This is a genomic window from Micromonospora sp. NPDC005172 (assembly GCF_040608555.1).
Lineage (GTDB): Bacteria > Actinomycetota > Actinomycetes > Mycobacteriales > Micromonosporaceae > Micromonospora.
In genome coordinates this window covers 1-51419 of record NZ_JBEXIL010000043.1, presented here as the reverse complement: position 1 = coordinate 51419, position 51419 = coordinate 1, and the positions used below count along the sequence as shown (strand labels likewise).

The 51419-nt window shown below is 74.4% G+C and carries 41 protein-coding genes and 1 riboswitch; of the genes, 22 read left to right on the top strand and 19 right to left on the bottom strand.

What is annotated here, in order from left to right:
• Positions 1-811 (bottom strand): hypothetical protein (locus tag ABZV06_RS24900; protein WP_355624533.1); only part of this gene is annotated, 811 nt, incomplete at its 3' end.
• 158 nt (positions 812-969) lie between these two features.
• Complete coding sequence (locus tag ABZV06_RS24895) at positions 970-2133, bottom strand: FAD-dependent oxidoreductase (RefSeq protein WP_355239126.1); 1164 nt, start codon at positions 2131-2133, stop codon at positions 970-972.
• A 67-nt stretch (positions 2134-2200) separates the two neighbouring features.
• Between ABZV06_RS24895 and ABZV06_RS24890 the strand changes: the two genes are divergently transcribed.
• Positions 2201-2830, top strand: a complete 630-nt coding sequence (locus ABZV06_RS24890) for a TetR/AcrR family transcriptional regulator (RefSeq protein WP_355239123.1) — start codon at positions 2201-2203, stop codon at positions 2828-2830.
• Positions 2831-2992: 162 nt separating this feature from the next.
• Positions 2993-4114 carry an FUSC family protein gene (locus ABZV06_RS24885; RefSeq protein WP_355624531.1) on the top strand — a complete coding sequence of 374 codons (1122 nt, stop codon included), beginning with the start codon at positions 2993-2995 and terminating at the stop codon, positions 4112-4114.
• An 18-nt stretch (positions 4115-4132) separates the two neighbouring features.
• On the opposite strand, the gene ABZV06_RS24880 is transcribed toward ABZV06_RS24885, so the two are convergent.
• Both ABZV06_RS24880 and ABZV06_RS24875 read right to left on the bottom strand, forming a co-directional pair.
• Complete coding sequence (locus ABZV06_RS24880) at positions 4133-4834, bottom strand: phospholipase (RefSeq protein WP_355239117.1); 702 nt, start codon at positions 4832-4834, stop codon at positions 4133-4135.
• 76 nt (positions 4835-4910) lie between these two features.
• Positions 4911-5900 (bottom strand): LacI family DNA-binding transcriptional regulator, encoded by a 990-nt coding sequence (locus ABZV06_RS24875; RefSeq protein ID WP_355624529.1) that lies wholly within the window; start codon positions 5898-5900, stop codon positions 4911-4913.
• Positions 5901-6062: 162 nt separating this feature from the next.
• On the opposite strand from ABZV06_RS24875, the gene ABZV06_RS24870 reads away from it, so the two are divergent.
• Positions 6063-7352: an MFS transporter gene (locus ABZV06_RS24870; RefSeq protein ID WP_355624527.1), complete on the top strand. Its 1290-nt coding sequence runs from the start codon at positions 6063-6065 to the stop codon at positions 7350-7352.
• Between the two features lie 73 nt (positions 7353-7425).
• Positions 7426-8322: an aldo/keto reductase gene (locus ABZV06_RS24865; RefSeq protein ID WP_355239108.1), complete on the top strand. Its 897-nt coding sequence runs from the start codon at positions 7426-7428 to the stop codon at positions 8320-8322.
• Between the two features lie 140 nt (positions 8323-8462).
• Here the strand turns inward: ABZV06_RS24865 and ABZV06_RS24860 are convergent, their stop codons facing one another.
• From ABZV06_RS24860 to ABZV06_RS24835, 6 genes are all read right to left on the bottom strand, one after another.
• Positions 8463-9125, bottom strand: a complete 663-nt coding sequence (locus tag ABZV06_RS24860) for a hypothetical protein (RefSeq protein WP_355624525.1) — start codon at positions 9123-9125, stop codon at positions 8463-8465.
• A gap of 190 nt (positions 9126-9315) precedes the next feature.
• Positions 9316-10407, bottom strand: a complete 1092-nt coding sequence (locus ABZV06_RS24855; RefSeq protein ID WP_355624535.1) for an IS701 family transposase — start codon at positions 10405-10407, stop codon at positions 9316-9318.
• A 98-nt stretch (positions 10408-10505) separates the two neighbouring features.
• Entirely contained in the window at positions 10506-12665 is a 2160-nt protein-coding gene (gene helR / locus ABZV06_RS24850; protein WP_355624523.1) for an RNA polymerase recycling motor ATPase HelR, read from the bottom strand.
• Between the two features lie 124 nt (positions 12666-12789).
• Positions 12790-13323: a hypothetical protein gene (locus ABZV06_RS24845; RefSeq protein ID WP_355239100.1), complete on the bottom strand. Its 534-nt coding sequence runs from the start codon at positions 13321-13323 to the stop codon at positions 12790-12792.
• Between the two features lie 73 nt (positions 13324-13396).
• The gene (locus ABZV06_RS24840; RefSeq protein WP_355239097.1) at positions 13397-14158 is read right to left on the bottom strand and encodes a hypothetical protein; all 762 of its coding nucleotides are present in this window, start codon (positions 14156-14158) and stop codon (positions 13397-13399) included.
• Positions 14151-14726 (bottom strand): RNA polymerase sigma factor, encoded by a 576-nt coding sequence (locus ABZV06_RS24835; RefSeq protein ID WP_355624521.1) that lies wholly within the window; start codon positions 14724-14726, stop codon positions 14151-14153. The genes ABZV06_RS24840 and ABZV06_RS24835 overlap by 8 nt, the downstream gene beginning before the upstream one ends.
• 130 nt (positions 14727-14856) lie before the next feature.
• Between ABZV06_RS24835 and ABZV06_RS24830 the strand changes: the two genes are divergently transcribed.
• From ABZV06_RS24830 to cobA, 13 genes are all read left to right on the top strand, one after another.
• Positions 14857-15192 (top strand): hypothetical protein, encoded by a 336-nt coding sequence (locus ABZV06_RS24830; RefSeq protein ID WP_355624519.1) that lies wholly within the window; start codon positions 14857-14859, stop codon positions 15190-15192.
• Positions 15193-15532: 340 nt separating this feature from the next.
• Positions 15533-15662: riboswitch (cobalamin riboswitch) on the top strand.
• Positions 15663-15944: 282 nt separating this feature from the next.
• On the top strand, positions 15945-19613 hold the full coding sequence (gene cobN / locus ABZV06_RS24825) for a cobaltochelatase subunit CobN (protein WP_355624517.1): 3669 nt from the start codon (positions 15945-15947) through the stop codon (positions 19611-19613).
• Positions 19610-21898 (top strand): magnesium chelatase subunit D family protein, encoded by a 2289-nt coding sequence (locus ABZV06_RS24820; RefSeq protein WP_355624515.1) that lies wholly within the window; start codon positions 19610-19612, stop codon positions 21896-21898. Before cobN ends, ABZV06_RS24820 begins: the two co-directional genes overlap by 4 nt.
• Before the next feature lie 82 nt (positions 21899-21980).
• Entirely contained in the window at positions 21981-22592 is a 612-nt protein-coding gene (cobO, locus tag ABZV06_RS24815) for a cob(I)yrinic acid a,c-diamide adenosyltransferase (protein ID WP_355624513.1), read from the top strand.
• Positions 22586-23944: a cobyrinate a,c-diamide synthase gene (locus ABZV06_RS24810; RefSeq protein ID WP_355624511.1), complete on the top strand. Its 1359-nt coding sequence runs from the start codon at positions 22586-22588 to the stop codon at positions 23942-23944. The genes cobO and ABZV06_RS24810 overlap by 7 nt, the downstream gene beginning before the upstream one ends.
• Positions 23941-24681, top strand: coding sequence for a precorrin-2 C(20)-methyltransferase (gene cobI, locus ABZV06_RS24805; protein WP_355239079.1), 741 nt, complete (start codon positions 23941-23943; stop codon positions 24679-24681). The genes ABZV06_RS24810 and cobI overlap by 4 nt, the downstream gene beginning before the upstream one ends.
• Positions 24678-25502: a precorrin-4 C(11)-methyltransferase gene (gene cobM / locus ABZV06_RS24800; protein ID WP_355624509.1), complete on the top strand. Its 825-nt coding sequence runs from the start codon at positions 24678-24680 to the stop codon at positions 25500-25502. Before cobI ends, cobM begins: the two co-directional genes overlap by 4 nt.
• A complete protein-coding gene (locus ABZV06_RS24795) occupies positions 25499-26650 on the top strand; it encodes a cobalt-precorrin-5B (C(1))-methyltransferase (protein WP_355239074.1) in 1152 nt (383 codons plus the stop codon). Before cobM ends, ABZV06_RS24795 begins: the two co-directional genes overlap by 4 nt.
• Positions 26647-27903 (top strand): precorrin-6y C5,15-methyltransferase (decarboxylating) subunit CbiE, encoded by a 1257-nt coding sequence (cbiE, locus tag ABZV06_RS24790; RefSeq protein WP_355624507.1) that lies wholly within the window; start codon positions 26647-26649, stop codon positions 27901-27903. The genes ABZV06_RS24795 and cbiE overlap by 4 nt, the downstream gene beginning before the upstream one ends.
• On the top strand, positions 27900-29693 hold the full coding sequence (gene cobJ, locus ABZV06_RS24785) for a precorrin-3B C(17)-methyltransferase (protein WP_355624505.1): 1794 nt from the start codon (positions 27900-27902) through the stop codon (positions 29691-29693). Before cbiE ends, cobJ begins: the two co-directional genes overlap by 4 nt.
• A complete protein-coding gene (locus tag ABZV06_RS24780; RefSeq protein WP_355239065.1) occupies positions 29681-29878 on the top strand; it encodes a 4Fe-4S binding protein in 198 nt (65 codons plus the stop codon). Before cobJ ends, ABZV06_RS24780 begins: the two co-directional genes overlap by 13 nt.
• Positions 29875-30471, top strand: a complete 597-nt coding sequence (locus ABZV06_RS24775; RefSeq protein ID WP_355624503.1) for a precorrin-8X methylmutase — start codon at positions 29875-29877, stop codon at positions 30469-30471. Before ABZV06_RS24780 ends, ABZV06_RS24775 begins: the two co-directional genes overlap by 4 nt.
• Positions 30468-32096, top strand: a complete 1629-nt coding sequence (cobA, locus tag ABZV06_RS24770; protein WP_355239060.1) for a uroporphyrinogen-III C-methyltransferase — start codon at positions 30468-30470, stop codon at positions 32094-32096. Before ABZV06_RS24775 ends, cobA begins: the two co-directional genes overlap by 4 nt.
• A 3-nt stretch (positions 32097-32099) precedes the next feature.
• Here the strand turns inward: cobA and ABZV06_RS24765 are convergent, their stop codons facing one another.
• The 6 genes from ABZV06_RS24765 to ABZV06_RS24740 all read right to left on the bottom strand — a co-directional run bounded on the left by ABZV06_RS24765 (position 32100) and on the right by ABZV06_RS24740 (position 37265).
• On the bottom strand, positions 32100-34256 hold the full coding sequence (locus ABZV06_RS24765; RefSeq protein WP_355624502.1) for an FtsX-like permease family protein: 2157 nt from the start codon (positions 34254-34256) through the stop codon (positions 32100-32102).
• Positions 34253-34933, bottom strand: coding sequence for an ABC transporter ATP-binding protein (locus ABZV06_RS24760; protein WP_355239055.1), 681 nt, complete (start codon positions 34931-34933; stop codon positions 34253-34255). The genes ABZV06_RS24765 and ABZV06_RS24760 overlap by 4 nt, the downstream gene beginning before the upstream one ends.
• On the bottom strand, positions 34930-35454 hold the full coding sequence (locus ABZV06_RS24755; protein ID WP_355624500.1) for a PadR family transcriptional regulator: 525 nt from the start codon (positions 35452-35454) through the stop codon (positions 34930-34932). Before ABZV06_RS24755 ends, ABZV06_RS24760 begins: the two co-directional genes overlap by 4 nt.
• A 92-nt stretch (positions 35455-35546) precedes the next feature.
• Positions 35547-35909 carry a fluoride efflux transporter CrcB gene (gene crcB / locus ABZV06_RS24750; RefSeq protein ID WP_355239050.1) on the bottom strand — a complete coding sequence of 121 codons (363 nt, stop codon included), beginning with the start codon at positions 35907-35909 and terminating at the stop codon, positions 35547-35549.
• A complete protein-coding gene (locus ABZV06_RS24745; RefSeq protein WP_355624498.1) occupies positions 35906-36382 on the bottom strand; it encodes a CrcB family protein in 477 nt (158 codons plus the stop codon). The genes crcB and ABZV06_RS24745 overlap by 4 nt, the downstream gene beginning before the upstream one ends.
• A 124-nt stretch (positions 36383-36506) precedes the next feature.
• Entirely contained in the window at positions 36507-37265 is a 759-nt protein-coding gene (locus ABZV06_RS24740; RefSeq protein WP_355624496.1) for a class I SAM-dependent methyltransferase, read from the bottom strand.
• A 290-nt stretch (positions 37266-37555) separates the two neighbouring features.
• On the opposite strand from ABZV06_RS24740, the gene paaK reads away from it, so the two are divergent.
• From paaK to ABZV06_RS24725, 3 genes are read left to right on the top strand one after another with little or no spacing between them, the layout of a single operon-like run.
• Positions 37556-38863 (top strand): phenylacetate--CoA ligase PaaK, encoded by a 1308-nt coding sequence (paaK, locus tag ABZV06_RS24735; protein ID WP_355239041.1) that lies wholly within the window; start codon positions 37556-37558, stop codon positions 38861-38863.
• A 55-nt stretch (positions 38864-38918) separates the two neighbouring features.
• Entirely contained in the window at positions 38919-40028 is a 1110-nt protein-coding gene (locus ABZV06_RS24730) for a nucleotide disphospho-sugar-binding domain-containing protein (RefSeq protein WP_355624494.1), read from the top strand.
• 56 nt (positions 40029-40084) lie between these two features.
• The gene (locus ABZV06_RS24725; protein WP_355239035.1) at positions 40085-40651 is read left to right on the top strand and encodes a dienelactone hydrolase family protein; all 567 of its coding nucleotides are present in this window, start codon (positions 40085-40087) and stop codon (positions 40649-40651) included.
• Between the two features lie 319 nt (positions 40652-40970).
• Here the strand turns inward: ABZV06_RS24725 and ABZV06_RS24720 are convergent, their stop codons facing one another.
• The 3 genes from ABZV06_RS24720 to ABZV06_RS24710 all read right to left on the bottom strand — a co-directional run bounded on the left by ABZV06_RS24720 (position 40971) and on the right by ABZV06_RS24710 (position 47237).
• Positions 40971-41663, bottom strand: a complete 693-nt coding sequence (locus tag ABZV06_RS24720) for a hemerythrin domain-containing protein (RefSeq protein ID WP_355239032.1) — start codon at positions 41661-41663, stop codon at positions 40971-40973.
• 108 nt (positions 41664-41771) lie between these two features.
• Positions 41772-45053 carry a BTAD domain-containing putative transcriptional regulator gene (locus tag ABZV06_RS24715; protein WP_355624492.1) on the bottom strand — a complete coding sequence of 1094 codons (3282 nt, stop codon included), beginning with the start codon at positions 45051-45053 and terminating at the stop codon, positions 41772-41774.
• Positions 45054-45131: 78 nt separating this feature from the next.
• Positions 45132-47237, bottom strand: coding sequence for an adenylate/guanylate cyclase domain-containing protein (locus tag ABZV06_RS24710; RefSeq protein ID WP_355624490.1), 2106 nt, complete (start codon positions 47235-47237; stop codon positions 45132-45134).
• 194 nt (positions 47238-47431) lie between these two features.
• Here ABZV06_RS24710 and ABZV06_RS24705 point away from each other — a divergent pair, with 194 nt between their 5' ends.
• Positions 47432-50332, top strand: coding sequence for an AAA family ATPase (locus ABZV06_RS24705; protein WP_355624488.1), 2901 nt, complete (start codon positions 47432-47434; stop codon positions 50330-50332).
• A gap of 134 nt (positions 50333-50466) precedes the next feature.
• Positions 50467-51237 carry a DUF5995 family protein gene (locus ABZV06_RS24700; protein WP_355624486.1) on the top strand — a complete coding sequence of 257 codons (771 nt, stop codon included), beginning with the start codon at positions 50467-50469 and terminating at the stop codon, positions 51235-51237.
• Positions 51238-51419: the final 182 nt, after the last annotated feature.

Here is a 51419-nt window from a genome sequence, read left to right as displayed (position 1 = left end):
ACAACACATTCAACGGCATCGCCGAGCAGTTCGACCTCACCCTCGCTGGGCCGGGAACGGTCGGGTCGGACGCGGCCGCACCGGGTGCCGCCGGCGCCGCCGAGCGACGCCGACGCAGCAGGAGTACGACCACAGCGGTGAGGACGAGCAGCAGGAGTACGCCCCCGACGACCAGCAGCCACGGGAAACCACCCGATTCGGTGTCGGCGGCTGCCGGCGAGGCCGAGGGGCGGGGCGGCGCCTCGGCGACGGCGCGCAGTTCCGTCGGCTTGTCCTGGTTGGAGTCGACCTTCCAGGTGACCGATCGACCGTTGACGATGCCATTGGTGTCGATCACCCGTCCGGGAAAGGTCACCGAGATCTCGAACGACATCAGCTTGAGGAATGCCTGCTGCTGTTGAGGATTCTGCTGGGTAGCTTTCCCGCCGTATTTCTTCGGGTCCAGCGGTAACGTGAAACGGTAGAAGTCGCCGTCCCGGACCAGTTTGACGCTCGCGCTGTCGAAGCCCGCCAGCGGTGCCCTGCGGTAATTGATCTGGGTGCCGAAGAGTTTGCTGTCCTCGTAGCCTGTCTCCTCGCCGGGAGGCAGCGCCGGAATGTTCTGCCGCAGCTCGGCGAACGCGGCCGGGATGTTCTTGTTCTGGGAGCTCAGCACGGACTTCTGGGCGGTCAGCAGCAACTGGCCGTCGACCGTGTCGTCGGCGTTGACGGTGAGCCCCATGTTGAGTTGCATGCAGCCGCTCAACGCGGCGAGCAGAAGGAGACACACCGCGACGCGGAATGCCCTACCGCGGTTGACTCTCCTGTTCATGCGCTCAGTGTGTGTGATCGCTTTCACCATCGGCAGTCAGCGATCGGTCACTAGGTAGTCGCCGATTGTACCGGCGCGCTGTCGTATTTGGCCGAGGCCGAGAGCGGTCCCGAAGAATAGACTGAAGCTTTGCGCCGCCGGCCGGAATGAGCGGTGACTCAGCCCTGCGGCGGCCGCCAGTCGACGCACCAGGTCATGCTCCGCAGCGTGACGCTGGCCGGGACGAGGCGCAGCGCGGCGGTGCGGGCCGCGAGGGCGAGAGGGTTGCGCAGTTGCTGGCCGTACCGCCCGGCGCGCAGGGACGCGCGGGCGACGGCCTGGGTGCGGGGGCGACGCTGCTCGTCGTACGCCGCCAGGGCGGCGGGCAACCCCTGCGCGCCCCCGGCGCAGGCCGCGCCGAGCACCACCGCGTCCTCGATGGCCTGGCCGGCGCCCTGCCCGAGGTTCGGCGTCATCGCGTGGGCCGCGTCGCCGAGCAGGGCCACCCGTCCCCGCACGTACGACGGCAGCGCCGTGGCCAGGTGGTGGATGTCGTTGCGCAGGACCACTCCGGGTGGGGTGGCGGCCAGCAGCGCGGGGATGGGGTCGTGCCACGTGCCGAAGTGCTCCCGAACCGCCGCCAGCTCGTCCGGGGCGTGGCCGCCGGGCGGGGCGTTGCGGGCCGCGTACCAGTAGAGCCAGCCGTCGCCGATCGGCACCATGCCGAACTCGGCGGCCGGGCCCCAGGTGATCGCCGTCGGGATCGGTTCCGGGAACGCGATGGCGGCCCGCCAGGCCGTCGAGCCCGCGTACACCGGGGCGGGGATCTCCGGCCAGAGCTGGGCGCGCAGCCGGCTGCGCAGGCCGTCGGCGCCGACCACCAGGTCGGCGTGGAGGGTTCGCGGGCCGTCGGGCCCGCGGTAGCGCACCGTCGCGTGGTCGGAGTCGGAGTCGACGTGCTCGACCTCGGCACCGGTGTGCAGCGACGACGCGGGCAGCGCCTCGCGCAGGATGCGGTGCAGGGTGGCCCGGTGGACGCCGAGCGCGCTGGTGCCGAGCTGTCGGACCATCTCTGCCGCGTCCATGCGGGACAGCCACCGGCCCCGCCGGTCGCGGACCCCGCCGGGGGCCTCGGCGTGCGCGTTGGACCGCAGGGCCGAGCTCAGGCCGAGGGCGTCCAGGGCGCGTAGCGCGTTGGCCATCAGGCTCAGCCCGGCGCCCACCTCGCGCAGTTCGGGGGCGCGTTCCAGCACGGTGACCCGCCAACCACGCCGGTGCAGGGCGAGCGCCGCGCTCAGCCCCCCGATGCCGCCGCCGACCACCACCGCGTGTGGCTCGTCCATGTCGTCCACCCTTCTACACCTGTAGAAGAGGGATACTACCTGCGCACCGCGCAGAGGAGGAACCCCGTTGAACGCCCGCGCCCACCGGATCGCGCTGCTGACCGACGCGGCCATCGAACTGATCGCCGACGGCGGCATGCGGGCGCTCACCCATCGGGCCGTCGACGCGCGCGCCGAGCTGCCACCCGGCACCACCTCGGCGTATCTGCGCACCCGGCAGGCGCTGATCGAGGCGGTCGTGCAACGCCTCGTCGAGCGGGACCGGCTGGACCTGGCCGCGAACGACCTGCCCACCGAGCCGCCCGCCCCGGCGCCGGGTCCCCGGCTGGACAGCGGCGACCTCGACCAGCTCGCCGCCGGGGTCGCCGAGGTGCTCGACCGGTGGCTGAGCGTGGGGCGCAGCCGCACGCTGACCCGCTACGCCTGCCTCCTGGAGGCGGTGCACCGCCCCGAGCTGCGCGGCATCCTGCAACACGGCACCGGCATTCGCGCACAGGCACGCGACCTGCTGAGCCGGGCCGGCGCCACCGACCCCGACCGTCAGGGTGACCAGTTCGTCGCGTACGTCGACGGGCTGCTCTTCGACCGTCTGGTCGGCGCGGGCGCGCTCACCGCCCCGCCCTCCGGCAGCGCGGCCAGCCGCGCCGACCTCGCCGACGCCGTCCGTACGCTGCTGCGCGCCCTGACCGGACGTTGAGCGGGCCCGGACTGTGCGCAGGACGAAAGCGGGACGGCGGCGAGCAGCCCGGTAGGCGGCTCCGCCGCGCGATGGTGGACGATCACGCGAGAAGCGTTCCGGCCGTGGACCGGTGATCGTTCCCGGCCGTGCACGGCGTCGGTCGACCGGTGGGAGGTGGCGATGGCGTGGTTCGAGGGCCTGCGGGTCGCCGGCCGCCGGTTGCGGCAGGGTTGGCGTCCGGTGCTGGAGGCGACCGTCGCGGCGACCGTGGCCTGGCTGCTCGCCACCCGCCTGCTCGGGCACCCGCAGCCGTTCTTCGCGCCGGCCGCCGCGCTGATCGTCCTCGGTCAGGCGCGTGGGCAGCGCATCCGGCGAGCGGTCGAGGTGGTGCTCGGGGTCGCCGCCGGGGTGCTCGTCGCGGACCTGGTCGTGCAGGCGCTGGGGCCCGGCAGCACGTGGACGGTCTGCGCCGTCATCCTGCTCACCGTCCTGCTCGCGGTCGCCTTCGGCGCCACCGGCGTGACCCTGGTGCAGGCCGCGGTCTCCGCGCTCTACCTGGTGGTGGTCGCGCCGGCGGACGCGTCGCTGGTGCCGTTCCGCTTCGTCGACGCGCTGATCGGCGGCACGGTGGCGCTCGCCGTCAGCCTGCTCGTCGACGCCCGGCACCCGCTCGCGCCGCTCGTCGCCGAGGTGCGGCGGACGTTCGACGAGCTGGCCGGTCTGCTGGGCGAGATCGCCGACGCGCTGGACGAACGCGACGAGGCGGCGGCGGTGGCGGCGCTCACGCGCGCCCGGGGCATGGACGCCCGGGTCGACGGACTGCGCGACGGCGTGCTCGCCGCCGGCGAGGCGCTGCGGCTCAACGTGCGCCGACGTCGGCACATCGGCCGGCTGCGGTCGGTGGACGAGTCGGTCCGGCAGATCGACTACGTCGTGCGCAACGTCCGGGTGCTGGCCCGCGCCGGTGTGACGCTCAGCCGACTGCGGACTCCCACGCCGCCCGAGCTGGGCGACGCGTTGCGCTGCCTGGTGGAGGCGGTCCGGGAGGCCGGCGGGGCGCTCGCCGCCGACCTGGACGGGCAGGAGGACGTCGCCGACCAGCACGCCCTGCGGGCGGACGACGCCGCGCTGGCCGCCGTCCGTACCGCCGGGCAGCTCTTCGGCTCGACCCAGACCCTTCCCCTCGCCATGATCATCGGTCAGGTCCGGGCAACCGCCATCGACCTGCTGCGGGGCGTGCATCCCGACGACGCCGCCGTCCTGGCGCGCGTGGACGAGGCCCTCGGCCTCCCCGCCGTCTGACCCGGCCCGGCGATCCGGTCATGCGGTGAGCCAGTCGGTGGCGGTCTCGCGGACCCGGGCGGGCAGGTCGTGGCCGCCGGCGAACTCCTCGTAGGTGACGTCGTAGCCGATACCGCGCAGGTGCGGCACGAAGCGGCGGCTGCACACGTCGATCGGCAGAACTCGGTCGTCCACCCCGTGCGAGACGAAGATCCGTGGTCGCCCGCGGACGACCGGCGGCGCGGCGAAGCCGGGGGAGAAGGCCAGCACCGCGTCGACCAGGTCGCCGTTGGCCAGGCCCAGCGAGAGCGCGTACGAGGCCCCGTCGGAGAAACCGCCAAGCGTCACACCGGCGACCGGGTAGCCGTCGAACGCGCTGGCCAGCAACGCGTCGATGTGCCCGACGTCCACCCCGAAGTCACCGGCGATCAGGTCCCAACTGGTCGCCGACGACTGGGGGGCGATCAGCAGCAGGCGGTACGCGTCCGCGACCGGCAGCAGCAGGTCCAGTCCGTGCCGGGCGGAACCTCCCGCCCCGTGCAGCAGCACCACCAGCCGGTAGGGGGCGCGGTCGGCCGCCGGCTCCGGCACGTACGCCATCGCCGGCCTACCGCCGTCGCCGCCGGGCAGCGGCACGACACCGGTGGGCCCGGTCACCACCGGCGGGTGCGGGCGAGTGGTCAACCGGCCGTCCCGGGAGCCCTGCGCGGGCGCTCGGGTCGGCGGCGCGGGGTCGGACACGGGCCACCAGCTCCTCGCGGTCGACGAGAGGTGCGAGGCGGTTACCCGGCCGGCCGCCCGTTAACCGGCGGGGCGCTCAGGCACTGTCGCGGGCCACCAGCGTGGACGGGAAGAGCGTCACCGGCGCTCCCGGACGACCGGCCAGCACGGCGGCGGCCGCCGCGGCGGCGATCCGGCCCACGGGGTGGCTCGCGGTGGTCAGCGCCGGCGCGGTCATGCCGGCCAGCGGGATGTCGTCGAAACCGGCCACCGCGACATCCCCGGGTACGCGCACACCGTCCTCGCGCAGCGCCACGATCACGCCGAGGGCCGTCTCGTCGCTGATCGCGTAGATCGCGTCGACGTCCGGCCAGCGGCGCAGCGCCTCGCCGGCCGCCTCCCGGCCCCGCGCCGCCGTGAAGTCTCCCTGCACGACCCGCTCGGGCAGGCCGGCCTGGCGCATCAGGTCGCGGTACGCCCGGACCGGCCGCTGCGCGCACGGCAGCCAGCGCGGACCGGTCACCATGGCGATGCGGCGACGGCCCGTGGCGTACAGGTGGCGCAGCACCGCGTCGGTGCCGGCGGTGTTGTCGACGTCGAACGACGGCACCGTGGCCGAGCCGATGCCGATCGAGGCGATCCGGCCATACAGTGCCCGGGGTACCGCCTCCAGCAACTCCTCGGTGGTGTTGACCAGCACGACGCCGCACACGCTCCGGTCGGCGGCGAGCTGGTCGAGCCCGTGCGGCTCGCCCAGCGGCAGCCAGTGCAGCGCCACTCCGACGCCGGCCGGCGCGCACACCCGGGCGGCCGAGCCGACCACCTTGTGGACGTACGGGTCGTCCAGCACCGCGGCGCTGGTCCCCAGGGCGGCCACCACCAGCCGCACGCCGCCGCCGCGTACCAGTGCCCGGGCGGCCGGGTTGGGCACGTAGCCGAGCTGGTCGGCGGCCGTCGCCACCCGCGCCCGGGCGGCCGGCGAGGCGAACCCCGTGCCGGCGATCACCCGCGACGCGGTGGACCGGGACACGCCGGCGGCCCGGGCGACGTCCTCCAGCGTGGCCGGCCGGTGCGCCGCTGCCGTCATCGTGCCCTCCCCCCGGGTGCCCGCCCGGTGCGGGCGTACGCCTGCCAGGAATCATCCCCCGACCTGCGGGCTCCCGGTAAGGGGTGGTGGCCCGCTTGTGGTGGTAGCGCTCTCAGGTGTGCGATCGTGCGAGGAGATCACCCCTAGGAAGAGGACCACCCCGTGAGTGCCCCCACCAGTCCCGCCGTCGCCCCGGACGCCACCGTCCCGGCGCGGGCCGTCCGGCTCGCCCGCAACGGCGTCGCCCTGACCTTCACCCTGAACGGCCTGGCCGTCGGCAGCTGGTTCTCCCGGGTGCCGGCCGTCCGGGAGGCGCTGGACCTGTCCGCCGGCCGCCTCGGGCTGCTGTTGCTGGCGCTGAGCGTCGGCGCGTTGCTCGCCATGCCGACGTCCGGCCTGCTCGCCCAGCGCCTCGGCTCGGCCCGCACCGTGACCCTCGCCACCGTGCTCGTCGCGATCGGCCTGATCGTGGCCGGGCTGGGCGCTACGGTCGCCGGGTCGGCCGTCGTCGTCGCGTTGGGGATGGTCGCCTTCGGTTACGGCTCCGGCGCCTGCGACGTGGCGATGAACGTCGAGGGCGCGGCGGTGGAGCGCCGGTTGGGGCGTACCGTCATGCCTCGCTTCCACGCTGCCTGGAGTCTCGGCTCGGTGGCCGGCGCGGGCTTCGGCGCGGGCGCGGCCCGGCTGGACGTGCCGGTCGGCGCGCACGTCGCAGTAATCGCGGTGGTGGTGCTGGTCGGCACCGCGTTCGCGTCCCGGGCGTTCCTGCCGCAACCTGTCGTCGACGCCACCGACACCTCGACCGACACCAGCCCGGCCGGCCGCCGTCGGGCCCAGCTCGCCGCGTGGCGCGAGCCGCGCACCCTGCTGATCGGGCTGTTCGTGCTGGTGGCGGCGTTCACCGAGGGCAGCGCCAACGACTGGCTGGCGGTCGCGTTCGTGGACGGCCGCGACCTCAGCGAGGCGGCCGGCGCGGCGGTGTTCGGCGTGTTCGTCGTCGGCATGACCCTCGGGCGTACCGCCGGCACTGTCGCCTTGGACCGCTGGGGCCGGGTGCCGGTGCTCTGCGGCACCGTCCTGCTCGCCGCCGCCGGCGCGGCGCTGGCCGTGCTGGCCGGCTCGGGTCCGGTGGCCATCGTCGGCGTGGCGCTGTGGGGGATCGGCGCGTCGCTGGGCTTCCCGGTCGGCATGAGCGCGGCGGCCGACGAGGAGGCGCACGCGGCGGTACGGGTCAGCGTGGTCGCGGTGATCGGCTACACGGCCTTCCTGGGTGGCCCGCCGCTGCTGGGGCTGCTCGGCGACCATGTCGGCATCCTGCGGGCGCTGCTGGTGGTGCCGCTGCTGCTCCTGCCGACCCTGGCGCTGGTGCCGACGCTGCGCCCGCCGGTCGCTGCCCGGGACATGTCGAAGGAGGCCGCCGCCGGGCAGACGTCGGCAACACCACCAAACTAACCCGGATTGGGGCGTACCGGTATCGGGCGTGCGGCCGAGTGCGCCGCGCGCCCGCCGTGGCTACGGTCGCCCGATGCCAACTGACGAGATCACCGCCGCCGCGGCGGGCACCTGGACCCTGGGCGACCGCACGGTGCGCCGGATGGGCTTCGGCTCGATGCGGATCACCGCGAACCCGGACCGCGAGCGTGCGATAGCGCTGCTGCGCCGCGCGGTGGAGCTGGGTGTCAACCACATCGACACGGCCGCGTTCTACGTCTCGCCCGGCGGAACCCTGCGGGTGGGCACCGGTCCCGCCCGGTACGCCACCGAGCTGATCCGGGCGGCCCTCGCCCCGTACCCCGAGGATCTGGTGATCGCCACCAAGGTCGGCTTCGGCTACGACCCGGAGGCCGGGTTCACCGAGGCGGTCACCCCCGCGCAGCTGCGCGCGCAGGTCGAGGAGAACCTGCGTCGTCTCGGCCGCGACCAGCTCGACGTGGTGAACCTGCGGCTCGGCCGGGGGCCGGGCACGTGGCCGCTGGCCGAGCGGTTCGGCGTCCTGGCCGAACTGCGCGACGCCGGGCTGATCCGGCACCTCGGACTGTCCAACGCCCGGCCCGAGCAGCTGGACGAGGCGGCCGCCATCGCACCGGTGGTCTGCGTGCAGAACAACTACGGGGTGGACGCGTACCGGGAGCAGGACGCCTTCGTCCGGGCCTGCGGTGCGCGGGGGATCGCCTACGTGCCGTTCTTCGCGCTGGCCGGAACGTCCCGGGAGGCGGGCGCGACCGCCGCGCCGGGCGCGGCCGTCGAGGCGGTAGCCCGCGACCACGGCGTCACCCCGTCGCAGGTACGCCTGGCCTGGACCCTGCACCAGGGCGAGCACGTCCTCGCCATCCCCGGCACCGGCGACCCCGCACACCTGGTCGAGAACATCGCCGCCGCGTCCCTACGCCTAACCCCCGAGGACCTGACCCGCCTGACCTGAACCCCGCCCCGGCCCCCGCCCCGCCCCGCCCCGGCCGGGCCCGCTGCCGCTGCCGGTGCCGGTGCCGGTGCCGGTGCCGGTGCCGGTGATCATGAAGTTATTGCCAAGGATGCCGGCGTGTCGCGCTCATAACTTCATGATCATCGGAGCCAGACGCGCAGGGGACCTGCGGGGATGAAGCCGGCTCGGCGGGCTGGGGGCAGGTCGGGTGCGGACTCGTAGCCGACCAGGGGTACGTCGGGTCGGGTGACGACGACCGCACGCCAGATCTCGTCCGGGTCGTCCGTGCTGCTGAACAGGTTGGAGACGCCCACCGGGTCGTCGCCACTGAGCACCGCCCCGCCGACGACAGCGCCCCGATCGTCGAAGCGGGCCAGCACCCGGATTCGCGGGTCGGCCAGCAGCGCCGGGCGGAACAGCTCCCCACCGCCGTGCGCGCTCGCCCAGGCCGCCAGCCCTCGCGCAGTAGTGACCGGGGTGAGCGGCGCGCCGGCCGGCGGCTCGGTGGGCGGGCGATGGATCCACTGCGCCTCGAAGAGCACCCGGAACCCGTACGCCGAGAGGTCCACGTCGGCGAAGCTGTCCTTCACCGACGCGCCGGCCCCGGCGTCGATCCGCGCCAGCAGCGCGTCGGGGTCGACGCCGGGGCGCAGGGTGACCGCGTCCGGATACCAGGGTGGGGAGCGGCGGGGCACCGACCACGCCTCGGCGTCGATCCGCCCGACCAGCCCGTGACTGGCGCACACGGCATCGCACCATTGCGCGTTGTTGTGCGCCGCCGCCTCCCGCACGTCGTCCGACACGCCCGGCAGCCTAGTACTGCAACGGCAGTTGGTCAGGGGTATCCGTGTCGTCGGTAGTGGCAGGTTCGGGCTTGGTGTTGGCGTCGTCTGCGCCATCGGGACCAGGCCCAGACGCGCTCTGGTGGGTGGGTTGATCGCACTACGAGTGCGGTGAGCAGTCTTCGGATCTCCGGTACGGTGTAGCCGATCATCATGTCGTCGTCGGTGCTGGTTCCCCTTTTGCGGTAAGGGATCGGGCGACGGACAGCCAGGCGTAGGCGGCCATGGACAGGGTGATGTGGGCGTACCAGGCTCGCCAGTCGCGGACCTGGTACTCGTCGAGGCCGGCTTCGTTCTTGGCCTGCTGGAAGCACTCCTCGATCGCCCACCGAGTCCCGGCGATCCGGACGAGGTCGACCAGGCGGGTGCGGCGAGGTCCGTAGCAGACGTAGTACGCGATCTCCCCGGTCGTCATGCTGCGCCGGGCGAGCAGCCAGTGCCCCCGACCGGGCTGCCAGCAGATGCGCACCGGCACCCTTGCCCACCAGTACTCGCGGGGCCCGTGAGCGCCCGCGTCGGCGGACAGCCGGCACCACGCCTGGGCGGGAAGGGCTGCGATCAGGTCGTCCGCGCGGGCCCGGCCCATCGTGGTGGTGATCATGTCGTCGTTGCGGCGGGTCGCGACCACATAACCCACATCCCGGTGTTCCAACCACACCCGCAGCGACTTCGACTGCCCGTAGGCCTCGTCCATCGTCACCCACCCGACCGGGACCCCGGCATCGAGCGCCCGGGTCAGCATGTCCCGGGCCATCTGGACCTTCGTGGCGAACTGCACCTCGTCCGGGATCCCCGCCGCCCGACACCGGTGCCGGTCATCGGTCCACGACGCCGGCAGGTAGAGCTGCCGATCGATCAGCGCGTGGCCCTTCGCCGAGCGGTAGGCCAGGAACGCCCCGACCTGGCAGTTCTCCGTCCGCCCGGCAGTGCCCGAATACTGCCGCTGCACCCCGGCCGACCGGGTGCCCTTCTTCAGGAACCCGGTGTCATCGACGATCAACACACCGGCCGGGTCTCCGAGGTGCTCGATCACGTAGTCCCGCACGTCGTCGCGGACCGCGTCGACGTCCCAGTCCGCCCACCGCAACAACCGCTGCATCCCGTCCGGCGACACATCCCCGGCCTGCTCAGCCAACGTCCAGCCGTTCTTACGCCCCAGACCCGACACCAGCCCGCACAGGTACTGACGCGCCCTCAACCGCGGCTCCGCCCGACGAAACCGAGGCCCGATACGGGCATGCAACCGGTCCAACTCGCCATGCCACCGATCGACATCAACATCCGTCACAGCCAGACCAACGAACGCGAACCGAACTCGATTCGCCTACTGCCGTTGCAGTACTAATCGGTGAGGACGACGAGCCGCTGGGTCGCGCGCGTCATCGCCACATACCTGTCGACCGCCCCCTGGATGCCCTCGCCGAACGCCTCCGGGTCGACGAGGACGACCAGGTCGAACTCCAACCCCTTGGACAGTTCCGGGCTCAGCGACCGGACGCGATCCGTCGTCGGCCGGAACGTGGGCTCGCCGATGACGCAGGCGATCCCCTCGGCGTGCTCCGCGAGCCAGCCGTCGACGATCGCGTCCAGGTCGCGCACCGACCCGTGGGTGACCGGGATGCCGTTGCCGCGGATCGAGGTCGGCACGTTCGCGTCCGGAAGCACGGCCCGGATGACCGGCTCGGCCTGCGCCATGACCTCCCGGGGCGTCCGGTAGTTGATGGTCAGCGAGGTCAGCGTCACCCGGTCGAGTCCGACGCGGGCGAGTCGCTCCCGCCACGACCCGGTGAACCCGTTCCGGGCCTGGGCGCGGTCCCCGACGATGGTGAAGCTGCGCGACGGGCAGCGCAGCAGGAGCATCTGCCACTGCGCGTCGGTCAGCTCCTGCGCCTCGTCCACGACGATGTGCGCGAACGGGCCGGCCAGCAGATCCGCGTCGGCGCTGGGCAGGACGGCCTCGTCGACCAGCGCGTCCTGCAGGTCCAGTTGGCGCAGGCTGGACAGCACGCCCTCGCCGTCGTCGTAGGTGTGCGCCTCGATCAGCTCGTCGACGACCGCCGCCATGCGGACCCGCTCGGTGGCGATCGTCGCCTCACGTCGGCGGTTGCGCCGCGACGCCTCCGGGTCGCCGAGCCGCTGCCGCGCCGCGTCCAGCAGCGGCAGGTCGGCCACCGTCCACGCGCGGGCGTCGGCGCGCTGGAGCCGGCGGACGTCGTCGGGGGCGAGCCACGGGGCGCACCTGCGCAGGTACGCGGGCACGGACCACAGGTCCGCGACGATGTCGGTCGCGTCGAGCAGCGGCCAGGCACGGTTGATCGTCGTACGGAGTGTCGCGTCGCGCCGCAGCGTGGCGCGCACGGCGTCCTCCGGCTCGTCGCCGTCGTACCTGCCGAGCAGGATGTTCAGCAGCTCGTCCCAGATCTCGTCGCGGGCCTCGTTGTGCGGGCTGCCCGGTCCGGGCGCCTCGAACGCCTGGGCCCAGTCGTCCGCGCTCAACCGGACGTCGGTGTCGCCGGCCGCGACCGTCAGCGCCGTCGTCGGCGGCTCCTCGTAGAACCGCACGGCCGCGTCGATCGCCCGTACCAGGTCCGCCGAGGCCTTGAGCCGCTCCACCTCGGGGTCGGTCTCGACCGCCGCCGAGGCGCCCTGGGGCACGAGGTCCCGCAGGGTGCAGGTCTGCACGTCGTCCTCGCCGAGGCTCGGCAGGACGTCGGCGACGTACGCCAGATAGGGCTGGTGCGGTCCGACGAACAGCACCCCGCCGCGGCGCTGCCGCAGGCGCGGGTCGGAGTAGAGCAGGTACGCGGTGCGGTGCAGGGCGACGACCGTCTTGCCCGTACCCGGGCCACCGTCGACGACGAGCGCGCCGTCCGACCCGGCCCGGATGATGGCGTCCTGGTCGGCCTGGATGGTGCCGAGCACGTCGCGCATCCGGGCCGACCGGTTGCCGCCGAGGCTGGCGATGAACGCCGACTGGTCGTCGAGCGCGGCGTGTCCCGCGAACCCGTCCGGGGTGAACACCTCGTCCCAGTAGTCGCTGATGCGGCCGAGCGTCCAGCGGTACCGACGTCGGCTCGCCAGGCCCATCGGGTTGGCGTGCGTCGCGCCGAAGAACGGCTCGGCCGCGGGGGAGCGCCAGTCGAGCAGCAGCCTTCGACCGTCGGCGTCGGTGAGACCGAAGCGTCCGATGTAGACCGGCGCGGGATCGTCCGCCTGGACGATGCGGCCGAGGCACAGGTCCAGACCGAACCGGCGCAGGGCGCGCAGGCGGCCGCTCAGGCGGCGGACCTCCTCGTCCCGGACCACCGCCTGGCGACCCTTGCCGGCGGGCGCCCGACGCTCGGCGTCGAGGCGGTCGGACAGGTCGGCGATCGACCGTGCGAGGCTCGCCGCGATCGCGGCGAAGTGTTGCTCGTCGCGGGCGATGAGAGCCGGGTCGGCCTTGGCGGCACGGTTCTCGGGCAGGTCGAACACACTGATCGCCGCCGACGACTCGTTCATCCGCATGGCTCCCGTTTCCGCAGGTCATGGCCTTGGACGGGCCATTCTGCGGGACACCGGGGGCCTTGCCGCAAGTCCCCCCATGCGGTATATGTTGGATATGGCGGGAGGGTCTTCCCCGTCCTCAGGGCTTCCGTTCGGCGTAGACGAGATCCATCGTGTCGGTGCGCCCGGCCCAGCGCAGGTCGAGATGCCAGCACCCCGCACGGGGCAGGTCGATGATCGACGGGCCCGGCCCCCCGGCGACCTCGCGGGTCACTACCGTGTCGGTGCCGTCCAGCCTGGCGGTGATCTCCAGCGTGGCCGACGCGGTCGTGGCCGGCGACGTCGTGGTGGGCCGCGCCACCCACAGGATCTTGTTGCTCGACCCGTCCGGTCGGACCTGGGCCAGCGGATCGCCGAACAGCACCGCCGCGATCTCGCCCCGCGCGCCGATGGTGTGCGGGGCGCGGGCGTCACCGGTGAACCCCGCGTCCGCCCAGTCGGGCAGCGTCCCCGTCTCGACCCGCGCCGTGCAGCCGGTCGCCGACGTTGTGGCCGGGCCGTCGGCGGGCGTCGCCGTGACCGAGCCGTCGGTCGACGTCTCCGGCCGGCCGGCGGCCGTGCAGGCCGTCAGCAAAAGGACCGTACCCAGTAGGAACCTGCCCCAGGTGACCATTGCGCTCCCTCTCGAAGAGACGTGTGCCCCGTACCAGGGGGACACCGCTTGGGCCGCGCAGGTTCCGGGAAAGTTAGAGCAGCGACTCGGCGATCGCCACCGCCGCGGCTCGCGTGCGCGCGCCCTCCAGGCGGTAGGTCACCCCGCCCTGCTCCCAGATCAGGGTCGGCGCCGCGAGCCGGGCGGTCTCCTGACGGATCTGGCCCGACCGGTCGACGTAGGACAGCACGTGGGGACCGTCGACCCAGATGGCGAAGTCGCCGTCGACCTGCGTCCACTCCGTTCCCGCACGGCTGGTCCGTTTGTGGAACGCGAGGTCGAGGCGACCGTCGAACGCGTCGAGGCGCAGCGAGCCACCGTCGTAGAGCAACGTCGCCACCCGGTACGCGCCAGTGCCGTCGGGATCGGCGATCGACACCCGCTCCGGCGGACCGAGCGCGGGCGGCACACGGATCGGGAAGCGCACCGCCCGTCGCGCCTCGTCGAGGCCCACCGTCCGCAGCGACGGCAGGGGTGACGGCTCGCCGCCGGGCGACGACGGCGTCGGCGACGTGGCGATCTCGACGCCCGCGAAGCGCAGCACCTCCCCGACGGCGTCGGCGACGGCGGCGCGCGTCGGCGGCAGCGCCGCGACCAGCAGGGCCACGAGCGTCGCCGCGGCGAGGGACCGCCATCGACGCCGTCCGCGTACGTCACGGACGAGACGGTCGTGTACGCGTGCGGTCACGTCCGGCGCGTCCGGCGTCGCCAGCCAGGCGCCGAGGTCGTGCAGCTCCGCTTCGAGGCCGCGCAGCTCCGCGTCGAGGTCGCCGGCGTTTCGGCCGAGGTCATCCATGGTGCGCCTCCTCGTCGACGAGCAGGGCGCGCAGTTTCGCCAGCGCCCGCGAGGTCCGCGACTTCACCGTTCCCCGGGGCCAGCCCAGCATGACGCCCGTCTCCTGCTCGCCGAGGTCGAGGAGGAACCGACAGACGATCACCTCGCGGTCCCGTTCCGGCAGTTGGCGCAGGGCCGCCACCAGCTGGGCGCGGCGCTCACCGGCGAGGACCGCGCCGACCGCGTCGTCCCCGGCGATCGCGGGCGAGTGGGCCGCCGCCGCCCGCAGGACCAGGCCGTCCCGGCGCGAGCGGGACCGGTGCAGGTTGCGGGTCTCGTTGGCGACGATCGCGAGCAGCCAGGAGCGGAAGGACGCCTCCCCCCGGTACCGGGACAGCTTGCGGTACCCCTTCACGAACGCCTCCTGGACGACGTCCTCGGAGTCCGGTCCCGCGCCGAGCAGCACCGCCGTCCGGTACGCGGACGCGGTGTGCCGGGCGACCAGGAGGTCGTACGCCTCCAGGTCACCGGCTCGGGCGCGGGTGACGAGCACGTCGTCGTCCAGGGGAACCTCCGGTTTGGCTCGCACTGCTGACACCGCTCGCGCGTGTCGGGTTCCGCCCGGGACCCGGTGAGTCAGATTTTTCCCACCCGCCGTGCAGCGTATTGCCAGGAATCGGTGCTGAACTGGAGGTGGCGTCAAAGGAGAGGGGCTGGGCATGGGCTGGTTCAACCGGCGGTCACGAGGCGCCGAGGCGACCCCGACGAAGCTGGACCGCGAGGCCACCCGGGACGACCTCGCCGCGTTGGAGGCGTTCGTCGCCAGCCGGCGCGGGGTGGAGTTCTACCTGGAGCCGGAGACCACCGCCACCGACACCACAGTGGTCGCGATCGCCCACGACGGTGAGTGGATCCGCCGCCGCACCGGCACACCCCGGGCGGCCGGCGACATCGCCCGCAAGCACGCGGTGCCGCTGTACGAGGCGGCCCGCACCGGCTATCCGGAGCGGATGCGGGTGTGGAATCGGGCACACCCGGAGCGCCACGCCCGCTGAGACACATCCGGCCGCACGCCCACCCCCGTCCTGCCGCCGACGCGGGCCAGGGGGCTCCGCGCATCCTTTGCTCTGCTTCACCGGAGGCGCCAGTGCGACCCCGTCCGCGTTGCCGGTAGGGAAGCAGAGCAAAGGATGTCGGGCATGGGCCGCGGGTAGCGAGGTGCGAGGCATCCGGGTGCGGGCGGCGAGGTGGCGAACAGCAGGGCGGGCATCGAGGCGGGGGCATCGGCGGCGGTGTCCACCGCCGCAGCTCGGCGACGCGCGCCTGCTGGGCGGGCCGGAGCGGCGTTGACCCGCAGCGTGGGGGTGTGGCAGCATTCGCGGCCTGACGGCAGTGAAGGAAGTCGGTGCGAATCCGACGCGGTCCCGCCACTGTCACCGGGGAGCGATCCCCCCTCGTGAGTCACGGCCGTGTGTCTGCGGTTGGAAGGCCGGGGGAGAGCATCGATCCGGAAGCCAGGATACTTCGGCCGTCGGGACGTACCCCAGGGCGTGGACACCCGAGGAGGACCCGATGACGCTTGGCGTCTCCATCATCGACGGCTGCTGCCGTTCCCCGCACCGCGGCTGTGCCGCCGCCGCGATCGGCATCGACTCCGTTCACCGCTGAGTTCCGCGCCACGCCACCCGTCGCCGCCGGCCTCGCGCCGGTGAGCGGTCCGGGTCGCGGTGCCCGCTGAACCCCGCGCCCATCCCACGTCGCCCGCTCGCTGCCGCGAGCGCGTCGACGTCACCGTCCGGAGCGTGCCGTGCGCATTCTGCTGCTCTCCACCGCCGACACCGACCTGCTGGCCGCCCGCGCCAGCAACGCCGAGTACCGGCTCGCCAACCCCGCCCGCGTGGCGGCCGACGAGGTGCCCGCCCTGCTCGACGGGGTCGACCTCGTCGTCGTACGCCTGCTCGGGGGTCGGCAGGCGTGGCCGGACGGCCTCGACGCGGTGCTCGCCGGCGGCGTACCCACGGTCGTGCTCGGCGGCGAGGCGGTGCCGGACGCGGAGCTGATGGCGGTCTCCACGGTGCCGGCCGGGGTCGTCGCCCAGGCGCTGTCCTACCTGGTCGAGGGCGGACCGGACAACCTCGGGCAGCTGGCCCGGTTCCTCTCCGACACCGTCCTGCTCACCGGTGAGGGGTTCGCCCCGCCCGCGCCCACCCCGGCGTACGGCGTGCACGGCGACCATCCGACCGACCCGCAGCGGCCCACCATCGGCATCGTCTTCTACCGGGCACACGCCCTCGCCGGCAACACCGCGTTCGTCGACGTGCTCGCCGACGCGGTCCGCGCTGCCGGCGGCAACCCACTGCCGATCTTCTGCGGCTCGCTGCGCGGGCTGACCACCGGCGCCGGTCCGCTCGGGCTGTTCGCCCGCTGCGACGCGCTGCTGGTCACCGTGCTCGCCGCCGGTGGCGCGGTCGCCGCCGACGCCTCCAGCGGCAGTGACGAGGACGCCTGGGACGTCGGCGCGCTCGCCGCCCTGGACGTGCCGGTCATCCAGGCGCTCTGCCTGACCAGTACCCGCGAGCAGTGGGCCGCCAGCGACGCGGGGCTGTCCCCGTTGGACGCGGCGATGCAGGTGGCCATCCCCGAGTTCGACGGCCGGATCGTCACCGTGCCGTTCTCGTTCAAGCAGATCGACGCCGACGGGCTCTCGGTGTACGCGGCCGACCCCGAGCGGGCCGCCCGCGTGGCCGGGATCGCGGTGCGGCACGCCCGCCTGCGGTACGTGCCCAACGCCGACAAGCGGATCGCCGTGGTGCTCAGCTCGTACCCCACCAAGCACTCCCGGGTCGGCAACGCGGTCGGGCTGGACACCCCGGCCTCGGCGGTCCGGCTGTTCGCCGCGCTCGCCGAGGCGGGCTACGACCTGGGCGCCGCGCCGCCGCCCGACGACGGTGACGCGCTGATCCACGCGTTGATCGCCGCCGGTGGTCACGACGTCGAGTGGCTGACGCCGGAGCAGTTGGCCGCCGCCGAGGCCCGGATACCGGGGCAGACGTACCGGCGGTGGTTCGAGGCGGTCCCGGCCGAGCTGCGCGAGCGGATGCGGGAGCACTGGGGGGAGCCGCCCGGCGAGCTGTACACCGAGGGCGGCGACATCGTGCTGGCCGGGCTGCGGTTCGGCAACGTGGCGCTGCTCATCCAGCCGCCACGCGGGTTCGGGGAGAACCCGATCGCCATCTACCACGACCCGGACCTGCCGCCGAGCCATCACTACCTGGCCGCGTACCGCTGGCTCGCCGCCCCGGTCGCGGACGGCGGCTTCGGCGCGGACGCCGTGGTGCACCTGGGCAAGCACGGCACCCTGGAGTGGCTGCCCGGCAAGGGCCTCGGCCTGGCCGCCGACTGCGCGCCCGACGCCGTCCTCGCGGACCTGCCGCTGGTCTACCCGTTCATCGTCAACGACCCCGGCGAGGGCACCCAGGCCAAGCGACGGGCACACGCCGTCGTCATCGACCACCTGGTGCCGCCGATGGCCCGCGCCGAGACCTACGGCGACCTGGCCAAACTGGAGCAACTGCTCGACGAGTACGCCACCGTGCAGGCGCTCGACCCGGCCAAGGTGCCGACCGTGCGGGCGCAGATCTGGGACCTGGTACGCGCCGCCGAGCTGCACCACGACCTGCACACCGAGGCGATGCCCGACGCGGACGACTTCGACGACTTCGTGCTGCACCTCGACGGCTACCTGTGCGAGGTCAAGGACGTGCAGATCCGCGACGGGCTGCACATCCTCGCCGACGCGCCCACCGGTGAGCCGCGGGTCAACCTGGTGCTCGCCGTGCTGCGCGCCCCGCAGATCTGGGGTGGCGCCCAGGCGCTGCCCGGCCTGCGGCAGGCTCTCGCCACCGCGTACGGCCTCGACGAACAGGACCTGCTCGCCACACCGGGCCAGCGGATCGCGCTGCCCACGGCGTTGACCGAGGCGGTGGACGGTCCGGCCGGCACCGCCGCCGACGCGATCGACCTCATCGAAGGGCTCGCGCGCCGGCTGGTCGTCGGCATGGAGACCCTGGACTGGGCGGTGGACGCGGCCGACGCCGTCGTCGCCGAGGTGACCGGCCAGTCGATCCCGCACGTCGCAGCCGTGCTGCGCTTCGCCGGCACGGAACTGGTGCCCCGACTGGATCGCACCACCGACGAGCTGCGCAACACCCTCGGCGCGCTGGACGGCCGGTTCGTGCCGCCCGGCCCGTCCGGTTCACCCACCCGGGGCCTGGTCAACGTGCTGCCCACCGGCCGGAACTTCTACTCCGTCGACCCGAAGGCCATCCCGAGCCGCAACGCCTGGGACGTCGGGGTGGCCCTCGCCGACTCGCTGCTGGCCCGGCACCTCGCCGACACCGGCGCGTACCCCCGCTCGGTGGGGTTGACCGTGTGGGGCACCAGCGCGATGCGGACGCAGGGCGACGACATCGCCGAGGTCCTCGCGCTGCTGGGCTGCCGGCCGGTGTGGGACGAGCGGTCCCGGCGGGTCACCGGCGTCGAGGTGGTGCCGACCGTCGAGCTGGGTCGACCCCGGGTCGACGTCACCGTGCGCATCTCCGGCTTCTTCCGCGACGCGTTCCCGCACGTGGTGGCGCTGCTCGACGACGCCGTGCGGCGGGTCGCCGCGCTGGACGAGCCGGACGAGGAGAACTACCTGCGCGCCCACGTGGCCGCCGACCTCGCCGAGCACGGCGACGAGCGGCGGGCCACCGCCCGGATCTTCGGCTCCAAGCCCGGGGCGTACGGCGCGGGACTGCTGCCGCTTATCGACGCCCGGACGTGGCGCAGCGATGCCGACCTGGCCGAGGTGTACGCGGTGTGGGGTGGCTACGCGTACGGCCGGGGCCTGGACGGGCGGGAGGCGCGCGCCGACATGGAACGCTCCTTCGCCCGGATCGCGGTCGCCGTGAAGAACCAGGACACCCGCGAGCACGACATCGTCGACTCCGACGACTACTTCCAGTACCACGGCGGGATGGTGGCGATGGTCCGCCACCTGACCGGCACGTCACCGGCGGCGTACGTGGGCGACTCGGCGATGCCGCACGACGTGCGCACCCGCACCCTGGGCGAGGAGACCCGGCGGGTGTTCCGGGCCCGGGTGGTCAACCCGAAGTGGATCGCCGCGATGCGCCGGCACGGCTACAAGGGCGCGTTCGAGCTGGCGGCCACCGTGGACTACCTGTTCGGCTACGACGCCACCGCCGGCGTGGTGGACGACTGGATGTACGAGCACCTGGCCGCCGCCTACCTGTTCGACGACACCACCCGCGAGTTCCTGGAGCGGTCCAACCCGTGGGCGCTGCGCGGCATCACCGAGCGGCTGCTGGAGGCCGCCGACCGGGGCCTGTGGGCCAAGCCCGAGCCGGCCACCCTGGACCGGCTCCGCGACACGTACCTGGCCAGCGAGGGTGACCTGGAGGACCGGGTGTGAGCGCGAGGAGTGAGCCGGTTTTGCGAGCCCCGCAGTCGCGATCGAAAGAGGGCCCAGTGACATACCCGTTCAGCGCCGTGCTCGGCATGGCCGACATGCGGCTGGCGCTGCTGCTCAACGCGGTCTCCCCGGCGATCGGGGGCGTCCTCGTGCGCGGCGAGAAGGGCACCGCGAAGTCCACCGCCGTCCGCGCCCTCGCCGCGCTGCTGCCTCCGGTGCGCCGGGTCGCCGGCTGCCGTTTCGGCTGCGACCCGGCCCAACCCGACCCGGGCTGCCCGGACGGGCCGCATCCGGTCGGGGCGGCCGCCGAGACCGGGCCCGCGCGCCTCGTCGAGTTGCCCGTCGGCGCGGCGGAGGACCGGGTGGTCGGGTCGCTGGACCTGGAGAAGGCCCTCGGCGAGGGCGTACGCGCCTTCGAGCCGGGTCTGCTCGCCGCCGCCCATCGGGGCGTGCTCTACGTCGACGAGGTCAACCTGCTGCACGACCACCTCGTCGACCTGCTGCTCGACGCGGCGGCGATGGGCCGCAGCCACGTCGAGCGCGAGGGCGTCTCGGTCAGCCACGCCGCCCGGTTCCTGCTCGTCGGCACGATGAACCCGGAGGAGGGGGAGCTGCGCCCGCAGCTTCTCGACCGGTTCGGACTGACCGTCGAGGTGAACGCCAGCCGCGATCCGGAGATCCGGGTGGAGGTGGTCCGCCGCCGGCTCGCCGCCGACGCCGACCCGGCCGGCTTCGCCGCCCGCTGGGCCGACGCCGACGCCCAGATCGCCGCCCAGGTGGCCGCCGCCCGTCGCCGGCTTCCCGGGGTACGCCTCCCCGACGCCGCGCTGCGCCAGATCGCCGAGGTCTGCGCGGCGTTCGACGTGGACGGGATGCGCGCCGACATCGTCACCGCCCGTACCGCCCTCGCGCACGCCGCCTGGGAGGGCCGGGACCGGGTCACCGGCGACGACGTCCGGGTGGCCGCCCGGCTCGCCCTGCCGCACCGCCGTCGCCGCGACCCGTTCGACACGCCGGGGCTGGACGAGAAGCGCCTCGACGAGGCGCTGCAACGGGCGCAGGACGCCCACCCCGACGATCCGGACGACGACGGCGGCCCGTACGACGGCGGCCCCGCCGGCCCCCGCCCCGACGGCCCGGACCCGGACGGTGGCGTCAGTGCCGGTAACCCGGGCGGCTCCTCCGGCGCGGGCGGCGAGACCGGAGAACATCGTCGCGATGGGAACGGCCCCGACGGCGACTCCCTCGATCCCGCCGACGTGGACGGTGGGGAACGGAACGGGTCGGGCAGCGGCGGGCACGATCCCGGCGCCGGCGAGTCCGGGGGCGCCGACGGCCCGGAGCCGCACGCCGCCGACGTCGACGCGGACGGGGACTTCTCGGGGGTGGACGGTCGAGGCGGTCGCCGCCGGCGGGCCGAGGCGGGTCAGCTCAGCGGCACCGGAAACGACCGGGAGCGCGAGGGCGGACGGGTGGCCGTACCCCGAGGTGGTCTGCGGGCCCGGCTGCTCACCGCGCCCGGCGTCGGTGACGGGGTGCCGGGCCGGCGGTCGCGGGCCCGGACCGGGCGGGGCCGCACCACCGGAGCCCGGGTGCCGAACGGTCGGGTCGGCGCGCTGCACCTGCCGGCGACCATCCGCGCCGCCGCACCCCACCAGGCGGCTCGGGGCCGGCTGGCGGGTCCGCTGCGACTGCGTCCGGACGACGTCCGCGAGGCGGTCCGGGAGGGGCGCGAGGGCAACCTGGTGCTGTTCGTGGTGGACGCCAGCGGTTCGATGGGCGCCCGGCAGCGGATGGTCACCGTGAAGGACGCGGTGCTCGCTCTGCTCACCGACGCGTACCAGCGGCGGGACAAGGTCGCGGTGATCGCCTTCCGGGGTGCCGGCGCGCGCACGGTGCTGCCGGCGACCTCGTCGGTGCTGGCCGCCTCGACCCGTCTGGCCGAGTTGCCCACCGGTGGGCGGACACCACTGGCCGAGGGCCTGCTGGCCGCCGCGGACCTGCTGCGGGTGGAGCGCCTGCGCGATCCGAAGCGTCGCCCCCTGGTCCTGGTGGTCACCGACGGCCGTGCCACCGCCGGAACCCGCCCGCTCGACCGGGCGGCGGGAGCGGCGGCAATCCTCGCGGCGACGGGTGCCCCCTGCGTGGTCGTCGACTGCGAGTCCGGCCCGGTACGCCTCAACCTGGCGCGCCGCCTGGCCACCCAACTGCACGCCCCCCTGCACCCCCTGCACGCCCTCACCCACCCCGACCCCCGCGATCTTGCAGTTTCTGTCGCGACATAAAAGGACGAGATGCGCATATGAGCAACAGAAACTGCAAGATCGCGGAGGACGCGCGGGGCGTGACGACGAGGGGGGACCTCTGATGCCGCAGGGACAGCCGAGTCAGGTGCCCGCTGACGGGTTGACCACCCGGCAGCGGCGGAATCGACCGCTGCTCGTCGTCCATACCGGACAGATGAAGGGGAAGTCGACGGCGGCCTTCGGGTTGGCACTGCGGGCGTGGACCGCCGGCCTGCCGGTCGGCGTGTTCCAGTTCGTCAAGAGCGCCAAGTGGCGGGTGGGGGAGGAGAACGCCTTCCGGGCGCTCGGCGAGGTGCACGAGCGTACCGGCCAGGGCGCGCCGGTGGCCTGGCACAAGATGGGCGAGGGCTGGTCCTGGATCCAGCGCGGCGGCGAGGCCGACCACGCCGCCGACGCCCTGGAGGGTTGGCGGCAGATCCAGCGTGACCTGGCCGCCGAGCGCTACGGGCTGTACGTGCTGGACGAGTTCACCTACCCGATGAAGTGGGGCTGGGTGGACGTCGACGAGGTGGTCGCCACCCTGGCCGAGCGGCCCGGCTTCCAGCACGTCGTGATCACCGGCCGGGACGCCGATCCGCGCCTGGTCGCCGCCGCCGACCTGGTCGCCGAGCTGACCAAGGTCAAGCACCCGATGGACGCCGGCCAGAAGGGCCAGAAGGGCATCGAGTGGTGAGCGTCGAGCCCTGGGCGCTGCCCCGGGTGGTGGTCGCCGCCCCGGCCAGCGGCCACGGCAAGACGACGGTCGCCACCGGGCTGCTCGCCGCGCTGCGCCGACGCGGCCTGACGGTCAGCCCGCACAAGGTCGGCCCGGACTACATCGACCCCGGTTACCACGCCCTCGCCGCCGGCCGGCCCGGCCGCAACCTCGACCCGTTCCTGGTCGGTGCCGAGCGGATCGCCGGCCTGCTGCGGCACGGCGCGAGCGTCCCCACGCCCGCCGACATCGCCGTGGTGGAGGGCGTCATGGGCCTGCACGACGGCGCGGTGGGCCGCCGCGACTTCGCCTCCACCGCGCACGTCGCCCGGCTGATCGACGCGCCCGTGCTGCTGGTCCTCGACACCACCGCGCAGGGCCGCTCGGCCGCCGCGCTGACCCTCGGCATGGCCGCGTTCGACCCCGCCGTGCGGATCGGCGGTGTGATCCTCAACCGGGTCGGCTCGCCACGGCACGAGACGCTGCTGCGCGACGCCCTCGCCGAGGTGGGCGTACCGGTGCTCGGGGCGGTCACCCGCGCCGCCGAGGTCGCCGCGCCCGCTCGGCACCTCGGGCTGGTGCCGGTCGCCGAACGGGCCCCGGAGTCGCTCGCCATCGTCACCGCGCTCGCCGAACTGGTCGAGGCCACGGTGGACCTCGACGCCGTTCTCGACCTGGCCCGCGGCGCCGGGCCGCTGACCGCCCCGGCGTGGGACCCGGTCGCCGCCGTCGGCGGGCCGGCCGGCGTCGGGCGACCACGCGTCGCGCTCGCCGGTGGTCCGGCCTTCACCTTCTCGTACGCCGAGACCGCCGAACTCCTCACGGCTGCCGGCGCGGACGTCGTCACCGTCGACCCGCTGCGCGACCCGGCGCTGCCCAGCGGCACCCGGGCGGTGGTCATCGGCGGCGGCTTCCCCGAGGCGTACGCGGAGGCGCTGGCCGGCAACGTGACGCTCCGCGGCGAGCTGGCCGACTTCGACGGGCCGGTCGTGGCCGAGTGCGCCGGGCTGCTCTACCTCGGGCGGTCCCTGGACGGCGTACCCATGTGTGGCCGGCTGGACCTGACCGCCCGGATGACCGGCCGGCTCACCCTCGGCTACCGCGAGGCGGTGGCCGTCACCGACTCACCGGTGGCCCGGGCCGGCGAGCCGGTACGCGGACACGAGTTCCACCGCACCACCACCGACCCCGGGCACGGCGACACGCCGGCGTGGCGCTGGAACGACATCGACCACGGGTTCGTCGCCGGCCGCGTGCACGCCTCCTACCTGCACACCCACTGGGCCGGCCACCCCGAGGCCGCCCGCCGCCTCGTCCAGGCGTGCCGGTGACCGCCACGTTGACCGGCGTCGGCGTCGGCCCGGGTGACCCGGAACTGCTCACCGTCAAGGCGGTGCGTGTCCTGCGCGAGGCCGACGTGGTCCTCGTACCCGTGATGGCGGACCGGCCCGAGTCGGACGCCGGACGGGCCGAGACGACCGTGCGGGACCACGTTCCGGCGGACCGTCTGCGGCGGCTGCCGTTCGCCCTCGACGACCGGGGCGGGGTGACCGCCCGTCGCGCGGCGGCCTGGGACGACGCGGCCCGGACGGTCGTCGAGGCGATCGACGCGGGCGCGCGGTCCCTCGCCTTCGCCACCATCGGCGACCCCAACGTGTACTCCACCTTCGGCTACCTGGCGCAGAGCGTCCGAGCCCTGCGTCCGGCCGTGCGGGTGGCGACAGTGCCCGGCGTGACCGCCATGCAGGAGCTGGCCGCGCGCAGCGGCATCCCGCTGGTCGAGGGACGCGAGCCGCTCACCCTGCTGCCGGCCACCGCCGGCCTCGCGCTGTTCGCCGACGCCCTCGCCGGGCCGGGCACCGTCGTCGTCTACAAGGGCTGGCGACGGCACCCGGAGCTGCTGGCCGAGCTGCGTCGACAGGGCCGCCTGGCCGACGCGGTGCTCGGACGCAGCCTCGGCCTGCCCGCAGAGAGCGTCGGCGCCGTCGACGACACCGCACCCGACCTGCCGTACCTGTCCACGCTGCTGGTCCCCGCCCGCCGCACGTACCGAGGAGGAAAGCTGTGACCAGCGACGGCAAGGTGTGGTTCGTCGGCGCCGGCCCGGGGGCCGCGGACCTGCTGACCCTGCGGGCCGCCCGGGTCATCGCCGCGGCGGACGTCGTGATCTGGGCGGCCAGCCTCGTGCACGCCGACGTACTCGACCACGCCCGTCCCGACGCCGAGATCGTCGACTCGTCGCAGCTGCCCATCGAGGGTGTGCTGCCGCTCTACGAGCGGGCCGCCGAGCGTGGACTCACCGTGGCTCGCATCCACTCCGGTGACCCGGCGCTGTGGGGCGCGGTGCAGGAGCAACTGGACCTGTGCCGGGCGCTCGGCCTGGCCGTCGAGATCGTCCCCGGGGTGTCGTCGTTCACCGCCGTCGCGGCGCTCGTCGGGCGCGAGCTGACCATCCCCGAGGTCGCCCAGTCGGTGATCCTCACCCGGCTCGAAGGCGGCAAGACCCCGATGCCGGCCGGCGAGCGGGTCCGCGACTTCGCCCGGCACGGCACCACCATGGCGCTGTTCCTGTCCGCTGCCCGCTCCGGGCAGGTGCAGGCCGAGCTGCTGGCCGGCGGTTACGCCGACGACACTCCGGCCGTGGTGGCGTACCAGGCGACCTGGCCCGACGAGCTGGTCGTGCGCTGCACGGTCGGCACCCTGGAGGCCACGGTCAAGCAGCACAAGCTGTGGAAGCACACCCTGTTCCTGGTCGGGCCGGCCCTCGCCGCCGAGGGGACCCGCTCGCACCTCTACCACCCCGGGCACTTCCACACCTTCCGTCGCGCCGAGCCGGCCGCCCGGGCCGAGCTGCGCCGCGCCCGCGCCGGAGGAACAGACACCCCATGACGTACGCCGAGCCGCCGTTGCGCGAACCGGACCTGCCGCGTACGGCGAAGGTCCGGCCCACCGCGCTGCGAACCGGCTGGACCACCGGCGCGTGCGCGACGGCGGCGGCCAAGGCGGCGGTGACCGCCCTGGTCACCGGCGAGATCCAACCGGACGTCGAGATCGGTCTCCCCGCCGGCCGACGGGTGCGCTTCCCGGTGGAACGCTGCGAGGTCACCGGCACCCCACCGGTGCGGGCCGAGGCGGTGGTCGTGAAGGACGCCGGTGACGACCCGGACGTCACCCACGGCGCCGAGCTGACCGCGACCGTGGACTTCACCGACACTCCCGGGCTGCGCCTGGCCGGCGGCTCCGGCGTCGGCACCGTCACCAAGCCCGGCCTCGGGCTCGCCGTCGGCGGACCGGCCATCAACGACACGCCCCGCCGGATGATCGGTGAGGCGGTGGCCGAGGTCGTCGACCTCACCGAGGTCGGCGTACGCGTGGTCATCAGCGTGCCCCGGGGCGAGATCATGGCCCGCAAGACCACCAACCGGCGGCTCGGCATCCTCGGCGGCATCTCGATCCTCGGCACCACCGGCATCGTCCGGCCCTTCTCCACCGCGTCCTGGCGGGCCAGCGTCGTACAGGCCGTGCACGTCATGGCCGCCCAGGGGGAGCGGACCGTGGTGCTGTGCACCGGTGGGCGTACCGAGCGGGCCGCCCGCGCGCTGCTGCCCGACCTGCCCGAGGTGTGCTTCGTCGAGGTGGGCGACTTCACCGGCGCGGCGGTCACCGCGGCCGTCCAGGACACGATGACCGGCGTGGTCTTCGTCGGGATGGCCGGCAAGCTCGCCAAACTCGCCGCCGGGATCCTGATGACCCACTACACCCGCTCGAAGGTCGACCTGTCCCTGCTCGGCGCGGTGACCGCCGACGCCGGTGGCGATCCCGCGCTCGCCGCCGCCGTGACCGAGGCGAACACCGGGCGGCACGCGTACGAGCTGTGGGAGGCCGCCGGGCTGCTCGGCCCGGCCGGCGACCTGCTCTGCGAGCGGGTCCAGGCGGTGCTGCGACGCTTCGCCGGGCCGACGGTCACCGTGGACGTGGCGATGGTCGACTTCGCCGGAGCACACGTCGTCGCCTCCTCCGGCCGGTGGCCGCGATGAGCGCCCCGGACGCGCTGGTGACAGTCGTCGGTCTGGACGCCGCCGGGGCCCCGCCGCACCCCGCCCTCGCGTCCGCGCTGGCCGGCGCGGGGTTGCTCGTCGGGGCGGCCCGGCACCTGGCGGCGGTGCCCGTACCGGCCGACGCGGAGACCGTCGTCCTCGGACCGCTCGCCCCGGCCCTGCGCCGACTGGTCGACGCCGTCGCCGCCGGGGTGCCGGCCGTCGTGCTGGCCAGCGGCGATCCCGGCCTGTTCGGGATCGTCCGGCGGCTGCGCGTCGTCGGGTTGCCGCTGCGGGTGGTGCCGGCGGTGTCCAGTGTGGCCGCCGCCTTCGCCCGCGCCGGACTGTCCTGGGACGGCGCCGCCGTGGTCACCGCGCACGGGCGCGATCTTCGACCGGCGCTGAACGCCTGCCGGGCGCTGCCGCTGGTCGCGGTCCTCACCGCGCCGGGCGCGGGCGCGGCCGAGGTGGGCGCCGCGCTGGTCGGCTGGCCCCGTCGTCTGCTGGTCGCCGAGCACCTGGGCACGGACGCCGAACGGGTCCGTGAGGTGACCCCCGAGCAGGCCGCCGAGGCCGCCTGGTCCGACCCGCACGTCCTGCTCAGCATCGCCGTGCCCGCCGATCCCGTGCTCGACATGCCCACGTCCGACCCGGTCGGAGCGGGTGCGCTGCGGGTGGACAACCAGCCGGCCGCCGCGCCGGCTGGCGGCTGGGCGCTGCCCGAGGACCGGTATGCCCACCGCGACTCGATGATCACCAAGTCGGAGGTGCGCGCCCTCGTCGTCGCGCGGCTGCGTCCCCGGCTTGGTCGTCTCGTCTGGGACATCGGCGCGGGCAGCGGCTCGGTCGGCATCGAGTGCGCGTCGCTCGGCGCGGCCGTGCTCGCCGTCGAGCGGGACCCCGGGTCCGCCGCGACGATCCGGCACAACGCCGCCGCGCACGCCGTCGACGTCCGGATCGTCGTCGGGCGCGCCCCGGCGGTGCTGGACGGGCTGCCCGAGCCGGACGCCGTCTTCGTCGGTGGTGGCGGCGTGGACGTCCTCACCGCCGTGCTGGCCCGCCGACCCGGACGGATCGTGCTCACCCTGGCCGCGCTGGACCGCGTCGCGCCGGCGGTGGGCCTGCTGCGTGCCGCCGGATACACGGTCGAGGGCAGCCAGCTCTCCGCCGCCCGCCTCGCCGACCTGCCCGGCGGGTCGATCCGTCTCGCGGCCACCAACCCGGTGGTCGTCCTCACCGGGGAGCGCCCGTGAACGACACCACACCCGGCCGGATCGGCCTGGTGGCGGCGACCGCCGCCGGCCGCCGGCACGCCGACACCCTGACCGCCGCGTGGCCGCACGCCCGGCTGATCGAGGGGGAGACCGTCGCCGACGCGCTGCGCGCCGCCTGGACCGGGTGCGACGCGGTGGTCGCGTTCCTGGCCACCGGCGCGGTCGTCCGCATCCTCGCGCCGCTGCTCGGCGACAAGCGCACCGACCCGGCCGTGGTGGTCGTCGACGAGGCGGCCCGGCACGCGGTGGCGCTGCTGGGCGGCCACGCGGGCGGCGGCAACGACCTCGCCGAGCGGGTCGGCGTGCTGCTGGACGCCCGACCGGTGGTCACCACCGCCACCGACGCGGTCGGGCTGCCCGGACTGGACACTCTCGGCTGGCCCGTGCAGGGCGCGGTCGCCGCGGTGTCCCGGGCCATCCTCGACGGCGAGCCGGTCGAGCTGATCGCCGATGCCACCTGGCCGCTGCCCGCCCTGCCCCCGAACGTGCGTGCCCCCGACCACCGCGATGCCCCCGCCGCCCACCCGGGAGGCTCGGCCGCCGAGAGCGCGGCCGGCAGCACGGCCGACGACGACGTGACCGGCGGTGGGTACCGGCTGCTGGTCACCGACCGGGTGGTGCCGACCGACGGGCGGACCGCCGTGCTGCGACCGCCGTCGCTGGTCGCCGGGGTGGGAGCGAGCCGGGGCGTACCGGCCGCCGAGGTGGCCGAACTGCTGCACCGGGTGCTGGCCGAGGCCGGCCTCGACCCGGTGAGCCTGCGCTGCCTGGCCAGCGCCGACATCAAGGCCGACGAGGCGGGCATCCGCAGTACCGCCGACGCGCTCGGCGTACCCCTGGTGACCTGGCCGGCGACGCGCCTCGCGGCGGTCGACGTGCCGCACCCCAGCGAGGTGGTCCGGGCCGCTGTCGGCACGCCGAGCGTGGCGGAGGCCGCGGCGCTGCTCGGCGCGGACGGCCGGGACGACGACGCGACGCTGCTGGTGGGCAAGACCGCGTCGGCGATGGCGACCGTGGCGGTGGCCCGGCACCCGCCGCGCGGCCGGCTCGCCGTCGTCGGCCTCGGACCGGGCGCGGCCGACCTGCGCACCCCCCGCGCGGTGGCGGAACTGCGTCGTGCCGGGGTCGTCGTCGGCCTCGACCAGTACCTCGACCAGGTCCGGGACGTGCTGCGGCCGGGCACCCGGGTGCTCGCCAGCGGGCTCGGCGCGGAGGAGGCACGGGCCCGCGCCGCCGTGGCCGAGGCCGTCGCCGGCCACGCGGTCGCGCTCATCGGGTCCGGCGACGCCGGGGTGTACGCGATGGCCAGCCCCGCGCTGGAGTACGCCGACGAGCGGATCGACGTGGTGGGCGTGCCCGGGGTGACCGCCGCCCTCGCCGCCGGGGCGCTGCTGGGCGCGCCGCTCGGGCACGACCACGCCTACGTGAGCCTGTCCGACCTGCACACTCCCTGGGAGGTCATCGAGCGGCGGGTGACCGCCGCCGCCGAGGGCGACTTCGTGACGGTGTTCTACAACCCGCGCAGCCGCGCGCGCGACTGGCAGCTCGGCAAGGCGCTCGGCATCCTCGCCGCGCACCGGCCGCCGGACACCCCGGTCGGTGTGGTGCGCAACGCCAGCCGCCCCGGCGAACGGGTGCACCTGGCGACGCTGGCCACGCTCGACGCGGCCATCGTCGACATGTACAGCGTCGTGGTGGTCGGCAACAGCGACACCCGGCTGGTCGCCGGGCGGATGGTCACACCCCGGGGGTACCGGTGGCGTTCGTGATCATCGACGCCTGTCAGGGCTGCGGCGCGTGCCTGCTGACCTGCCCCACGCACGCGATCCGGCCGGTCGCCGGCGGCCTCACGGTACGCGCCGACCGCTGCACCGGCTGCCTGGAGTGCCTGGAGATCTGCCCGGTCGACGCGATCCGCGTCGTCGAGCCCGAGTCCTGGGAAGGAGCCCGATGAGCCGGATGGTGCATCCCATCGAGGTCGAGTCGTACCGCATCCTGCGCGAGCGGGTCGACCTGTCGCACCTGCCGCCGCTGACCCGCGCGGTGACCGAGCGGGTGGTGCACGCCAGCGCCGACCTCGCGTACGTCGACGAGCTGGTCTGCGACGAGGGGGCCCTCGAATCGGGGCTGGCCGCGTTGCGCGGCGGGGCGCCCGTGGTCACCGACGTGGCGATGGTCGCCGCCGGCATCACCCGGGCCGGCCTGGAACTGGTCTGCCCGGTCGCCGAGCCGGCCGCCGCCGAGCTGGGCCGCTCGGCCGGGATCACCCGTTCGGCGGCGGCCGTGCGGATCGCCCTGACCCGGGTCGGCCCCGGCGCGGTCTGGGTGGTCGGCTGCGCGCCGACCGCCCTCGTCGAACTACTCACCCTGGACGCCGCGCCGGCGCTCGTCGTCGGCCTGCCGGTCGGCTTCGTGGGCGCGGCCGAGTCGAAGGCGGCGCTGCGGGCCAGCGGCCTGCCCGGGGTGTCCAACGTGGGCGAGAAGGGTGGTTCGGCGGTCGCCGCCGCCGCCCTCAACGCCCTGCTCTACAGCGAGGAGAAGCCATGACCGGGTTGGTCATCGTCGGGCACGGCACGCGCAGCGCGGCCGGGGTCGGCCAGTTCGCCGCGCTCGTCGAGCGGGTCCGCCGTCGGGGTGACATCGGCGACGTGGAGGGCGGCTTCATCGAGCTGTCCCGCCCGCCGCTGACCGACGCGGTCGGCGCGCTCGTCGGGCGCGGTCACCGGAACCTGGTCGCGTTGCCGCTGGTGCTCACCGGCGCCGGGCACGGCAAGGGCGACATCCCGGCCGCGATGGCCCGTGAGCAGCAGCGGCACCCCGGGCTGACGTACCGCTACGGGCGTCCGCTCGGCCCGCACCCGCTGCTGCACACAGCCCTCGAAGAGCGCGTCGACGCCGCGCTGGCGGGTGCCGACCGGACCGGCACCTGGGTGGCGCTCATCGGGCGGGGATCCTCCGACCCGGACGCCAACGCCGAGGTCGCCAAGGTCGCCCGCCTGCTCTGGGAGGGGCGCGGATACGCGGGCGTCGAACCGGGGTTCATCTCCCTCGCCGAGCCGTCCGTGCCGGCGGTGCTGGACCGGCTCCGTCGCCTCGGCGCGCAGCGGATCGTCGTCGCGCCGTACTTCCTGTTCGCCGGGGTGCTGCCGGACCGGATCGTCGCCCAGTCGGCCGAGTTCGCCGCCGCGCACCCCGACCTGGACGTGCGGGTGGCCGACGTGATCGGCGACTGCGACGCCCTCGCCGACCTGGTCCGCGAGCGGCACGCCGAGGCGCTGGGCGGGGACATCCGGATGAACTGCGACACCTGCGCGTACCGGGTGCTGATGCCCGGCTTCGCCGACAAGGTCGGTCGCCCGCAACGCCCGCACGACCACCCCGACGACCCGGTCGGCCACCACCACCATCACCACGGGCACGATTACCACCACGACCACGGGCACGGGTCGGTCGCCGTGGTCGGCGGCGGGCCGGGGCCCGACGACCTGATCACGGTACGCGGGAAGGCGCTCCTGGACGCCGCGGACGTCGTCGTGGTCGACCGGCTCGCCCCGCAGGGGCTGCTCGCCGGGCTGCGCCCCGAGGTGCTGGTCGTCGACGCCGCGAAGGTGCCCCGCGGCCCGTCGATGGCGCAGGAGACGATCAACGCGGCTCTGGTGTCCCACGCCAGGGCCGGTCGCCGGGTGGTCCGGCTCAAGGGCGGCGACCCGTACGTCTTCGGACGCGGCCACGAGGAGGTGCAGGCGTGCGTGGCGGCCGGGGTGCCGGTGACGGTCGTGCCGGGGGTGAGCAGCGCCCTCGCCGCGCCGGCCCTCGCCGGAGTTCCGGTGACGCACCGGGGCGTGGCGCACGACCTGACCATCGTGTCCGGACACCTGCCGCCCGGGCACCCCGACTCGCTCGTCGACTGGGCGGCGCTGGCCCGTGTACGGGGGACCATCGTGTTGCTGATGGCCGTCGACACCATCGCCAAGATCGCGACGGTGCTGGTCGAGCACGGTCGTGCCCCGGAGACGCCGGTGCTGGCGGTGCAGGACGCCGGGCAGCCCGGCCAGCGGTCGGTGTCGGCCCGGCTGGACGAGATCGGCGCGGCCGCCGCCCGCGAGTCCGTGGGCCCGCCGGCCGTCTTCGTCGTCGGCCCGGTGGTCGCCGTCGCGGCCACCGGGCCCTGACGGTCACTCGCTGCGGGCGGTCTCCGGGCCGGTGACACGTTCCAGCAGCGGCATCGTGGAGGCGATGACACCGAGGCAGGCGACCAGTCCGACCACGACGATCACGTAGAAGCGCGGCTCGGGCGCGACGAGCGTGTAGTGCATCTGCGCCCGCAGGAACAGGTGCGCGGCGAGCAGGCCCATGCCGATGGCGAGGGCGGCGACGGCGAGCATCGGCACAGCGCTCTCCAGCGCCACCACCCGACGCAGGACGCGCACCGGAGCGCCGCTGAGCCGCAGCAGGCTGAACGGACGGCGGCGTTCGGTGAGACCGCCGATGACGCTGACCGCGAGGCTGCACCCCCCGAGCGCCAGACTGGCGATGATGATGACGTTGGCCAGTTGCTCCCAGCCGCGCAGCGTGTCGGCGAAGTCCGACTCGAAGTCGCCGGGCACGTTCGGCCCGACCCAGAAGGTCGGGAAGGCGATCTCCAGCACGGTGCGGACACGCTCGACGGCGGTGGCCGACCCGTCCGTGCCGACCACCACCGAGGTCACCGGCAGTCGCTGCAACTCGTCGAGCGTGATCGCCGCGGAGGGCCAGATCGTCGCGGGTGACGCCGATTCCTCCCAGCGGCTGAGACCCAACGGCACCCCGATGACGCTCGCGCCGTCGGCGCACCGGCCGTACGCGCTCGGGAGGTCGGCGCACGCGATCATCCCGCCCTCACCGCCGTCCATCAGGTCCGGGTCCTCCCGGATGGCGGTCGCGGACCGCACGCCGCGGATCGCCCGCAGCTCGGCGAGGAGCGCGTCGGGCACCGACGCCGCCTTCTCGTCGAAGACGGTGGTGACGGTGCCCGCGTCGGTCGAGCCGACCGGGGCCGGGCCACGCTCGTCGATGATCGTGGTGATCACACCGACGGCGACGCTCGTGACGAAGAGCGCGAGCATGATGCCGCTGATCGCCCGGAACCCGGCCTTCGGGTTGTCGGCGAGGCGTCGCGCCGCGATGAGCGTGGCCGGCCGGTTGGCGTACCGGGCCATCACCCGGGCGCCGACCATCGTCAGCCAGGGGCCGGCGAGGACCAGGCCGAACATGATGAGCAGCAGACCGGGCAGGAACACCGCCGCCTGGCCGTCGGACGTCTGGGGCCGGAAGCCGATCGCGGAGACGAGCACGGCGACGCCGAGCACCATCGGGATCAGCCGGTACGGCTGTGGGGCGCGAGGGGTGACCCGTCGAGTGACGCCCAGCGGCGAGATCCGGACCCGGCGCAGCGAGACCTGGGCCGCCAGCGCCGCGCCGGCCGGGACGCCGAGCGCCACCAGCAGGGTGTCCAGCAGGCCCAGGGACATGTCGCCGGGGAAGAACGGCATGCCGGTGAACGGGATGCCCGCGAGTGGGCCCCGGAACGCGTAGAACAGGGCGAAGCCGACGGCGGTGCCGGCGACGGCGGCGGCGGCCGCCTCCACCGCGGCGACCATCGCGATCTGCCGGGGTGTCGCGCCGACCAGACGCATCGCGGCGAAGCGCTGCTCCCGGCGGGCCGCGCTGAGCCGGGTGGCGGTGCCGATGAAGATCAGCACCGGGAAGAGCAGACCGCCGGCGACCACGCCCAGGATGAGGTCCACAGTGGTCTCGGGCAGGGTGGGCGTATTGCCGAGGTTGTCCACCTGCCTGGCGTTGGGCAGCTTGCCGACGCTGTCCGGGGTGCCGCCGACGATGGCGAGCAGGGTGTCCGGTGACGTCAGCCCGGATGGTCCGACGGTGCCGAGGTCACGCCCCGGGTAGCGGTCGGCCAGCTCGGCGGCCGGGTGCGCGGTGAACAGGTCCCGCAATGCCGGCGAGGCGTAGAACTCGCCCGGGCCCGGAGTGCTCGGGATGCCGGCCGGGGTGGGCGCCGTCGGCCCGGTGGCGGCGACGTCGATCCGGATGATCTGCGCACCGTGGAAGTAGTCGTCCCGGGTCGACCACCACAGCGGGTCGGCGCCACCGTCCGTCGAGGCGTGGGGATAGTTCGAGGCGTACCGGCTGAGTTGCGCGTCGACCGCGTTGACCCCGGCGAGGGTGGTCAGCAGCAGTCCGCTGCCGATCGCGACGGCGGCGGCGATGACGAGTAGGCGGGTGAGCGCCTCCCGACCGCCGGCCACGGCGAGGCGGAGCCCGAAGCGGATCATGAGGCGATCCGGTCCGGCGCGTTGACGCGCCCGTCGCGGACCATGACCTCGCGGTCGGCGTACGCGGCGATCCGGGCCTCGTGGGTCACCAGGATGACGGTGGTGCCCTGCTCGCGGGCCGCGCCGACCAGCAGGTCCATCACCTGCTCGCCGGTGAGCGAGTCGAGCGCGCCGGTCGGCTCGTCGGCGAAGAGCACCTGTGGCTCGTTGACCAGGCCGCGGGCCAGGGCGACACGTTGCGCCTGCCCGCCGGAGAGCTCGCCGGATCGGCGCTGTTCCAGGCCGTCCAGGCCGAGGCGCGCGAACCAGGCCCGCGCCTTCGGCAGCGCCTGCTTGCGGTGGACACCGCCGAGCAGCAGCGGCAGGGCGACGTTCTCCTCCGCGGTGAGCTCGGGGACGAGCTGGCCGAACTGGAACACGAAGCCGAAGCGGTCCCGGCGCAGACCACTGCGCCCGCTCTCGGACATGGTGTCGATCCGCCCACCGCCGAAGAGGATCTCGCCGGAGTCGGGCACGAGGATGCCGGCCAGGCAGTGCAGCAGAGTGGACTTGCCCGAGCCGCTGGGGCCCATGACGGCGAGGATCTCCCCGTCCTGGACGGAGACGCTCGCGCCGCGCAGGGCGGGCGTTTGACCGAAGGCGAAGGTCACGTCGCGGGCCTCGATGACGACGCTCACGGCCGCACCTCCTTGCGTAGGGCGTCCAGCCGGGCGCCGGTCATCTCGATCCACCGGAGGTCCGCCTCCAGGTGGTACAGGCCGTGGTCGGCGAGCAGCGCGTCGACCAGGTTGCCGGCGCGTTTGATCTCGGTCAGCTCGCGCATGCGGTGCAGGTGCGCGCTGCGCTGCGTGTCGAGGTATTCGGCGGCCGGACGGTCCAGCATGAGCGCGAGGACGACCTTGGCGAAGAGCACCGTCTGCAGGTGCGGCTCCGGGTCGACGGGCTGGGTCAGCCACTGCTCGACCTCGGTCGCGCCGACATCGGTGATGATGTAGCGCTTGCGGTCGGGGCCGGAGCCGGGCGCGACGTCGCTGATCACCACCTTGCCGTCGCGGGCCAGGCGGCTGAGGGTGGAGTAGACCTGGCCGAACGGCAGCGGCTTGCCCCGGCCGAAGAAGGCGTCGTAGTCGCGCTTGAGGTCGTATCCGTGGCTGGGCTCTCGTTCGAGGAGGCCGAGCAGGGTCAGTGGCACGCTCATGCCAGGAGACTACACCGGGGGTATACCTCGCGTATATACCCCGAGGGTATTCGGGTGCATCCCCTGGTCAGGGGCGTTCTGGTGAGGTCGGGTCAGCCCGTCAGGGCGCGGGCCAGGGCGTAGCCGGCACTGGCCGCGGCGAGCCCGGCGGCGACGCTTCCCGCCACGTTGGTCAGCGCGAGCAGCCGGTCGCCGTCCCTGGTCAGCCGCAGCGTCTCGTAGCTGAACGTCGAGTAGGTGGTCAGCGCCCCACAGAACCCGGTCCCGAGCAGCGCGCTCACCGCCGTGCCCACCGGTACGCCGACGAGGACGCCGAGCAGCAGGGAGCCGACCACGTTGACGGTCAACGTGCCCCAGGGAAACGCCGAGGTGTGCCGGGACTGCACGGCCCGGTCGGTGAGGTACCGCAGGGGAGCGCCCACGGCCGCGCCGAGGGCGATGAGCAGGACGGTCATCGGGCCGCCTCGCGGCGCAGCAGACGGGTGGTGACGGCGTCGCCCAGCCCCACCGCGACGAGCGCCCCGAGCAGTGTCGCGGCCAGGTAGGCCAGCGCGGTGCCCGCCGCGCCCGCGACCAGCGCCTGCTGGATGTCGACCACGTAGGTGGAGAACGTGGTGAAGCCGCCCAGGATCCCGACGCCGAGGAACGGGCGGGCCAGGGGGTGCCCGCCGCCGAGGTGCCCGAGCACCGCCATCAGCGCGCCGATCAACAGGCAGCCGGACGTGTTGACGCCGAAGGTCGCCCACGGGAAGCCGGTCGGACCGTGCGGCGCGAGCTGTTGCAGGCCGGCGCGGCCCAGCGCGCCGAGTACGCCACCGGCCGCGATGGCGGCGAGGATCGTCGCGGGATGCGCGGCCAGCTCGCCCCGGTCGGCGGGAACCCGGAGGTCGACGTCCGGGTCGGTGCGCGGGTCCAGCGGCTCTGCCACGGCTTGTCAGCGTACTGCCGCCCGGGGCGACGTCCGCGCGTGGCTCACGGTCGGTGGCGTCCGGACGCGGCCCGCCGACGGCGGCTTTCGGACGCCACCGACCGTGGGTCCGGACGCCACCGCGTCAACGTGTGGCTGCGACGGCCGCGTCCACGCCGCCCCGCCAGACCGTGCCGACCTCGGCGAAGCCGGCCGCGGTGAGGGCGGCCAGGTGCCAGGAGACCGGCGGGTTCCACTCGGGGCTGTGCCCGCTCGGGTAGATCGCCTGCCGCTGGGCAACGAGCGGCGCGAGCGCGGGGTCGGCACCGGCCCGGGCCCACCAGTCCGACCACGACAGCGTCGCGCCGGCGGCGTAGCGGGCGTCGCGCCGGTCGCGCGCTCGGGTCAGAAGTCGTTTGGTCAGCTCCGGCAGCGTGTCGTCGGGCATGTGGTCGGCGTTGACGAAGACGCCGCCCGGCCGCAGCACGTCCCGCAGTTCGGCGTAGAGCTGCCCGAGCCGGTCGGCCGGCAGCCAGTGCAGGGCGGTGGCGGTGAGGACGGCGTCGTACTCCCGGTGGGGGAGCGTGGCGTGCCAGTCGGGGACGCCGAGGTCGGCCGTGACGATGGTGGCCCGATCGCCCAGCGAGGCGTGCGCGATGGCGAGCAGCGCCGGGTCGAGGTCCACCAGGGTCATCTCGGCCTCGGGGAATCGTGCCAGCGTCCGCAGTGAGATGGTCCCGGTGCCGCCGGCCAGGTCGAGCACGCGCGGCGGTCGGCCGTCGAGGACGGCGTCGACGGTGTCGAGCATGGCCGTGAACCGGTGTTCCCGGTCCGGCAGGTACGCCTCCTGCTGGCGGTCCCAGCTCTCCTGCCACACCCACGCATCGGTGATGTAAGGACTCATGTGGGGAAGGCTAGTTACGGCTCGGGAGCGTTGTCCAGACCTTGTTGCACATATTTTGCAATTGCGAGAAGATGGCAGGGCGATGATCGAAGCGACGCCGGGCCAGGCATCCGCCTGACCCGGCGTCGTCGTCCCGCCGTCCTCGCCACCTCCGCGCCGGCCCACCGCCCCCCGCTGGTCGACGCCCTGCGCCGGCTGCCGGCCGTACGCTGACCGCCGCCTCAGCCGCACGAACGCGGGCGTACGGTACCGGCAGCCCCACCGGGACCGCCGCACCAAGGAGGCACGCGATGCAGGACCGCACCCCTTCAGCGGAGGAGCTGGAGCCGATCGAGCGCGCCGACGTCGACGAGCTGCGCGCCCTGCAACGCGAGCGACTGCGCTGGTCGTTGCGGCACGCGTACGACAACGTCCCGCACTACCGCCGGGCCTTCGACGCCGTCGGGGCGCACCCCGACGACTGCCGCGACCTCGCCGACCTGGCCCGCTTCCCGTTCACCGGCAAGGCGGAGCTGCGCGACAACTACCCGTTCGGCATGTTCGCCGTACCCCGGGAGCAGATCGCCCGACTGCACGCCTCCTCCGGCACCACCGGCCGACCCACGGTGGTCGGTTACACCCGCGACGACCTGCGGACCTGGGCCCGGTTGATGGCCCGGTCGATCCGCGCCTCCGGCGGGCGGCCCGGTGACCGCGTGCACGTCGCGTACGGCTACGGGCTCTTCACCGGCGGCCTCGGCGCCCACTACGGCGCCGAGGAGCTGGGTTGCACGGTCATCCCCGTCTCGGGCGGCATGACCGAGCGGCAGGTGCTGCTGATCCGCGACTTCGAACCCGAGATCATCATGGTCACGCCCAGCTACATGCTCGCCATCATCGACGAGATGCGACGTCAGGGCATCGACCCGCGCGGCACCTCGCTGCGGGTCGGCATCTTCGGCGCGGAGCCGTGGACCGAGGACATGCGCCGGGAGATGGAACAGCGCCTGGACATCCACGCGCTGGACATCTACGGGCTCTCCGAGGTGATGGGCCCCGGTGTGGCCACCGAGTGCGTCGAGACCAAGGACGGGCTGCACCTCTGGGAGGACCACTTCTACCCGGAGATCATCGACCCGGTCACCGGCGCGGTGCTGCCCGACGGCGAGCAGGGCGAACTGGTGCTCACCTCGCTGACCAAACAGGCGATGCCGGTGGTGCGCTACCGCACGCGCGACCTCACCCGGCTGCTGCCCGGCACCGCCCGTCCCATGCGGCGGATCGAGAAGATCACCGGCCGGACGGACGACATGATGATCGTGCGGGGAGTGAACGTCTTCCCCACCCAGATCGAGGAGCTGATCCTACGTACGCCGCAGCTCTCGCCGCACTTCCAGTGCGTCCTGGACCGGCGCGGCCGGCTGGACACCCTCACCGTGCGGGTCGAGCGGCGCGCCGACGCGTCCGTGGACGCCGCCGAGCGGGCCGGCGTGACCCTGGTCGAGCTGGTGAAGAACACGATCGGGGTGAGCGTGGCAGTGGACGTGCTCGCCCCGGACGCGGTGGAGCGGTCGATGGGCAAGATGCGCCGCATCGTCGACCAGCGGCAGTCCGGCTGACACCGCCCGGTCGGCGGGACATCGGAGCCGCGCGTGTCGACATAGGATCGGGGCTATGCGTGTGCTGGTGGTCTCCGCCCCGCTGGTCGGGCACGCATTCCCGCTGGTGCCGCTGGCCGTCGCACTGCGCGACGCCGGCCACGACGTGCTGCTCGCCACGGGCGGCGGTGGCCTGGCCGCCGCCGACGCAGGCCTGGCCGTACACGACATCGCACCGGGCTTCGCCTTCGGCCGGATCGCGCGGCGGGTTCTCCTGCGCCATCCGCTGGTGGCCCGCGCCGAACTGGCCGGCACCGCGGGCACCCGGGGCGCCGGGCTGCTCTTCGGCGCGCTCAACGACCAACTCACCGATCCGGTCGTCAGGCTGGCCGACGAATGGCGACCGGACCTGGTGCTCCACGAACCGTTCGCGGTCGCCGGCGCGGTGGCCGCCGCCCGGCTGGGCGTGCCGGCCGTACGCCAGGAGAACAACCTCTTCGACGGCCGCGAGCTGGTCGACGCCACGGTCGCCCGACTCGGCGCCGCACTGCGCCGGCACGGCCTGACCGAGCTGCCCCCGCCGGCCGCCGCCCTCGCCGTCGCGCCGGCCAGCGTCGCCCGCCAGGACGGCTGGCCGATGCGCCACACCTCCTACGGGGGCGGCGGTGAGCTGCCGGCCTGGCTGCGCGAACCGGGCCGGCGACCCCGGATCCTGGTCACCCGCAGCACCCTCACCGGCCCCGGCGACCGGGGCCCGATGCCCGCCGTGGTCACCGCCGCGGCCGGGGTGGACGCCGAGATCGTGCTGGTCCGACCCGATCGGCGTACGACCGCACGGCCGCTGCCCGACAACGTCCGGGTGGTCGACTGGATTCCGCTCGACGAGGCGTTGCCGGCGAGCGCGGCGCTGGTCCACCACGGCGGTGCGGGCAGCGCGCTCGGCGCCCTCGCCGCCGGCCTGCCGCAACTGGCCACCGTCGGCCCGGGGGACCGGCGGCACAACGCCGAGCTGGTGGCCCGCCGAGGGGCGGGCCTCGCGTCGCGCCCCGCCGACATCACCGCGCACACACTGACCCGGCTGCTCACCGACGAGACCCTGCGCACCGCCGCCGTACAGGTCAGTCAGGAGATCGCCGCGACGCCCCCGCCGGAGGCTCTGGTGGCCCGGCTCGCGGCGCTGGTCTGATCCCGCCCCCCGCGTGGCCGCACCGATCGGCGGTCCGACTGCGGCACGATGACCGGATGCGACACGTCGTGCTGTTCCACTCCGTGTACGGGCTCCGGCCCGCCGTCCGTGCCGCCGCCGACCGGTTGCGCGCCGCCGGGCACCAGGTCACCACCCCCGACCTGTACGGCGTCCCCGCCGTCGACACCGTCGAGGAGGGCTTCGCGCTGCTCGACAAGATCGGCCACGAGGTGGTGCTCGACCGGGCCCGCGGGGCGCTGCGCGACCTGCCGCCGCAGACGGTCCTCGCCGGTTTCTCGATGGGTGCCGGCGTCGCGGGAGCGCTGCTCGGCGAGCGCCCCGACGCCGCCGGCCTGCTCCTGCTGCACGGCACCGGTGGCTCACCCGACACGGTCCGGCGCGGTCTGCCGGTGCAGTTGCACATCGCCGACCCGGACCCGTACGACGCCCCCGACGAGGTCGACGAGTGGCAGCAGGCGATGACCGCCGCCGGCGTCGACCTGACGGTGTTCCGCTACCCCGGCGTCGGCCACCTGTTCACCGACCCGGCCCTCACCGGGTACGCCCCGGACGCCGCCGCAGCCGCCTGGCCCCGCGTGCTGGCCTTCCTGACCGACATCTGACCCCGCGCTGGGCCCGGACTCCGTGGCGTGCCCGCGCCGTATTGGCCTGGGCTCGGTGTCCGGCCCGTGGGCTCGGTGTTCGCGCCGTGTTGGCGTGGGCCTGGTGTCTGCCGCGCGGTGGCACCGGCTCGGTGGCGTCTGCCCCCTCCACGGCCACCCGCCGCCGGCTGCCCCCAGCTCGCCGGTGGCGGTTGGTGCCATCGACCACGCCGCCCCCTCGCCGGCGTGGTCGATTTCGCGGCAGCAAGCCGGTGGCAGAGCTGGCGAGCGAGCCGGGTGGCAGCTCACCAGCCAGACTCGCTGGCGAGCTGCCGTTCTCTCAGCGGGCGTTCGCGCCGATGCGCGGGGGCGTGGCCGTGCCGTGGACGCGCTTGGCGTGCGTGCGGTAGAGCCGGGGCCCGACGACCGGCATCATCAGCCGTGCCGGCAGCGGGGCGTGGGCGAGCACCGCCTTGATCACTGCGGGGTCACCCTCGTACATCGCCATGCCGAAGATCAGCGGCAGGTCCTTCTTGGGGGTGTCGCTCAATCCGTGCTCACCGAGCTTCGCCCATTCGGCCGCGGTGACGTACCGCTGCGCCAGCGGCAGGATCTCGGACTCCTCCAGGGCCATGTGCTCGGTCGTCGCCACGCGCAGACGATCCAGGGCCTCGGCCACCGCCTCGCCGTCGCGTCCGGTCCGCCGCCACTCGGGGAGCAGGGCGACGACCGCCTCGTAGGCCTGCTCGATGGCGTGGTGCTGGGCCTGCATCGCGGGTACGACGGCAGCGGCCTCCGCGCCACCGCGCTCGGCGAGCAGCGGCCACAGGAAGATGTCCTCGCCCTCGTGGTGCAGGTGCAACTGCTGGCACATGAGCGCGGCGTGCGCGCCGACCACGTCCGCGCGCTTCACGTCACCCGACCGTACGCCGCGGACGAGCTGCGGGAGCAGGCCGAACTCACGACGGAACATGGTGTGCACCATGTACATGTCGCGGACGTCGGCCATCGCTTCCTGGTGGTTCTGATTCACGGTGCCCTTTCCAAGGATTTAGTGGGTCGAACACGACGATCTTTCTCGCCGCCACTTGGAACCCACTTGGAAGGAGCAAGCCGCCAGCCCGCCGCCCGGCAACAGGCCTCAGTCGGCCAGCGCCGCCGTCGCCTGGGCCAGCCAGTGCGGCGACTCCCACCGGCGCGCCAGGCTGGCCGCCAGCTGGAAGTGCCGGGCGGCCTCCTCGGTGCGCCCCGTCAGACGAAGGAGCTCTCCGAGGGTCAGCGCGACCGGCCGTACCACGGCAGCCGTGGTGGAGAGGCCGGCCAGTTGATCACGGAACGGGAGCAGCGCGTCGATCACCGGCTGTGCCAGGTCCGCTCGGCCCAGGGCCACGATGACCATCGCGCGTACGCTCAGCAGGGAGGACTGGAAGTAGTCGGGACGGTAGGTGTGCCGGCCGATCGGCATGGCGCGGGCCTCGTCCACCTGACCGTTCTCGATCAGTGCCAACGCCAGCAGGTCGTCCACGATCGGCCCCAGCAACGGCCGCATCCGGCGGGTCGCCTCCACGTGCTCGCCGAAGCGGCCCTGGCTCATCAGCAGGGTCGCCACCGCGAGGTAGTGGAAGGCCGCGCCGTGCGGTGACCCCTGCCGCCGCATCTGTTCGGCCACCTCGTCGTAGTGTCGCCACGCGGTAACGAAGTCGCCGGCGACGTGTGCGAGCACGGCCAGTGAGCACAGGTGGAGGACCTGCGCCTCCTTGAGCTGGTACGTCTCGGCCAGCTGCCCCTGCCGGGCGACGCTGGCACGCAGCTGCTCCGGGTCGTTGAGCGCGGCGGCGCAGTGGCCGACCACCTGCTCGGCGACCCAACGCCAGGTCACGAGGCCGTGCTCGTCGGCGAGGTCACGCAGCTCCAGCGCCAACTCCCGGCGCTGTGCCGCCTCCAACTCGTAGCTCATCGTGCGGGCCCGGGCAGCCAGCCCGAGGGCGTGCAGCTCGGGATCGCCCGATCGCCGGGAGATCGCCAGGGCCTCCTGTCCGGCCGCCACACCGCGTGGGTCCGACTCGCCGTCCAGCTCGGTGGCGAGCGCGTCGAGCAGCCGGCACCGGGTGACCGGGTCCAGGCCGTCGGCGCGCAGCAGGCGGGTGAGCAGCTCGACGGCGGTGTGGTCCACCGCGCCGTACTCGTGTCGTAGCCACGGGCTCGGCACGGTCCAGGCGGTGAACGCCGCGACGAGCAGCTCGTCGCGGCCGGCCGCGATGGCGATGTCGACGGCCCGTTTCCGGCTCTGCTGGGCGGCGGCGACCGCGCCGGCCCGGGCCTGCGCGCGCAGCAGCCGGCCCAGCAGGTCGATCCGGAGCGCGTCCCGGTCCCCGGGCACCGACGCCGCGGCGTCGACGGCGTTGGTGAGCAGTTCGATCGCCGTGTCGTACGCGTAGCGCCGTTCGGCCAGCTCGGCGGCGCGGACGGCGTACTCGACGGCGAGCGGCGCGGTCTCGGCCGACGCGGCCCGCGAGTAGTGGCGCGCCAGGGCCGGGTAGTCGTCCGGGTGCAGCCGGCGGGTGACGGCCGCGATACGGGCGTGCAGGCGGGTGCGGCGCAGCTGCGGCAGGTCGGTGTAGATGGTGTCGCAGACCAGGCCGTGGACGAAGCGCACCCGGCCCGGCGTCGGCTCGGTGAGCAGGCCGGCGCTCAGCCCGGCTTCCAGCGCGTGCAGGACCGTGCCCTCGTCGGTGCCGGACGCGTCGACGAGTGTCCGTACGTCCGCCTCCCGCCCGACGGTCGCGGTGAGGCGCAGCACCGACACCGCAGCGGACGGCAGGTGGGACAGCCGTCGGCGCAGCACGTCGCGGACGCCCTCGGGCACGTCGGAGGTGGCGACGAGGGTGCCCTCGGCGGCGAGCAGCTGGGCCGACTCCCGGACGTAGAAGGGGTTGCCGCCGGTGCGTTCCGCCAGCGCGCTGACGGTGTCCGGATCGACTGTGGTCCGGGCCAGCGCGCCGAGCAGCCGTTCGACCTCGGGCGTCGTCAGGCCGCCCAGCGCGATCCGGTGCGGTGACCGGCGGGCCAGTGCGGCCATGGTGTCGGCGAGCCGCTCGGCGTTGTCGGCGGGCCGTAGCGCCGCGACGAACAGCAGTGCGCCGGCGGTGGTCTCGGTCACGCTGGTGAGCAGCAGCAGGGTCTCGGCGTCCGCGGCGTGCAGGTCGTCGAGTACGACGGCGACCGGTCTGCCGACGGCCGCGGCGTCCAACCAGGCGGCGACGGCGCGGTGCAGCCGGAACCGACCGGCGGTGACGTCCCCACCCACCTCACCGTCGTCCTCGGCCAGCAGCGGCGCGAGCGCCGGCGCGAGGTCACCCGGCGGTGCCTGGAGCGCGAGCTGCCGCAGCGCCTCGACCCACGCCCAGGCCGGTGGCGCGCCCTCGACCTCGGGGCAGCGCCCGAGGGCGACCAGCCAGCCGTTGGCGGTCAGGTCCTCGACGAACCTGCCGAGCAGACGCGTCTTGCCGGCGCCGGCCTCGCCGGTGACCAGCGCGACTCGCGGGCCACGTACCCGCGCCTCGGCGGCTGCCTGCCCGAGCGCCGCCAGCTCGGCCTCCCGCCCGACGAACACCTCCTCCGGCTGCCCTCCGTCGACGGGCGTCGTCGCGGCCACCGGGGGGAGGAGGTCCAGGCGCTGGCCCAGGATCGCGGACTCGACCTCGGCCAGCGCCGGGCCGGGGTCCAGACCGAGCTGGTCCGCGAGGGTCGCCCGTGCCCGCCGCAGCGCGGCGAGCGCGTCCCCCTGCCGACCGGTACGCCACAACGCCAGGGCCAGCAGCCGCCAGGTCTCCTCCCGGAGCGGCGCCTGCCGGGTCAGCAGTTCCGCCTCCGGCACCGCCTCGGCGGGGTCACCGCCGCGCATGGTCACGTCGACCAGCAACTCCCGGGCGGCGAGACGCAGCTCCTCCAGCCGCATCACCTCCGGCTGCGCCCACGGCTCACCGACGAATTCGGCGTACGCGGGACCGCGCCACAGGCCGAGGCCGGTGCGCAGCAGCCGGCGGGCGTGCTCCGGGTCGGCGCAACCGACCGCGCGGGCCTCGGCCAACAGCGACTCGAAGCGGTTGGCGTCGACGGCGTCGGCGGGCAACCGTAGGGCGTACCCGGGTGGCACGGTGACCAGGACCCGCGCCGGCGCGCGGCGTTCGCGGGTCGGCTCCACCACGCGGCGCAGGTGTGAGACGTACGCCTGGAGGGAGACGATCGCCCGTGGTGGCGCGTCCCCCCGCCACAGCTCCTCGATCATCCGGCCGACGGAGACGACCTCGCCGCGGGCCGCCAGCAGCAGCGCGAGCACGGCGCGTTGACGGGGGCCGCCCAGGTCGGCCGGTCCGCCTGTGTCGACCTCGACCTCGAGCGGCCCGAGCACCCGTAGCAGCATGACTGCGCCAATCCTAGCCGTCGGGGTCGGGCGATTCGCCGTCCCCACCGAACCCCTGCCGTCCGCCACCCGCCGCCCTCAGGCCGGGACGGCCAGGTCGCCCGCCGGGAGCGTCACCGGTAATCGGATCCCGGTGTCCGGGCCGCCGGTGCGGATCGACGTCCGGGTGCGGCCGAGGGGCAGGGGCGCGCTCGTCCTGTTCGGCGGCACGTCGCCGGCCGTCGTCACCGCTCGCAGTCGACGGGGGAGCGACGTGTGGTCGACCGGACGCGTCGGCGCGGCGGGCGTGGGCGCCGTCGAGGGTGTGCGGAGCAGCCGGCGGGGGATCGGCGCGCGCTCGGATGACCGTGCGGGGGACGTGGTCGTCGCCGCGAGGGTGCGGACGCGCGGCCGCGGCGCGGGCCGATCGGCGGGTGGTGACGCCGGGGGGCGGACGCGGCGGCCGCTGGTGGCGTCGGAGACCGACGTCGCGGCGGCCCGCCGGGTGAGCACGGCGCGCAGCGCGTGGGGGAGGCGCTCGGCCGCGACCTGACGCAACGCCGGCGCGACGAACGCGTACCCGCTGGCGCGGTCGGCACGCAGCAGCCCGCCCGCGACGAGGGCGCGCAGCAGGGGAGCGGACCGCCCCGGCAGCCAACCGAGCGCCCGGTCGACGGCCGGGCCGGAGAGCACGCCCGTGAGGGTGGCGGCGGCCATCAGCACCGCCCGGCGCTCGCCGTCGAACCGGTCCAGCTCGGCGCCGGTGCTGCGACGTACCGGCTCGGGCAGCGTCGCCGGGTCCGCGCCCGCCACGATCGACGCCACGTACGCGGCGGCGTGCCCGGGTCGGCCACCCACCGGCGGCAGCAGCCGGTCGACCAGGGCCACCGGTTGCCCGGCGCGGGTCAGCAGGTGGCGCAGCAGCCGGCCGGACTGCACCGTGGCCAGCGGCCGGATCGGCACCCGCCGGGCGGGCCCGGGACGGGTGTCGGTCCACTGCGGCTGGTGCACGGTGAGCACGGCCATCGGCACGCCACGCACCGTGGCCGCGGCGAACAGGTCGTGCAGGAAGCGGTGCACGGCCGGCGCGGCGCGGTCCACATCGTCCACGGCGACCACGAGTGGTCGGTGGGCGGCCAGGAGCAGCAGGGTCTCCCGGCAGACCGCCGCCGCGGCCTGCGCCTCGGCCGAGGCGTCCGGGGCCGCCAGCAGCCCCCGCAGCGCCGGCACCACCTCGGCGAGGCGGCCGGGCGCGTACAACGGCGTCAGGGCGTCGGTCAGCCGGTCGCGGGTCGCCGCCGGGCCGTCGCCGGGCCGGATGCCCGCCATGACGCGGACCAGCTCGGCGACCGGCGCCAGCACCTGATCGGGGTACGGCGGGCAGCCCACCACGCACCAGCGCACGGGTACGCCGTCCACCGTGCCCGGCGTCCGGCTCAGCTCGTGCAGCAGTCGGCTGCGGCCGCTGCCGCCCGGGCCGACGAGGGAGATCCAGCGCGGTTCGCGCTCGTGCAGGGCCCGGGACACCTGGTCGGCGATGCCGGCCAGTTCGCGGCGACGCCCGATCAACGGGCCGTCGTGCCGGTCGGCGCTGGGGCGCGCCAGGCCGCTGGCGTGCCACACGGGCATCGGCGCCAGCCGGCCGGCCACCGGCATCGGCGCGAGTTGACGCTGGACGATGAGGCCGGCGGTGGCCCGCGCGGTGGCCGCGCACAGCGCGACGCCACCCGGTACGGCGTGCCCCTGCAGGCGGGCCGCGGTGGTGATCACCGCGCCGCTGGCCACGCCGTGGCCGCCGCTGACCGCGGCGCCCAGGTCGACCACCACCTCACCGGTGGCGATGCCGACGCGCACCCGCAGGGTGATGTCACCGAGGATCGGCTGACGGTCCAGGGCGGCCTGGATCTCCAGCCCCGCCCGCACCGCCCGGTACGCGTCGAACCCGTCGGAGTGCCGTGCACCGAAGAGCGCCATCACCGCGTCGCCGACGTACTTCTCGACCACGCCGTGCCAGCGGTGCAGCACGCCGGTGACCCGTTCGAAGTAGGCCCTCTGCAGAGCGCGGACGTCCTCCGGGTCGAGCTGGTCGACAAGCGCGGTGGAGCCGACGATGTCGACGAAGAGCACGGTGACTGTCCGTCGTTCCTCGGGCACCGGCCAGTGTGGGCGGTCGGTCCGCGTCGTGTCCGCGACGATAGTGATCATGGGTGGCACACCCGTCCTTCCCAGGTGATGGGCTGACGACCCTCGGAGATTGGCATTCCTGGGCTGACGGGGGATCGGCAGAACGACGTATGTCGGCCACCCGCAACCTTTTAGTCGCAATGTCGACGCGAGGAGTACCACAAGCGGCAGATGGCCGTAGAACGGTCGGGGGGCGTGTGATTAGGCTGCGTTCCATGGCCAGCGATGTGGACACCGCACCGCTCGTGGGCCGGGCCGAGCTGGTGCAGACGGTTCGGTCGGCGCTGCTCGGTGACGTGGCACAGGGACAGACGGCCGCCGTCTTCCTGACCGGCGAGAGCGGTGTGGGCAAGACCCGTCTCCTCGGCGAGATCGGCGTCCGACTGCGCGAGACGGGCGCGCTGGTCCTGACCGGCAGCTGTCTGGACATCGGCGACGCCTCGCCGCTGCACCCGTTGCTCCAGGCGCTTCGACGCTTCGACGCCGACCTGACCGCCGCGCAGGCGCGTACCTCCTCGGCCGTACGCGGGCTGTTGCAGGTGTTCGCCGACGAGACCGGCGGCCCGGACGGCGCGGGCACCCTGCTGGAACGCGTCTCCCGGGGTCTGCACCTGATCGCCGAGGGCCGACCGCTGGTGCTGATCCTGGACGACCTCCAGTGGGTCGACCGCAGCACCCGGCAACTGCTGCTCTACCTGCTGGCCGGCCTCGGCGACCTGCAACTCTCGGTGCTGGCCGCGGTACGCGCCGAGTCGTTGCAGGGCGCGCACCCGCTGCGCCGGGTGCTCACCGAGCTGCGTCGGCTGCGGACGGTGCGGGTGCTCGACCTGTCCCCGCTGGACCGTGCCGACACCGAGCAGCTCGCCGCCGCGGTGGTGGGCCGGGCGTTGCCGGCCGAGGCGGCCGAGCAGGTCTGGCAGCGCAGTGGCGGCAACCCGTTCGTCATCGAGGAGTTGGCCCGCGACCTGCGCGACGGGCGGGACGGTCTGTCCGAGACGCTGCGCGAGATCTTCCTCGACCGGGTCGACGCGCTGCCGCAACACGCGCACGCCGTGGTGCACGCCGTGGCCGCCGGTGTCGAGCCCGTGCAGCACTGGCTGCTGGCCGAGGTGCTGCGCCTGCCCGAGGACGAGCTGATCGACGCCGCCCGTGCCGCCGTGGCGCACCGACTGCTGGTCGGTGCCGACGACGGCTACCGGCTGCGGCACCGGCTCGTCGCCGAGGTGCTGGCGCACGAGCTGTTGCCGGCCGAGCGCTCCGGGCTGCACCGCCGCTACGCCGAGGCGCTGACCGCGGCGCCGGGAGAGCTGCGCCAGGCCCGGCTGGCGCATCACTGGCGGCTGGCCGGCGAGCCGGCCCGAGCCCTGCCGGCGGCGGTGGGCGCCGCGCAGGAGGCCGAGCGACTGCACGGGTACGCCGAGGCGCACCGCCACTGGACGGCCGCGTTGCAGCTGGCCGGTGACTCCGGCTCGTCGCAGGTGGACCGGGTGGAGCTGCTCGGCAACGCGGCCGAGGCCGCCCACCACTGCGGGGAGCACGCCCGCGCGTTGGCGCTGCTGGAGGAGTTGGCAGCGGTCCGGGGTGGCGGGCCAAGGTGCTCGCTGCACATCCGCCGGGCGCGGTACCTGGCCGCCGCTGGCCGCTCCGCCCTCGCGGAGAAGGAGTACGAGCGGGCCCTCGACGCGGCGGACTGCTCGCCACGGGACCGGGCCACCGCCGCCGCGCGACTCGCCGAGCTGCTGCTGCACCTGGGTCGGTATGCCGACGCGGGCCGGCGCGCCCGGGAGGCGCTGGCGTTGGCCGCCGAGGTGGAGGGTTCCACCACCGAGGTGGTGCTGGCCAGTTCGGCGCTCGGTTTCAGCGACGCGTACCTGGAGGACCCGGACGCCGGCCTGGCGGTGATGCGCCAGGCTCTCGAGACCGCCGAGCGCTCCGGCCAGCCGGAGGACGTGGCCTGCGCGTACCTGCACCTGGCGGAGTTGTTGACCGGGCCGCTCAACATCCTCGAAGAGGGCGTGGTGGTGGCCCGTCGGGGTGCCGAGCGGGTGGCCGAGCTGGGTCTGGGGCGTACCTGGGAGACCCGTCTGCTGGCCATCGCCACGAACGGGCTGTTCCGGGTGGGGCAGTGGGCCGAGGCGGAGAAGGTGGTCGCCGCCGCGCTGCGGCACCGGCCGTCCGGCGCGGACGCCGTCGAGCTGCTGTTGGCCCGTTGCCGGCTGTCGGTGGGCTACGGCGACATCGCCGCCGCTGACCGGGATCTCGAAGCGGTGGCGACCGTGCTGGCCGGTGGCGGGGCGCGGCACGTCATCCCGCTGCTCACGCTGCGCGCCGGACTGTCCATGTGGGAGGGTCGGCACGACGTCGCGCGGCAGGCCGTCCAGCGTGGCCTGACCGAGAGCCGCTCGGACGACGTGACGATCCTGTCGGCTCTGGTGTGGCACGGGCTGCGTGCCGAGGCGGAGGCGCACGCCAGTCGTACCGTCGCGGTGGACCCGACGGCGGTACGTCGGTTGCGCGACGTCGCCGATCGGGTCGCGCGCAAGAGCGCGTCCGCGGCCCGACCGGTGCGCTCGGTGGTGGACGGTTTCCTGGCGTTGTGCGCCGCCGAGGTGAGCCGCCTCGACAGTAGTGACCCGGAGTTGTGGGCCGCCTCGGTCGCCGAGTGGGACCGCCGTAACCACCCCTACCCGGCGGCGTACTCGCGGCTGCGACAGGCCGAGGCGCTGCTCGCCCGGCGCAGCAGGGTGGCCACCGCGGGCAAGCTGCTCCGGGAGGCGTACCGGGTGGTGCAGGGGCTGGGTGCGGTGCCGTTGACCTCGGAGATCCGGGAGCTGGCGGGGCGGGCCCGGGTGTCCCTCGACGAGCGGGACGGCGCCGACGGCACCCGCGCCGCCGCGTCGGTTGAGCCGGCCGACGACGAGTTGGCTGCCCTCACCGCGCGGGAGCGGGAGGTGCTCGCGCTCGTCGCCGAGGGGTTGACCAACCGGGAGATCGGGCAGCGGCTGTTCATCAGCGAGCGGACCATCGGCGTGCACGTGTCGCACATCTTCGACAAACTGCAGGTCCGCACCCGCGTGCAGGCCAGCGCGATCCACCTGCGCAACGCGCGCGGCTGACGACACCCCTACGTATCCCCGGCGCCGTTGTGCGCCGGGGATACGTCGTTCTACTGATCCCGGCGGCGGCTGTCGGCTGAGAGGCTGTGCCCCGTCGACGGCGCCGGGGGTGCCACGACCATCATGGAGGAGAGATGACCGAACCCGTCTGGGGGCCCGTGCACCGGGACATCGTCGACCTGCTCGCCGATCACCCGGCGGACGTGCCGGCGGTGGTCGACCATCTCACGAAGCTCCAGGACATGCTGGTGCGGTTGCCTCCGCTGGAGGCGAGCTGCCCGCTCGCCGACTTCAACAGGCTCTACCTGACGATCACCAGCAGTGTGCTGGACGGCCTGTACGACGACAGGTTCGTCGACCCCGCGTTCCTGTCCCGCCTGGACGTCGAGTTCGCGGCCCGCTACTTCGACGCCATGCGGCTCTGGACCGACTCCAGCCCGGGCACGCCCAAGGCCTGGTCGTGTCTGTTCGAGCGGATGCGCGGGCCCGACGCCCGGCCGTTGCCGTCGGCGGCGGCCGGTGTGAACGCGCACATCAACTTCGACCTGCCGTTCGCGTTGGTGACGACGTTCGACCACCTGGAGTCGGAGCCGGTCGACGGAAGCGACCAGCACCACGACTACCTCGAGATCAACAAGATCTTCGCGGACAAGATCCCCGGTCTGCGGCGGGGTTACCTGGAGCGGTGGCAGCTGCTCATCGACATGCTCAACGGCGACATCGACGACTGGTACCAGGGGGAACTGGTCGGGTACACCCGCGATGTCGCCTGGCGGAACGCGCAGAAGATCTGGCGGTGCCGGCACGATCCGGACGCCCGCGAGTGTGAGCGTACGCGGCTGGACGACAACGCCGCGGCGCTCGGACGGTTGCTGCTCTCGCCCCTCGGGGCGTTCCTGCAGTAGCCGGGACGGGGGGTCCCCGCGCTCCGCCCGTGGGGGCGGCGGAGCGCGGGGACGCAAACCGCCCCGCCCGCTCCACCTACCCGCGCAGCCCGCCGGCTCTGACCGGCGGCAGCCGGGGAGTCAGCCGGTCGGCCCGGGGGGTGTCGACCGTCTGCCGTCGTCGGCCGGCCCGGGGTGGTCGG

Bases quoted from the DNA above. Each gene is read 5' to 3' on its own strand.
- ABZV06_RS24895 (WP_355239126.1), bottom strand. From the start codon at position 2,133: ATGGACGAGCCACACGCGGTGGTGGTCGGCGGCGGCATCGGGGGGCTG.
- ABZV06_RS24885 (WP_355624531.1), top strand. From the start codon at position 2,993: ATGGCGTGGTTCGAGGGCCTGCGGGTCGCCGGCCGCCGGTTGCGGCAG.
- ABZV06_RS24875 (WP_355624529.1), bottom strand. From the start codon at position 5,900: ATGACGGCAGCGGCGCACCGGCCGGCCACGCTGGAGGACGTCGCCCGG.
- ABZV06_RS24865 (WP_355239108.1), top strand. From the start codon at position 7,426: ATGCCAACTGACGAGATCACCGCCGCCGCGGCGGGCACCTGGACCCTG.
- helR (WP_355624523.1), bottom strand. From the start codon at position 12,665: ATGAACGAGTCGTCGGCGGCGATCAGTGTGTTCGACCTGCCCGAGAAC.
- ABZV06_RS24845 (WP_355239100.1), bottom strand. From the start codon at position 13,323: ATGGTCACCTGGGGCAGGTTCCTACTGGGTACGGTCCTTTTGCTGACG.
- ABZV06_RS24840 (WP_355239097.1), bottom strand. From the start codon at position 14,158: ATGGATGACCTCGGCCGAAACGCCGGCGACCTCGACGCGGAGCTGCGC.
- ABZV06_RS24830 (WP_355624519.1), top strand. From the start codon at position 14,857: ATGGGCTGGTTCAACCGGCGGTCACGAGGCGCCGAGGCGACCCCGACG.
- cobO (WP_355624513.1), top strand. From the start codon at position 21,981: ATGCCGCAGGGACAGCCGAGTCAGGTGCCCGCTGACGGGTTGACCACC.
- ABZV06_RS24795 (WP_355239074.1), top strand. From the start codon at position 25,499: ATGACGTACGCCGAGCCGCCGTTGCGCGAACCGGACCTGCCGCGTACG.
- cbiE (WP_355624507.1), top strand. From the start codon at position 26,647: ATGAGCGCCCCGGACGCGCTGGTGACAGTCGTCGGTCTGGACGCCGCC.
- ABZV06_RS24775 (WP_355624503.1), top strand. From the start codon at position 29,875: ATGAGCCGGATGGTGCATCCCATCGAGGTCGAGTCGTACCGCATCCTG.
- cobA (WP_355239060.1), top strand. From the start codon at position 30,468: ATGACCGGGTTGGTCATCGTCGGGCACGGCACGCGCAGCGCGGCCGGG.
- ABZV06_RS24765 (WP_355624502.1), bottom strand. From the start codon at position 34,256: ATGATCCGCTTCGGGCTCCGCCTCGCCGTGGCCGGCGGTCGGGAGGCG.
- ABZV06_RS24755 (WP_355624500.1), bottom strand. From the start codon at position 35,454: ATGAGCGTGCCACTGACCCTGCTCGGCCTCCTCGAACGAGAGCCCAGC.
- crcB (WP_355239050.1), bottom strand. From the start codon at position 35,909: ATGACCGTCCTGCTCATCGCCCTCGGCGCGGCCGTGGGCGCTCCCCTG.
- ABZV06_RS24740 (WP_355624496.1), bottom strand. From the start codon at position 37,265: ATGAGTCCTTACATCACCGATGCGTGGGTGTGGCAGGAGAGCTGGGAC.
- paaK (WP_355239041.1), top strand. From the start codon at position 37,556: ATGCAGGACCGCACCCCTTCAGCGGAGGAGCTGGAGCCGATCGAGCGC.
- ABZV06_RS24730 (WP_355624494.1), top strand. From the start codon at position 38,919: ATGCGTGTGCTGGTGGTCTCCGCCCCGCTGGTCGGGCACGCATTCCCG.
- ABZV06_RS24725 (WP_355239035.1), top strand. From the start codon at position 40,085: ATGCGACACGTCGTGCTGTTCCACTCCGTGTACGGGCTCCGGCCCGCC.
- ABZV06_RS24715 (WP_355624492.1), bottom strand. From the start codon at position 45,053: ATGCTGCTACGGGTGCTCGGGCCGCTCGAGGTCGAGGTCGACACAGGC.
- ABZV06_RS24710 (WP_355624490.1), bottom strand. From the start codon at position 47,237: ATGATCACTATCGTCGCGGACACGACGCGGACCGACCGCCCACACTGG.
- ABZV06_RS24705 (WP_355624488.1), top strand. From the start codon at position 47,432: ATGGCCAGCGATGTGGACACCGCACCGCTCGTGGGCCGGGCCGAGCTG.
- ABZV06_RS24700 (WP_355624486.1), top strand. From the start codon at position 50,467: ATGACCGAACCCGTCTGGGGGCCCGTGCACCGGGACATCGTCGACCTG.